At 64.4% G+C, this 56,893-nt stretch carries 49 protein-coding genes and 1 pseudogene; 37 read left to right on the forward strand and 13 right to left on the reverse strand.

Translation table 11 applies throughout. From position 1 onward, the window contains the following. Positions 1–248 precede the first annotated feature (248 nt). Together GGQ99_RS22060 and GGQ99_RS22065 are read right to left on the reverse strand one after the other, a co-directional pair. The gene (locus tag GGQ99_RS22060) at positions 249–881 is read right to left on the reverse strand and encodes a LysE family translocator (RefSeq protein ID WP_183264188.1); all 633 of its coding nucleotides are present in this window, start codon (positions 879–881) and stop codon (positions 249–251) included. A 154-nt stretch (positions 882–1,035) separates the two neighbouring features. Further along, on the reverse strand, positions 1,036–1,512 hold the full coding sequence (locus tag GGQ99_RS22065) for a DUF992 domain-containing protein (protein ID WP_108607024.1): 477 nt from the start codon (positions 1,510–1,512) through the stop codon (positions 1,036–1,038). 261 nt (positions 1,513–1,773) lie between these two features. Here GGQ99_RS22065 and GGQ99_RS22070 point away from each other — a divergent pair, with 261 nt between their 5' ends. Next, on the forward strand, positions 1,774–2,268 hold the full coding sequence (locus GGQ99_RS22070) for a DUF2165 family protein (RefSeq protein ID WP_183264189.1): 495 nt from the start codon (positions 1,774–1,776) through the stop codon (positions 2,266–2,268). A 128-nt stretch (positions 2,269–2,396) separates the two neighbouring features. On the opposite strand, the gene GGQ99_RS22075 is transcribed toward GGQ99_RS22070, so the two are convergent. The 3 genes from GGQ99_RS22075 to rpsU form a co-directional block, all read right to left on the reverse strand. Next, complete coding sequence (locus tag GGQ99_RS22075) at positions 2,397–2,990, reverse strand: NAD(P)H-dependent oxidoreductase (protein ID WP_183264190.1); 594 nt, start codon at positions 2,988–2,990, stop codon at positions 2,397–2,399. A 30-nt stretch (positions 2,991–3,020) separates the two neighbouring features. Continuing rightward, a complete protein-coding gene (locus GGQ99_RS22080) occupies positions 3,021–3,869 on the reverse strand; it encodes a tetratricopeptide repeat protein (RefSeq protein WP_108607027.1) in 849 nt (282 codons plus the stop codon). Between the two features lie 133 nt (positions 3,870–4,002). Continuing rightward, positions 4,003–4,266, reverse strand: a complete 264-nt coding sequence (rpsU, locus tag GGQ99_RS22085; RefSeq protein WP_108607028.1) for a 30S ribosomal protein S21 — start codon at positions 4,264–4,266, stop codon at positions 4,003–4,005. A 238-nt stretch (positions 4,267–4,504) separates the two neighbouring features. Between rpsU and GGQ99_RS22090 the strand changes: the two genes are divergently transcribed. Continuing rightward, positions 4,505–5,692 (forward strand): glycoside hydrolase family 5 protein, encoded by a 1,188-nt coding sequence (locus tag GGQ99_RS22090; RefSeq protein ID WP_183264191.1) that lies wholly within the window; start codon positions 4,505–4,507, stop codon positions 5,690–5,692. Between the two features lie 190 nt (positions 5,693–5,882). Beyond that, positions 5,883–7,082: an MFS transporter gene (locus GGQ99_RS22095; protein ID WP_246389708.1), complete on the forward strand. Its 1,200-nt coding sequence runs from the start codon at positions 5,883–5,885 to the stop codon at positions 7,080–7,082. A gap of 12 nt (positions 7,083–7,094) precedes the next feature. Here GGQ99_RS22095 and GGQ99_RS22100 read toward each other — a convergent pair whose 3' ends face one another. After that, the gene (locus GGQ99_RS22100) at positions 7,095–7,853 is read right to left on the reverse strand and encodes an SDR family oxidoreductase (RefSeq protein ID WP_183264193.1); all 759 of its coding nucleotides are present in this window, start codon (positions 7,851–7,853) and stop codon (positions 7,095–7,097) included. Between the two features lie 200 nt (positions 7,854–8,053). Here GGQ99_RS22100 and GGQ99_RS22105 point away from each other — a divergent pair, with 200 nt between their 5' ends. The 6 genes from GGQ99_RS22105 (at position 8,054) to GGQ99_RS22130 (ending at position 14,119) form a co-directional block, all read left to right on the forward strand. Continuing rightward, a complete protein-coding gene (locus GGQ99_RS22105) occupies positions 8,054–9,307 on the forward strand; it encodes a sarcosine oxidase subunit beta (RefSeq protein WP_108607032.1) in 1,254 nt (417 codons plus the stop codon). A gap of 14 nt (positions 9,308–9,321) precedes the next feature. Beyond that, positions 9,322–9,678 carry a cupin domain-containing protein gene (locus GGQ99_RS22110; protein WP_183264194.1) on the forward strand — a complete coding sequence of 119 codons (357 nt, stop codon included), beginning with the start codon at positions 9,322–9,324 and terminating at the stop codon, positions 9,676–9,678. Positions 9,679–9,758: 80 nt separating this feature from the next. Continuing rightward, the gene (locus GGQ99_RS22115) at positions 9,759–10,193 is read left to right on the forward strand and encodes a hypothetical protein (protein WP_183264195.1); all 435 of its coding nucleotides are present in this window, start codon (positions 9,759–9,761) and stop codon (positions 10,191–10,193) included. A gap of 11 nt (positions 10,194–10,204) precedes the next feature. Continuing rightward, entirely contained in the window at positions 10,205–10,585 is a 381-nt protein-coding gene (locus tag GGQ99_RS22120) for a sarcosine oxidase subunit delta (RefSeq protein ID WP_183264196.1), read from the forward strand. Then, on the forward strand, positions 10,585–13,578 hold the full coding sequence (locus GGQ99_RS22125) for a sarcosine oxidase subunit alpha (protein ID WP_183264197.1): 2,994 nt from the start codon (positions 10,585–10,587) through the stop codon (positions 13,576–13,578). Before GGQ99_RS22120 ends, GGQ99_RS22125 begins: the two co-directional genes overlap by 1 nt. Then, positions 13,571–14,119 (forward strand): sarcosine oxidase subunit gamma, encoded by a 549-nt coding sequence (locus GGQ99_RS22130; RefSeq protein ID WP_183264198.1) that lies wholly within the window; start codon positions 13,571–13,573, stop codon positions 14,117–14,119. The genes GGQ99_RS22125 and GGQ99_RS22130 overlap by 8 nt, the downstream gene beginning before the upstream one ends. Positions 14,120–14,660: 541 nt before the next feature. On the opposite strand, the gene GGQ99_RS22135 is transcribed toward GGQ99_RS22130, so the two are convergent. The 6 genes from GGQ99_RS22135 to GGQ99_RS22160 form a co-directional block, all read right to left on the reverse strand. Next, entirely contained in the window at positions 14,661–14,912 is a 252-nt protein-coding gene (locus GGQ99_RS22135; RefSeq protein WP_183264199.1) for a DUF680 domain-containing protein, read from the reverse strand. 143 nt (positions 14,913–15,055) lie between these two features. Continuing rightward, positions 15,056–15,700, reverse strand: coding sequence for a TetR/AcrR family transcriptional regulator (locus tag GGQ99_RS22140; protein ID WP_108607038.1), 645 nt, complete (start codon positions 15,698–15,700; stop codon positions 15,056–15,058). A 132-nt stretch (positions 15,701–15,832) separates the two neighbouring features. Then, entirely contained in the window at positions 15,833–16,318 is a 486-nt protein-coding gene (locus GGQ99_RS22145) for a MaoC family dehydratase (RefSeq protein WP_275543118.1), read from the reverse strand. A 131-nt stretch (positions 16,319–16,449) separates the two neighbouring features. Then, entirely contained in the window at positions 16,450–19,578 is a 3,129-nt protein-coding gene (locus GGQ99_RS22150) for an efflux RND transporter permease subunit (RefSeq protein WP_183264200.1), read from the reverse strand. 14 nt (positions 19,579–19,592) lie between these two features. Then, entirely contained in the window at positions 19,593–20,747 is a 1,155-nt protein-coding gene (locus tag GGQ99_RS22155) for an efflux RND transporter periplasmic adaptor subunit (RefSeq protein ID WP_183264201.1), read from the reverse strand. 222 nt (positions 20,748–20,969) lie between these two features. Further along, complete coding sequence (locus tag GGQ99_RS22160) at positions 20,970–21,797, reverse strand: MurR/RpiR family transcriptional regulator (RefSeq protein ID WP_108607041.1); 828 nt, start codon at positions 21,795–21,797, stop codon at positions 20,970–20,972. A gap of 169 nt (positions 21,798–21,966) precedes the next feature. Between GGQ99_RS22160 and GGQ99_RS22165 the strand changes: the two genes are divergently transcribed. The 16 genes from GGQ99_RS22165 to GGQ99_RS22240 all read left to right on the forward strand — a co-directional run bounded on the left by GGQ99_RS22165 (position 21,967) and on the right by GGQ99_RS22240 (position 41,181). Then, complete coding sequence (locus GGQ99_RS22165; protein ID WP_183264202.1) at positions 21,967–22,788, forward strand: N-formylglutamate amidohydrolase; 822 nt, start codon at positions 21,967–21,969, stop codon at positions 22,786–22,788. 19 nt (positions 22,789–22,807) lie between these two features. Then, positions 22,808–24,367 (forward strand): amino acid permease, encoded by a 1,560-nt coding sequence (locus GGQ99_RS22170; protein WP_108607043.1) that lies wholly within the window; start codon positions 22,808–22,810, stop codon positions 24,365–24,367. 104 nt (positions 24,368–24,471) lie between these two features. Next, complete coding sequence (locus tag GGQ99_RS22175) at positions 24,472–25,842, forward strand: glutamine synthetase family protein (RefSeq protein ID WP_183264203.1); 1,371 nt, start codon at positions 24,472–24,474, stop codon at positions 25,840–25,842. 70 nt (positions 25,843–25,912) lie between these two features. Continuing rightward, positions 25,913–27,301, forward strand: coding sequence for an aldehyde dehydrogenase family protein (locus GGQ99_RS22180; protein ID WP_183264204.1), 1,389 nt, complete (start codon positions 25,913–25,915; stop codon positions 27,299–27,301). A 38-nt stretch (positions 27,302–27,339) separates the two neighbouring features. Beyond that, the gene (locus GGQ99_RS22185) at positions 27,340–28,512 is read left to right on the forward strand and encodes an iron-containing alcohol dehydrogenase (protein ID WP_183264205.1); all 1,173 of its coding nucleotides are present in this window, start codon (positions 27,340–27,342) and stop codon (positions 28,510–28,512) included. Between the two features lie 238 nt (positions 28,513–28,750). Continuing rightward, positions 28,751–29,857 (forward strand): ABC transporter substrate-binding protein, encoded by a 1,107-nt coding sequence (locus tag GGQ99_RS22190; protein WP_108607047.1) that lies wholly within the window; start codon positions 28,751–28,753, stop codon positions 29,855–29,857. Positions 29,858–30,044: 187 nt separating this feature from the next. After that, on the forward strand, positions 30,045–30,839 hold the full coding sequence (locus tag GGQ99_RS22195) for an ABC transporter permease (RefSeq protein ID WP_404801274.1): 795 nt from the start codon (positions 30,045–30,047) through the stop codon (positions 30,837–30,839). Next, entirely contained in the window at positions 30,836–31,627 is a 792-nt protein-coding gene (locus GGQ99_RS22200; protein WP_108607049.1) for an ABC transporter permease, read from the forward strand. Before GGQ99_RS22195 ends, GGQ99_RS22200 begins: the two co-directional genes overlap by 4 nt. Before the next feature lie 19 nt (positions 31,628–31,646). Further along, positions 31,647–32,711 (forward strand): ABC transporter ATP-binding protein, encoded by a 1,065-nt coding sequence (locus GGQ99_RS22205; RefSeq protein WP_183264206.1) that lies wholly within the window; start codon positions 31,647–31,649, stop codon positions 32,709–32,711. Positions 32,712–33,686: 975 nt separating this feature from the next. After that, positions 33,687–34,598, forward strand: coding sequence for a LysR family transcriptional regulator (locus tag GGQ99_RS22210; RefSeq protein WP_108607052.1), 912 nt, complete (start codon positions 33,687–33,689; stop codon positions 34,596–34,598). A gap of 228 nt (positions 34,599–34,826) precedes the next feature. Next, positions 34,827–35,981: an ABC transporter substrate-binding protein gene (locus tag GGQ99_RS22215; RefSeq protein ID WP_108607053.1), complete on the forward strand. Its 1,155-nt coding sequence runs from the start codon at positions 34,827–34,829 to the stop codon at positions 35,979–35,981. Positions 35,982–36,193: 212 nt separating this feature from the next. Then, positions 36,194–37,192, forward strand: coding sequence for an ABC transporter ATP-binding protein (locus GGQ99_RS22220; RefSeq protein ID WP_183264207.1), 999 nt, complete (start codon positions 36,194–36,196; stop codon positions 37,190–37,192). Beyond that, the gene (locus tag GGQ99_RS22225; RefSeq protein WP_183264208.1) at positions 37,189–38,160 is read left to right on the forward strand and encodes an ABC transporter permease; all 972 of its coding nucleotides are present in this window, start codon (positions 37,189–37,191) and stop codon (positions 38,158–38,160) included. The genes GGQ99_RS22220 and GGQ99_RS22225 overlap by 4 nt, the downstream gene beginning before the upstream one ends. Next, positions 38,150–38,965, forward strand: coding sequence for an ABC transporter permease (locus GGQ99_RS22230; RefSeq protein ID WP_183264209.1), 816 nt, complete (start codon positions 38,150–38,152; stop codon positions 38,963–38,965). The genes GGQ99_RS22225 and GGQ99_RS22230 overlap by 11 nt, the downstream gene beginning before the upstream one ends. A gap of 123 nt (positions 38,966–39,088) precedes the next feature. Beyond that, positions 39,089–40,516 carry a gamma-aminobutyraldehyde dehydrogenase gene (locus GGQ99_RS22235; RefSeq protein ID WP_183264210.1) on the forward strand — a complete coding sequence of 476 codons (1,428 nt, stop codon included), beginning with the start codon at positions 39,089–39,091 and terminating at the stop codon, positions 40,514–40,516. A gap of 176 nt (positions 40,517–40,692) precedes the next feature. After that, complete coding sequence (locus tag GGQ99_RS22240; protein ID WP_183264211.1) at positions 40,693–41,181, forward strand: ester cyclase; 489 nt, start codon at positions 40,693–40,695, stop codon at positions 41,179–41,181. Between the two features lie 4 nt (positions 41,182–41,185). Here GGQ99_RS22240 and GGQ99_RS22245 read toward each other — a convergent pair whose 3' ends face one another. After that, on the reverse strand, positions 41,186–42,352 hold the full coding sequence (locus GGQ99_RS22245; protein ID WP_183264212.1) for a dihydrodipicolinate synthase family protein: 1,167 nt from the start codon (positions 42,350–42,352) through the stop codon (positions 41,186–41,188). 318 nt (positions 42,353–42,670) lie between these two features. On the opposite strand from GGQ99_RS22245, the gene GGQ99_RS22250 reads away from it, so the two are divergent. From GGQ99_RS22250 to GGQ99_RS22305, 12 genes and pseudogenes are all read left to right on the forward strand, one after another. After that, positions 42,671–43,708, forward strand: a complete 1,038-nt coding sequence (locus GGQ99_RS22250) for a LacI family DNA-binding transcriptional regulator (RefSeq protein ID WP_183264213.1) — start codon at positions 42,671–42,673, stop codon at positions 43,706–43,708. Then, positions 43,705–44,706 carry a Gfo/Idh/MocA family protein gene (locus GGQ99_RS22255; protein WP_183264214.1) on the forward strand — a complete coding sequence of 334 codons (1,002 nt, stop codon included), beginning with the start codon at positions 43,705–43,707 and terminating at the stop codon, positions 44,704–44,706. The genes GGQ99_RS22250 and GGQ99_RS22255 overlap by 4 nt, the downstream gene beginning before the upstream one ends. 2 nt (positions 44,707–44,708) lie before the next feature. After that, positions 44,709–46,319, forward strand: a complete 1,611-nt coding sequence (locus tag GGQ99_RS22260; RefSeq protein ID WP_183264215.1) for an acyl CoA:acetate/3-ketoacid CoA transferase — start codon at positions 44,709–44,711, stop codon at positions 46,317–46,319. Further along, a complete protein-coding gene (locus GGQ99_RS22265; RefSeq protein WP_183264216.1) occupies positions 46,312–47,091 on the forward strand; it encodes an enoyl-CoA hydratase/isomerase family protein in 780 nt (259 codons plus the stop codon). Before GGQ99_RS22260 ends, GGQ99_RS22265 begins: the two co-directional genes overlap by 8 nt. Then, positions 47,091–48,611, forward strand: a complete 1,521-nt coding sequence (locus tag GGQ99_RS22270) for an aldehyde dehydrogenase family protein (RefSeq protein WP_183264217.1) — start codon at positions 47,091–47,093, stop codon at positions 48,609–48,611. The genes GGQ99_RS22265 and GGQ99_RS22270 overlap by 1 nt, the downstream gene beginning before the upstream one ends. Before the next feature lie 83 nt (positions 48,612–48,694). Further along, positions 48,695–49,948, forward strand: coding sequence for an ABC transporter substrate-binding protein (locus GGQ99_RS22275; protein WP_108607063.1), 1,254 nt, complete (start codon positions 48,695–48,697; stop codon positions 49,946–49,948). 67 nt (positions 49,949–50,015) lie between these two features. Then, positions 50,016–50,933: a carbohydrate ABC transporter permease gene (locus GGQ99_RS22280; protein ID WP_108607064.1), complete on the forward strand. Its 918-nt coding sequence runs from the start codon at positions 50,016–50,018 to the stop codon at positions 50,931–50,933. Next, positions 50,930–51,811: a carbohydrate ABC transporter permease gene (locus GGQ99_RS22285; RefSeq protein WP_108607065.1), complete on the forward strand. Its 882-nt coding sequence runs from the start codon at positions 50,930–50,932 to the stop codon at positions 51,809–51,811. Before GGQ99_RS22280 ends, GGQ99_RS22285 begins: the two co-directional genes overlap by 4 nt. Positions 51,812–51,815: 4 nt before the next feature. Continuing rightward, the gene (locus GGQ99_RS22290; RefSeq protein WP_108607066.1) at positions 51,816–52,934 is read left to right on the forward strand and encodes an ABC transporter ATP-binding protein; all 1,119 of its coding nucleotides are present in this window, start codon (positions 51,816–51,818) and stop codon (positions 52,932–52,934) included. Position 52,935: 1 nt separating this feature from the next. After that, positions 52,936–54,441: pseudogene (locus tag GGQ99_RS22295) on the forward strand (GMC oxidoreductase). Continuing rightward, the gene (locus GGQ99_RS22300; RefSeq protein WP_183264218.1) at positions 54,438–55,214 is read left to right on the forward strand and encodes a 3-ketoacyl-ACP reductase; all 777 of its coding nucleotides are present in this window, start codon (positions 54,438–54,440) and stop codon (positions 55,212–55,214) included. Before GGQ99_RS22295 ends, GGQ99_RS22300 begins: the two are co-directional and overlap by 4 nt. An 11-nt stretch (positions 55,215–55,225) precedes the next feature. Next, positions 55,226–56,881: a GMC family oxidoreductase gene (locus GGQ99_RS22305; protein ID WP_183264219.1), complete on the forward strand. Its 1,656-nt coding sequence runs from the start codon at positions 55,226–55,228 to the stop codon at positions 56,879–56,881. Positions 56,882–56,893: the final 12 nt, after the last annotated feature.

A 56,893-nucleotide genomic window follows, 5' to 3' on the forward strand; every position in this document is an offset into this window, starting at 1 on the left:
CTGTTCTACAAGGACGGCACCATGATGCTGCTCGGCGACGCCAAGAAGATGACCGAAGAAATCGTCAAGGCCATGGACCACTGAGCCAGCTCAGCCCTCCAAGGCAGACCAAAAAGAAAAGCCCGGCCAAAAGCCGGGCTTTTTGTATTGCTAGCTTAAGGCAGTCCACTGCAGTGCCGCCGTTGAGACGCGACGCTGACGACCCGTCCCCTTTGTGGGAGGGATAGACAAGGGGGAGGGGAAAGCTCTTATCGCTGCGCTTCCGTCGCCATCTTCACCGCCAGTCCCGCCAGCACCGTTCCCATCAGCCAGCGCTGGATCGCCAGCCAGCCGGGGCTGGCGGCGAGGAAGGTCGAGATCCAGCCTGCCGAAATGGCGATGATGGCGTTGACGGTGATGCTGATGGCGATCTGGATCGAACCGAGCACGAGCAGCTGGGTCAGCACGCTGCCGTCGGCGGGATCGATGAACTGGGGAAGCAGCGACAGATAGAGCACCGCGACCTTGGGATTGAGCAGATTGGTGAAGAAGCCCATGGCGAACAGCTTGCGCGGCCTGTCCTTGGGCAATTGCCGGACATGGAAAGGCGAGCGTCCGCCGGGGCGGATGGCCTGCCAGGCGAGCCACAGCAGGTAGGCAGCACCAGCGAAGCGGATGACGTCATAGGCATAAGGCACGGCAAGGACGAGGGCGGTGATGCCGAAGGCGGCGCAGAGCATGTAGACGACGAAGCCGAGCGCCACGCCACCGAGCGAGATCAGCCCGGCCGTGGGACCCTGGCTGAGCGAGCGTGACACCAGGTAGATCATGTTCGGCCCCGGCGTCAGCACCATGCCGAGCGCGATCGCGGCGAAGGCGATGAGGTTTGCAGTCTCGGGCATGGGGTTCCCTTCGCATTTGCCGGACGGCGCCCATCGGACGCAGGTCGGACATCGTGTCGAGGGAATTTCTAGCGGCTGCGGCTGGGCCGCGACAGGGGCAGGTCGGAGCAAGCCATTGCGACAGCTCCGACCCTAGCGGCCACCTACGTGCCGGCTATTTCAGCGGTGCCGTCAACTGCAATGCGCCGATGGCGAGCGCGGCGTTCAGGCCGGTCTGGTTGGTCACGCTGAGCGGCTGCAGGGCGATGGAGCGCGCAGAGCCGCCGACCAGGACGTTGGCGCCAAGGCCGACCGCAATGGTGGCCTCCGCCGTCGCGCCGAGATAGTTGCCGGCGAGACCGCCCGGATCATAGACGTCGCGACTCGGCGCCAGCACCAGCCACTCCAGCGCACCGCCAGTCGTGGTGCCGATGTCGACACCGTATTTGTTGATCCGGCCGGAATAGATCTCCTGCGTGCGGCTGCCGAATGCCGGCGTGAACGTGCACTGCATGTCCTTGCTCGAGCCGACGACGAAGCCGGTGCCGCCGTTGACGGTGCAGCTCAGCATGCCGAGCTTGGCGCCGAACTGTGCGTGCGCGGGCACCGCAAACGGCACAAGGGCGAGGGCAAGAAGGACGAGTTTCTTCATCGGACGTTCCTTTCAGACATGAAGCAACATCAACCGCATGGCCGCCGAAAGGTTCCGTTTGCCGTTGTTGGCGGGAACCAGATCTGCCCTTGTCTTGGCAGCGCGGCGCGCATGTATCCAGGCGCAAGCCTGGCGTTTTTCCATCACGCTTGACGGATTTCATCTTATGATCATAAAATGTGATCACATCGCGTGATAGCACTGCGATGGATAATAGCTCTCGCTGAAAGAGGGCAGAACAAAAAAACCTGGGGGTTAACAATGTTTGCTCGAATTTCGAAGACAACGATGTGCTTCTCGTTGGCTGCGTTCGCCTTCCTCGTCGTGTTCAACAACGTCACCGACTATGGTTCCAACTACAATTTCGTCCGTCATGTTCTGAGCATGGACACGACGTTTCCTGGCAACGCGCTGATGTACCGCGCCATTACCTTGGAAACACTTTGGCATCTTGGCTACTGGCTGATCATTGCTGGCGAAGCCTTGACCTGCGTGTTGTTTACGCTTGGCGCGTTGGCGCTGTTGCGGGCCCGGAACGGCACCGCCACAAGCTTCAACAAGTCGAAAAACTGGGTGCATGCGGCTGCCTGTGTCGGCTTCCTGGTCTGGTTCTTCGGCTTCATGGTCGTTGGCGGCGAATGGTTCTCGATGTGGCAGTCATCAGACTGGAACGGCCAGGAAGGAGCCTTCCAGTTCTATATGACGATCCTCGCCGTGGTGATCTACATCGTGCTGCCGGATGGCGAACTGGAGTGATGGCACCAGTGTGCTGACTAGCCGCCGCGCGTCATCTGATACGCGGTCGGCCGCGACCAGGTCTGGGGGGCTGGGCCTGGTCGCACATTTGGCCGAAGGCAGCGAAGGAACCGAGCCGCCAGTACAGCCTATTTGAACTTGCGCAGTTGCTTCCGGATGCTCTCTGCAAAACGCCCGACCCGTTCGGGCTGCGGCTTTTCTGCGGCATGGAACGACAGCATGGCGAAGCTGGCCTTCGGCGCGCAGGCCTTGAACACGCCCCATTTGAGGATGCGGCGGACAGGCCGGCGCATGACCAGGCGGTCGACCCACCAGGGGCTGCCGAGCGTGGTGACGGCGACGACGTGGCGGAGCTTGTAGAGCAGCGGCCTGATCGGGCCGAAATCGGCACCGTGGTCGAAGGCGATGCCGGGCGAAAACACCCGGTCGACCCAGCCCTTCAGCATCGCCGGCAGGCCGAACCACCATGTCGGGAAGACCAGCACCAGCACCTCCGCCTCGCGCAGGGCGGCGGCATGGCTCATCAGCGCACCGGCGTCGAAGCGCTCGCCATAATAGGAGCCTCGCTCGGCCTCGCTCAGCCGCGGGTCGAAGCCGCTGGCATAGAGGTCGAGCAGCGTCACCTTGTGGCCGGCGTCGGCAAGTTGCTTGATGGCGATGTCGGCGAAGTGCCGGTTCAGGCTTTCTGGCAGCGGGTGCGACAGGACAACGAGGCAGTTCAAGGCGAAGGCCTGTCTTTGTGCTGCTCGGTATCAGGCGCCGCGCGTGCGCGCCAGCCCGTCGACTGCCGGCTTGTAGTTCGGGTCGAGCCGAACCGCCTCGGCATATGCCTTGGCAGCCTTGGCCTTGTCGCCGCGGCGCTCGTAGATCAGCGCCTGGTTGGCCCAGCTCTCGGCGATCTTGCCGTCGAGCTTGATCGCCATGTTGATGTCGGTGAAGGCGTTCTCGTCGTCGCCGGTGGCGAGATAGGACAGGCCGCGGCCATTGTAGGGCTCGGCCGAGTCGGGGGCGAGCGAGATCGCCTTCGAGAAATCCTCGATAGCGAAGGCGTGCTGGCCCTGCTGCTGATAGATCAGGCCGCGATTGTGGTAGGCGCGGGGGTCGGTGGTGTCGAGCTCGATCGCCTTCTGGAAATCGTTGAAGGCGTCCTGCGTGCGGCCGGCCTTGCGATAGAGATTGCCGCGGCCGATATAGGCTGCGTCATAGGAGGCGTTGAGCTGGATGGCCTTGTTGTAGTCGGCCAGCGCCGCCGGCTGGTTGCCCATGAAGCGATGGATCAGCGCCCGGTTGGAATAGGCCTGGTAGAAGCTCGGGTTGAGCTGCAGCGCCCGGTCGAAATCCTGCAGCGCCTCACGGTACTTGCCGCCGCGGCCATAGGCCGAGCCGCGCACATTGTAGGCTTCGGGGTCGTTCGGGTTGCTGGAGACGACGGCGCTGAGCGAGGAGATGTTCTCGCTCGAACCCTGCATGGTGTCGATGCGGGTCAGCTCGCCGGCAGGTCCCGCCGACTGGCAGCCGGCAACGGCCATCGCGACGAGCATGAGAGCGGTCATGGCGCCGCCGCGCAGGAGGGAGGTGCGGTTGCTCATGACTGCATTCATCGCGGTATCCCTCGCTTGCGCCCCGGGCAGGTGGCGCGGCGTCCGGCGGGCGGCCGAACAACAAAAAGGTGGCGGCGATGTTTAGTCGCCCCACCTCGTCGTTATCCTTCGAAAAGGACCAAAGATTGGCAGATCAACGTGCCGGACGTGCACCAGCGGCGCCAGCAGCAGCGGCCGGACGCGGGGTGCTGGGCAGCAGGCCTTCACGCTGGGCGCGCTTGCGGGCCAGCTTGCGGGCGCGGCGAACAGCTTCAGCCTTTTCGCGGGCGCGCTTTTCGGAAGGCTTCTCGTAGTGACCGCGCATCTTCATTTCACGGAAGATGCCTTCGCGCTGCATTTTCTTCTTCAGCGCGCGAAGCGCCTGGTCAACATTGTTATCGCGGACGAGTACCTGCACGTGTGATCCTGTCTTTCGGGTTCGATATCCTAAGGCTAGTGGCAATAGCCACGATGCCTCCGCGATGGTTCCACCGCGAATTGTGGGCGGCTGATAGCAGAATCAGGCCTGCTTGTCCACCGCAAAGGCCGCATTTCCTGCGCTGCTTGGGAAAACGGCGCCGGGACGTGCCCACTTCCGCCGCAATCCTTGTCGACCAAGCCTCTCCCATCTTCCGGTCCTACATGCAAGGCATTCCATGCGCTCCCTGATTCTCGCCCTGGCACTCGCCGCCGCCGTCCCGCAGGCACATGCTGCCGATCTCATCGGCTTCTGGGACAAGCCACAACATGGCGGCAACAGCTTCAACCGGCTGCCGCCTGACCAGGCCTATTTCGATGCGCTGCGCGGCTATGGCGCGACCTGGGTGCGGCTGTCCTACGACAAATGGAAGCCGGAGAAGCGCGACTTCCTGATCGGCACCGCCGACAAATACGAAGGACTCGTCGCCTCCGACGTGAAGACGCTGAAGGAAGTGCTCGACCGCGCCGACAAGGCCGGGCTCAAGGTGGTGATCGCGCCGCTGTCGTTGCCGGGCATGCGCTGGTCCCAGAACAACGACAAGAAGTTTGACGGCCGGCTGTGGGCGGACAAGGCGTGGTGGACCGAGGCCGCCACCTTCTGGCGCGATCTTGCCGCCGAGCTGAAGGACCATCCGGCGGTCGCGGCCTACAACATCGTCAACGAGCCGGCGCCGGAAAAGGAGGGCGGGCTCGCAGAACACGCATCAATCGCAGAAATGCGCTCCTGGTACACCGGGAATGCCGGCAGTTCCCGCGATCTGCTGGCCTTCTACGAGACGGTGATCAAGGCGATCCGCGAGGTCGATCCGGTGACCCCCGTCATGACCGACGCCGGCTGGTATGCGGCGGCCGACGCTTTTTCCTATTGGCCGGCCAAGCTCACCGACCAGCGCGTGCTCTATTCCTTCCACATGTACGAGCCTTATGCCGCCACCAGCGCGCCCAACATGAAGCGCGACAAGCCCTACGCCTATCCGGGCAACGTACCCTTTGGCGACGGCGAGCCGCAGAAGTGGGATGCCGAGCGGGTCAAGGCCTATCTCGCCCAGCCCGTCGAATGGGCCGACAGCCGAGGCGTCGCCCGCAACCGGATCGTCGCCGGCGAGTTCGGCTGCATGCGGCGGCTGCCGTTCTGCACGCAGTATCTCGAGGACGTGCTTGCCCCGCTCGACGCCGACAAGCTGCACTGGGCCTTCTACAGCTTCCGCGAGGATGCCTGGGACGGCATGGACTACGAACTCGGCTCGGCCAAGGTGAACTGGAAATACTGGGAAGCGATGGAGAACAACGAGCCCGATCCGGTCAAGCGCAAGGCGACGCCGCAGTTCGAGCCGATCTCCCGGCGCCTGGCTGCGGGCAAATAGCTGCTTACAGGCGCCCGATACGGGATGACGCCGAGGGACGCTTTGCCACGCTCAATTGCGTTGGCGCAGTCCTGCAACTGGACCGCACAGTACCGCATCGTGCACCATGAAAGCCGCGCCCCGGCGGTCTATGTCAGCCTTGCCGCACCAGAAGACCGCCCGGGAGTTACCGCCGTTGACCGACACAGCCATGCCCAGCCGCCCCTCGGGGGCCGATGCAACCGTGTTTGCGATCCTGCTTGCGGTGAGCTTCAGCCATTTCGTCAACGACGTCATGCAGTCGCTGCTGTCGGCGCTCTATCCGATGCTGAAGACCGACTACCAGCTCGACTTCTGGCAGATTGGGCTATTGACCCTGACTTTCCAGATTACCGCGTCGATGCTGCAGCCGCTCATCGGCATGTATGCCGACAAGAAGCCGCTGCCCTATTCGCTGCCGGTCGGCATGGGTTCGACGCTGGTCGGCCTGCTGATGCTGGCCTTCGCCCACAGCTACACCATGCTTCTGGTAGGGGCGGCCTTCATCGGTTTCGGCTCGGCGATCTTCCATCCTGAATCGTCGCGCGTCGCGCGCATGGCCTCGGGCGGGCGCTATGGGCTGGCGCAATCCTTGTTCCAGGTCGGCGGCAATTTCGGTTCGGCGATCGGGCCGCTGCTCGCCGCGCTCATCGTCGTGCCGCAGGGCCAGACCGGCATCGCCTGGTTCGCGCTCGGCGCCATCGTCGGCATTGTCGTGCTGATCCGCGTCAGCGCCTGGTACAGCCGCCATCTCGTCGCCACGGCGCGCCACGCGACATCGACGCTGTTTCCGCCGCTGCCGCGCCGTACGGTGATGGTCGCCCTGATCGTGCTGGCCCTGCTGGTCACGACCAAGAACATCTATACGGCCAGCCTTTCGAGCTTCTACACCTTCTATGTCATCGAGCGCTTCGGCGTTTCGGTGCAGGAATCACAGTACCTGCTGTTCCTGTTCCTCGGCTCGGCGGCCCTCGGCACCTTCCTCGGCGGCCCGATAGGCGACCGTTTCGGCGCCAAGACGGTGATCTGGTTCTCGATCCTCGGGGTTTTGCCGTTCACGCTCCTGCTGCCTTATGCCGACCTGTTCTGGACCAAGGTGCTGACGGTGCTGATCGGCCTGATCCTGGCATCCGCCTTCTCGGCCATCGTCGTCTTCGCCCAGGAGCTGGTGCCGGGCCGCGTCGGCATGATCGCCGGCGTCTTCTTCGGTTTCGCCTTCGGCGTCGGCGGCATCTCGGCGGCGGTGCTCGGCGTGGTTGCCGACGCTCGCGGCATCGAGTTCGTCTACAAGATCTGCTCCTACCTGCCGTTGCTCGGGCTGCTCACCGTCTTCCTGCCCAACATGAAGGCCGCGCGCGCCGGCGCGGCCTGACACGGGGGCTTCTCAGACGCGGGTGATGGAGACGCCGCCGTCGGCGAGCAATGCAGCCCCCGTCGTGAAGCTCGACGCTTCCGAAGCGAGATAGAGCGCGGAGCGCGCGATCTCCTCGGGTTGTGCGACGCGCTTCAGCGCGTGCAGGCCTTCGACGAATGCGCGTTCGTCAGCAGTCTTGAAGGTGGCAGCCGGCGTGTCGGTGCCGCCGGGCAGAAGCGCGTTGACGCGGATGCCTTGCGGCCCGTATTCGGCCGCCAGCACCTGGGTCAGACCGATCAGTCCGGCCTTGCTTGCGGCATAGGCGGTCATGCCGGGCATGCCGACGGTGTGGCCGACGAAGGTCGAGGTAAAGATCAGCGAGCCTGCGCCGCGCTTCAGCATCGCCGGAATCTGGTGCTTCGCGCCGAGATAGGCGCTGGTCAGGTTGGTTTCCAGCACCTCCGTCCAGTCTTCCAGCGCAAGGCCGGTGACCGGTCCCATCGCGCCGACCAGCCCGACATTGTTGAATGCTATGTCGAGCCCGCCGAACGCATCTACCGCGAGGTCTACCAACGCGCGTGCATAGGCTTCGTCCCTGACGTTGCCGGCCAGTGTCCGCACTGCGCCGCCGGCCTCGGCGATCTCGCCTGCGACCGCCCCCAGCTCTGCCTGCCGGCGCGCCGCGAGCACGACTTTTGCTCCCTGGTCGGCGAACAGCTTGGCCGTCGCCCTGCCAATTCCCGAGCTGGCCCCGGTGACGATCGCGACTTTTCCGTTCAAATCAAACATCGTTGCTGCTCCTGTACGAATTGCGGACGGCGTCTGCCGGCCTCGTTTGTACAGGTCGCAATTCGCAGGTCCTGCAGCCACCCGATACATGCGGCGCAAAACGGCAGGCCCCGTCGCAAACAGTGCAAGGCTGGTCGTGAGATTTCGCTAGTGCTACACCTCGCGCTCTTAAGCTTGCGGCATCTGCGAGGCCCTGAAAAATGCGGAAATATTCGGTTTTTGCCATAGCCCGGGAGGCGATGCGCGGCCACAAGGGCTGGGAGGAGCAGTGGTCCTCGCCCGAGCCGAAGAGCGAATACGACGTCATCATCGTCGGCGCCGGCGGCCATGGCCTTGCCACCGCCTATTATCTCGCCAAGGAACACGGCATCACCAATGTCGCGGTGCTGGAGAAGGGCTGGCTCGGCGGCGGCAACACCGGCCGCAACACCACCATCATCCGCTCCAACTATCTCTATGACGAATCGGCCGGCATCTACGACCATGCCCTGAAGCTTTGGGACGGGCTGTCTCAGGACCTCAACTACAACGTCATGTATTCGGCGCGCGGCGTCATGATGCTGGCGCACAATGTCCATGACGTGCAGGTGCTGAAGCGCCACGTGCACGCCAATCGCCTGAACGGCATCGACAATGAGTGGCTGACGCCCGAAGAGGCGAGGGAGTTCTGCCCGCCGCTCAACATCTCGGCTTCGGCGCGCTATCCCGTTGTCGGCGCCTCGCTACAGCGCCGCGGCGGCACCGCTCGTCACGACGCCGTCGCCTGGGGCTATGCCCGCGGTGCCTCCGACCGCGGCGTCCACATCATCCAGAATTGTGAAGTCACCGGCGTGCGCCGTACGCCAGACGGCCGCGTCTCCGGCGTCGAGACGTCGAAGGGCTTCATCGGCGCCAAGAAGGTCGGCGTCGTTGCCGCCGGCCACACCTCGGTGATCATGAACATGGCCGGCGTGCGCATGCCGCTCGAAAGCTATCCGCTGCAGGCGCTGGTGTCGGAACCGGTCAAGCCGATCTTCCCCTGCGTGGTCATGTCCAACACCGTGCATGCCTACATTTCGCAGTCCGACAAGGGCGAACTGGTCATCGGTGCCGGTACCGACCAGTACATCTCCTATTCGCAGACCGGCGGCCTGCACATCATCAACCACACGCTCGACGCCATCTGCGAGATGTTCCCGATGTTCACGCGCATGAAGATGCTGCGCTCATGGGGCGGTATCGTCGACGTCACGCCGGATCGCTCGCCGATCCTGGCCAAGACGCCGGTGCCGGGGCTCTACGTCAATTGCGGCTGGGGCACGGGTGGCTTCAAGGCGACGCCGGGTTCTGGCAACGTCTTTGCCCACACCATTGCGCGTGACGAGCCGCACCCGATCAACGCGCCCTTCACCATCGAGCGCTTCCGCACCGGCCGCCTCATCGACGAAGCGGCAGCGGCGGCGGTGGCGCACTGAGGGGCGAGGTCGATATGTCCGAGACGCCGGTCAACCTCGCCGAGAAGCTTGCGCTGTTCTCCGAGCGCTGGACGCCCAAGATCGTTGCCGGCTTCAACGGCAACGACATCATGGTCGTCAAGGTCCAGGGCGAGTTCAACTGGCATTCGCACCCTGATACCGACGACTTCTTCATGGTGCTGAGCGGCCGGTTGCGCATCCAGATGAGGGAAGGCGATGTCGTTCTCGGACCTGGCGAGCTCTATGTCGTGCCCAAGGGCGTCGAGCATTGCCCGCTGGCCGAGGAAGAGACCCACCTGCTGCTGATCGAGCCCGCCGGCGTGCCCAACACCGGCGATGTGACGACTGCCGTGACCAAGAACCGGATCTGAGCCCGCATGGTGCCGACGCATTGCCATTCCAGCGATCTGCATGCCGTAGGCGCAGCGGTCGCCTGCGCCATGGTGCGCCGATGACGATGCTCGCTACCACATTGGCCGCTGTCGCAGCGCCCTTCGTTCTCGCCGACGAAAAGGGCATGTTCCACATGCCCGACGCCAGCGAGGTCCGGCTGCAGGCGATCAGCCGCACCGGCAACGAGGACGAATGGCCGTTCTCGGTCGCTTCGGGCATTCTCGCCTGCGTCTGGAGCGGCGGGCGCAAGGTCGTCTCCTTCATCGAACAGCCCGAAGACCCCGACGACGAGCACGATGCCCCGCCCGGGCGCCACGTCATCGTCTCGGCCAATCCGTTCGAACTCACCTTCCTCAACATATCGAGCCGCGACCTGTTCCTGCCGGCGGACACGGTGGAGGCGCTGATCAAGCGTGTCGCCCCGTTCGAGGCATTGGGGCAAAGGCTCTGCGACCAGCCCCAAGGCTCCAATATCGGCCCCGGCGAACTCTAGGGATCATCCAGATGCTTCTCATTCACTGCCCCTATTGCGAGGAAGAGCGCCCCGAGCTCGAATTCCGCGCCGCCGGCGAGGCGCATATCGCGCGCTCCACCAACATCGCCGCCGAAAGCGACGAGGATTTCGAGAAGTTCTTCTTCATCCGCTCCAACCCCAAGGGCGTGATCTTCGAGCGCTGGCGCCACATCCATGGCTGTGCGCGCTTCTTCAACGCCGCGCGCGACACCATCACCGACCGGTTCCTGCTCACCTACAAGGCCGGCGAGCCGAAACCGGATGTCTCGACCCTGTCGAGCGAAGGCGGACCCGCTGCCTGGGCCAACCGGCCGCCGGATCAGCTCAACGAGAAGCCCAAGGCAAAACGCTCCACCAAGGGAGAGGCATGATGGCCGGTTCCTACCGCATTTCCGGCCAGGGCCGCCTGACGCCTGCCAAGACCGCGCGCTTCACCTTCGACGGCAAGGCGATGACCGGCCTCGCCGGCGACACCGTCGCCTCGGCGCTGCTCGCCAACGGCGTGCATCTAGTCGGCCGCTCGTTCAAGTATCATCGCCCGCGCGGCATCCTGTCGGCCGGCGCCGAGGAGCCCAACGCGCTGGTGACGGTGACCCGCGACGCCGCGCGCAAGACGCCCAACGTGCGCGCCACCGTGCAGGAGCTCTATGACGGGCTCAACGTCGCCTCGCAGAACCGCTGGCCGTCGCTCTCCTTCGACGTCGGTGCCGTCAACGATCTGGCGTCGCCGTTCTTCTCGGCCGGCTTCTACTACAAGACCTTCATGTGGCCGAAGGCGGCGTGGAAGAACTTCTACGAGCCCAACATCCGCGCGGCGGCCGGCCTCGGTGTCGCGCCCGATCAGCCAGATCCCGACCATTATTCGGCCCGTTACGCCCATTGCGAAGTGTTGGTACTCGGCGGCGGCGCAGCCGGTCTTGCCGCGGCGCTGGCCGCGGCCGAAACCGGCGTTCGCGTCATCATCTGCGACGAGCAGGCCGAGTTCGGCGGCGCGCTGCGCTTCGAAAAGGGCGCCGTCATCGACGGCCAGGACGGCTGGAACTGGGCCCAGGCGACGGCGGCCAGGCTTGCCGCGATGGACAATGTCCAGGTGCTGCCGCGCACGACGGCCTTCGGCTATTATGCGCAGAACTTCGTCGGCTTGGTCGAACGCGTCACCGACCATATCGCGCGCCCCGGCCGCGACGAGCCGCGCGAGCGGCTGTGGCAGGTCCGCGCTAGGCGCGTGGTGATCGCCACCGGCGCCATCGAGCGTCACATGGTGTTCGCCAACAACGACCGGCCCGGCGTCATGCTGGCGTCGGCTGCGCGCACCTTCCTCAACCATTACGGTGTCGTCGTCGGCAAGACTGTCGGCGTCTACACCGCCAATGACAGCGCCTATGCAGCAGCCATCGACCTCAAGAAGGCCGGTGTCGGCGTGGCGGCAATCGTCGACCTGCGTGACAACCCGGCAGGCCCACTGGTCGACGAGGCGCGCGCGCTGGGCATCGAGGTCAATCATGGTCGCGCCGTCACCAGCGCCAATGGCAGCCAGCGCATCAAGTCGATGACTGTGCAGGCCAAGGCCGGCGGCGCTGAGCGCACCATCGCTGTCGATGCGCTGCTGATGTCTGCCGGCTGGACGCCGTCGGTGCACATGTTCTCGCAGTCGCGCGGCAAGGTCGCCTTCGACGACGCCACCAAGCGCTTCCTGCCCGGCACCTATGCCCAGGATTGCGTCTCGGTCGGTGCCTGCAACGGTTCCGACTCGCTTGAGGACACCGTCGCGCAGTCGCTCGAGGCTGGTGCCAATGCTGCCCGCGACGCCGGCGCCAGGCCGTCCAGGGGCGTGGCGCTGAAGGTCGAGGCCTCAGAAGGTTGGGGCGGCGGCATGCTGGGTTCCGGCCCGGGCGCCGGTGCCGACACCAAGGTCAAGGCGTTCGTCGATTTCCAGAACGACGTCACCGCCAAGGACATCCGCCAGGCGGTGAAGGAAGGCATGCGCTCGATCGAGCACGTCAAGCGCTTCACCACCAACGGCATGGCCACCGACCAGGGCAAGACCTCCAACATGCATGGCCTGGCCATCGCCGCCGAGGCGCTGGACAAGGACATCCCGCAGGTCGGCCTCACCACCTTCCGTGCGCCCTATACGCCGGTCACCTTCGGCGCCATCGTCAACCACGCCCGCCATGGCCTGTTCGACCCGACGCGCAAGACCGCGACCCACGCTTGGGCGGAAGCGCACGGCGCCGTGTTCGAGGATGTCGGCCAGTGGAAGCGCGCCTGGTATTTCCCGCGCGCCGGCGAGGACATGCATGCCGCGGTCGACCGCGAATGCGTGACGGTGCGAAAAGCCGCCGGCCTGTTCGACGCCTCAACGCTCGGCAAGATCGAGGTCGTCGGCCCGGATGCGGCGAAATTCATGGAGCTGCTCTACACCAACCCGTGGGAGAAGCTCGAGGTCGGCCGCTGCCGCTATGGCATCATGCTGCGCGAGGACGGTTTCATCTATGACGACGGCGTGGTCGGCCGCCTGGCGCAGGACCGCTTCCACGTCACCACGACGACGGGCGGTGCCGCCCGCGTCATGCACCACATGGAGGACTACCTCCAGACCGAGTTCCCCAATCTCGATGTCTGGCTGACCTCTGTTTCCGAACAGTGGGCGGTCATCGCCGTGCAAGGACCCAACTCGCGCGACATCATCGCGCCGCTGGTCGAGGGCATCGACATGTCCGATGCGGCGATGCCGCACATGTCGGTGCGCGAGGGCAAGATCTGCGGCGTGCCGACGCGGCTGTTCCGCATGTCGTTCACCGGTGACCGCGGCTTCGAGGTCAACGTGCCGGCCGATTATGGCCGCGCCGTCTGGGAAGCGCTGTGGGCCGAGGGCCAGAAGCACGGTGCCTGCGCCTACGGCACCGAGGCAATGCACGTGCTGCGCGCCGAAAAGGGCTACATCATCGTCGGCCAGGATACCGACGGCACCGTCACGCCCAATGACGCCGGGCTCGACTGGGCCGTCGGCAAGAAGAAGACCGATTTCGTCGGCATTCGCGGCCTGATGCGCCCCGATCTGGTCGCCAAGGGGCGCCGCCAACTCGTCGGCCTCAAGACCAGGGATCCGCGCACCGTGCTCGAAGAAGGCGCGCAGATCGTCGAAAATCCCAAGCAGGCGATCCCGATGAAGATGATCGGTCACGTCACGTCGAGCTACTGGTCGGCGAATTGCGACCGCTCGATCGCCATGGGTGTCGTTGCCGGCGGCCGCGATCGCATCGGCGAAACGCTCTATGTGCCGATGCCCGACGGCGTCATCGAGGTGGAAGTCACCGGAACCGTGTTCTTCGACGAGAAGGGAGACCGCCTCAATGGCTAAGCTCGCAACCGCCACCCGCAACCCCGCCCTTGCCGGCCACAGCGTCGGCGGTCACGGCGTTTCGCTCAAGGTGCTGGAGCCGGCCAGCCGCATGTCGCTGCGCGCCCGCCCGGCCGCGGTTGCCGCGCTCTCCAAGGCGCTCGGCATGACGCTTCCGGACAAGGCCAAGACCTCCTCCAACAAGAGCGGCCGCACCGCGCTCTGGCTCGGCCCGGACGAGTGGCTGGTCATCGACGAGGCCGGGGGCGATCCCGTCGCCGACTGCGCGTCGGTCAAGGGCCTGCACTCGGCGGTCGACGTCTCGCATCGCAACGTCGCCATCGCGGTGACCGGCCCCAATGCGGCTGCCACCATCAATGCCGGCTGCCCGCAGGACCTGTCGCTTGCGGTTTTTCCGGTAGGTGCCGCCTCGCGCACGGTGCTCGGCAAGGTCGAGATGGTCCTGCTCAGGACTGGCGAGGAAGCCTTCCGCGTCGAGTGCTGGCGCTCGTTTTCCGACTACGTCTACGGCTTCCTGTCGGAGGCCGCCCGCGACGGCTAGTAACGGAAGATGCCGTGCCCCAGACTCGACGAGGGTCTGGAAGACAGTTTTCCGGGCCAGCGATCCGGTGTCGGTGACCTCGACGACCATTTCCTCGATGGCGATGCGAAGGGCAAGGAAGCACTAGGTCGTCCGCAACTGGCGCAATACTGGACAGCTTTTGTGATGGCTCGTCCGCGGCATGGATCCTAGGGTCTGCGCAGTTCGCTGCGCTCCTGCTCCGCCCTAGGATGACGAATGTGCGAGGGCGGCGGCAACAGCTAGTCGAAGACCTTGGAGATCTGCAGTTCATTTGCAAACGTTCGTGACTGGCGGAATCGAAGATCGAATTCGTCATCCTAGAGCGGAGCAGGAGCGTAGCGACGTTGCGCAGACCCTAGGATCCATGCCGTGACGTTCGAGCTGTGGCACCGTTCCAAGCATAGCGGGCGACCCTCCAGCAACGAACGGAATGACTCCTGTACCTGCCCGACAAAGCACACGCACCGAAACAAAAAGCCGCCCTTTTGGGCGGCTTTTTCATTGAAATTGCTCGAGAAAATCAGTTGAAGCTGGGCACGATCCAAGGGTTGATGTCGATGCCGACCCTGGGCTTGTCGCTGGTCCGGATGCTGTTGGTCGTCAGCGGTCCTCGGTCGTCCTTGACCGAACCGGTTGCGCTGCAGTCGAGCTTGCCCGAGGCCATCTCGCTGCATGCAGCGGGGGTGTGCGGCTTCGTCGTGTGCGTGTCTTTTGCCATTGCAAGGCCACTCGTCGCGAGCACCGCCGCGAGCGCCAGTATAGTCCGTTGCATTGTCCATCTCCGTAGAGTTTTACCGTACTTGTACGGAACGCCTTACAGATACGACCGCACTTCGCGTGCTGAAAGAGGTATTCCGTACGCGTACGGAATTTTTTGTTGAGGCACTGAAAGCACTGAATGCTGCCCGGCTGGAGCTAGCAATTGCCGGGTTCGTCGGTGAGTGGGTCGGTCTCGCCTGCTGCCAGTCCGGCAAGGGCGAGGTCGCCGATCCGCATCACATAGGCCTTCGGGTCGCCGAACGGATAGAAGGGAAACGTGATCAGCAGCGAGATCGCACCATGGGCCACGGTCCACAGGGAGGTGGCGATGGCGCGCGCGTCGCCCTTCATCTTGCCGGCCGCGATGCAGGCTTCGACCCGTTCCATGATCACCTGGAAGGCCGGGTTTCCACGTTCCATCTCGGCAAAGGTTTTGTCGATCGGCGGTTTCTGCTTCTCGGTCATGAACACGGTCCGGTATTCGTTCGGATTGCCAAGGCCGAACTCGGCATACTCAGCAAGCGCTGCGCGGACCGCTTCGAGTGGATCGCGAGGCCGGTTTTGCCGCATCCTGCGCGCCAGGTCGATGAAGGCATCCTCGGCAAGCGCCATCAGGATCTCTTGCTTGTCGGCAAAGTAGGAATAGACCGACATCGGCGCATAGCCGACCCTGGTGGCGAGTTTGCGGATGGTCAGGCCCTCATAGCCTTCTTCCCGCACCAGCGCGTGAGCGGCTGCCACCAGGTCGGCCCTGAGTTCGGCCTTCTGGAGCTCACGTCGGTTTGCGGCAAAACTGGTCAAGGATACGCCCTGCTGACTTCACGTACTCGAAGCGTGGGACTCTATACGCCGCTCCCGAGGGCAGCAAGTTAACCGCCCATAGCTCATCAGGACTAGGGCCACGATGCGGCTGCAGGGCCAGTGATGCCGGTGTCAGGCGGTTTCGCGCTTCGGCTCGACGAAAGTCAGCGTCAGCCAGCGCGCGGTCAGCGCCGGCTTCTTCTGGTCCTCGATCTCGATGGTCACGTCGTGCGTCGCCTGGATCCAGCCCGACGGACGGATCTTGAGGTCGGCCAGCACGAAGCGGGTGCGGATGCGGGATCCGGTTTTCACGGGTGCCGCGAACTTCAGCGATTCGAAGCCCTGGTTGATGCCCATGTCGCCGCCTTCGACGGGCGGAACGGTCTCGAAGGTCATCGCCGATAGCAGCGACAGCGTCAGGAAGCCGTGCGCGATGGTGCCGCCAAAGGGCGTTTCGCGGGCTGCCCGCTCGGGGTCGCAATGGATGAATTGATGGTCGTCGGTGGCGTCGGCGAACTTGTCGATCATCTCCTGGGTAACGGTGCGCCAGGGCGACACGCCAATCTCCTTGCCCACGGTGGCCTGAAGTTGCTCGAGATTGATCGGTTTCAGGCTCATCGCATCCCGTCCTGCATAAGAAAAAGTCATGCACCGCGCACCAGCGACCAGACTGATACAGAATCAGACAGGCGCTGTCATCGCTTGCGGCGGCAAATCCGTCGCAGATTGGCCAACCAAGTAACCGAAAACTATTCCGCAGGTTCCACGCCGGTATAGGCGGCTTCCTCGAGCTCGCGCTTGAGGCGGCTTTCCTCAGCGACCTTCGGTGTGATGAAGCGGCCGAGCAGCAGGTAGGCCACCGGGGTCAGGAACAGCGTCGAGACGGTCGCCAGGCCAAGGCCGCCGACGATCACCCAGCCGAGCGCGATACGGGCCTCGGCTCCGGCGCCCTGCGCCAGCACCAGCGGCAGGCCGCCGAGCACGGTACAGATCATCGTCATCAACACCGGCCGCAGGCGGATGCTCGCCGCATCCTCGATCGCCTGGCGGACGCCCATGCCGCGGTCGCGCAACTGGTTGGCGAACTCGACGACGAGGATGCCGTTCTTGGCCATGACGCCGACAAGCAGCACCAGGCCGATCTGGCTGTAGGCGTTGAGCGACGTGCCGGTCAGGATCAGCGCGAAGACGGCGCAGGCCAGCCCCAGCGGCACGGTCGCCATGATGATGATCGCCGAGACGAAGCTCTCGAACTGTGCCGCCAGAACCAGCAGGATGATGACGATGGCAAAGCCGAAGATCGTCAGCATGCTGCCGCTGGTCTCGTTCAGCGTGGCGGCCTCGGCGAGCGGCAGCAGGCGGCTGCCGGCAGGCAGCACGGGAGCCGCGATTTCCTCGACACGCGTCAGCGCGTCGCCGAGCGCGAAATCGTCGGCCAGGCTCGCGGTGATGGCGATCGAGCGCTGCTGCTGTTCGCGCGACAGCGACGGCGCCACGGCGCGTTCGCTGAGCGAGGCGATGGTCGAGACCGGTACGAAGCGTCCGTCGCTTGCCCGGATGAAGATGTTTTCGAGATCGGTTGAATCGTTGATCGGGTTTGTGGTCGAGACCAGCTTCACGTCGTAGCTGCGGTCCTCGATGAAGACGCTGGCGATCTTGCGGCCGTCGAGCATCGCCTGCAGCGCCGGCGACAGCCCGTTGATGTCGATGCCCAGGTCGGAGGCACGGTCGCGGTCGACGGTGACAAAGAGCTGCGGCTGGTTGGCGTCGGTGGAGAGGCGCGGCTGGCGGAAGCGCGGGTCCTTCTCCATCTCGGCCAGCACCTTGGCGGCGGCGACGCCGAGATCGGCATAGCTGTTGCCGACAAGAGCAAATTGCAGGCCGTTGCCGGCGCCGCGGATGCCCAGGCTGTTGGGCTGGCCGACGGTGGTGCGCACGCCCGGCACATCGCGGGTCCGCGCCAGGATGTCGGCGGCGATCTGCTGCTGGGTGCGTTCGCGCTCGCTCCACGGCGCCAGTGACAGCACCATGAAGCCGCTGTTGTTGTTATTGCCCATGCCGGCGCTGACGAAGGTGCTCTCGATCTCACCCGACTTGCGCAGCGGCTCGATCAGCGCCTCGATGCGGCGTAGCTGCGAGGCGGTGTAGTCGAGGCTGACGCCCTGCGGGGCGGAGACACGCAGCATCACCATCGAGCGGTCTTCAGTGGGCGTCAGTTCCTGGCGCACATTGCCGAAGGCTAGGTAGGCGGCACCTGCAAACAGCACCGAAGCCAGGATGACCAGCCACGGTGCGTTGAGGCAGGCGCGCAGGCAGCGCGCGTAGACGGCGGCGAGCTTGGTGCCGAGCTTGCCGAGCGCGCCGCCATGGCTGTGCTCGATGCTCTTTTCGGTCAGCATGCGCGAGGCCAGCATCGGGCACAGCGACAGGGCCACCACCGACGACAGCAGCACCGCGATCGCCAGCACGAAGCCGAATTCGCGAAACAGGCCGCCGGTCTGGCCGGGCAGGAACGAGATCGGGATGAACACGGCGGCAAGCGTGGCCGTCGTCGCCACAACGGCGAAGAACACTTCCTGCGTGCCGAGCACGGCTGCGGCGCGCGGGCCCATGCCCTCGTTGCGGCGGCGGACGATGTTTTCGAGCACCACGATGGCGTCGTCTACGACAAGGCCGGTCGCCAGCACCAATGCCAGCAGCGTCAGGATGTTGACCGAGAAGCCGGCGAGATAGATGCCGGCGATGGTGCCGATCATCGCCACCGGCATGGCGAAGCCGGGGATCAGCGTCGCGCGCCAGTCCTGCAGGAAGACGTAGATGACCAGGAGCACGATGGTCACCGCAAGGATCAGCGCGATCTCGACTTCTTCGATGGCGCCCTTGACGAAGGTGGCGTCGTCGGAGGTGACGCGGATGGTCATGCCTTCGGGCAGGGTGGCCTGGATCTTTTCCGCTGCGGCCCGCACGCCCTGGGAGATGTCGAGCGTGCTCGACTGCGCCTGGCGCACGATGCCGATGCCGATGCCGGTCTTGCCGTCGGAGCGCAGCGAGGTCGAGCCGGGATCGCCGCCGAGCGTCACCGTCGCGACGTCGCCGAGCTTGGTCTTGCCGTTGATGATGATGCTTTCGAAGGCTTCGGGCGTGGTCACCGCAGCGCTTGCGCGCACGATGATGTCCTGGTTGCCGACGGTCAGCGAACCCGCTGGTGCGTCGAAGGAAACGCTCGCCAGCGCGTTGGAGATGTCGGCCAGCGTCAGGCCGAGGCTTGCCACCCTGGCCTGGTCGATGTCGACGCGGAACACCTTGGCGCGGTCGCCATAGGTCTGCACGTCGGCAACGCCGTCGACGGCGGCCAGCGCGTCGACGATCTGGTCCTCGACCAGGATCGTCATGTCCTCGACCGGCATGGTGTCGGAGGTCACCGCCAGCCGCATCACCGCGTCGGCATTTGCGTCGGCCTTGACGATGCGCGGTGCGTCGGCGTCGTCGGGCAGCGTATTGGTCACCCGCCCGACAGCGTCGCGCATGTCGGAGGCGGCGACGTTGAGGTCGACGCCGTCGTTGAATTCAACGGTGACGCGGCTGTTGCCGTAGGACGAGCTCGACGAGATCGACTTGACGCCGGTGACGCGCGCCACCGCGCCTTCGACCACCGCCGTCACCTCGCGGTCGACGATTTCGGCTGCGGCATCGGAGTAGGAGGTCGAGACGGTGATGACCGGGCGGTCGACGTCGGGCAGTTCGCGCACTTCGACGCCGTAGAAGGCGGCAAGGCCAGCCACCACGATCAGCGTGTTGATGACGAAGGCCAAAACCGGCCGGCGCACGAACAGCGCGGTGATGCCTTTCTCGGCGTTCTCATTGTGGACGGTGCTCATCGGCCGCGCTCCGCTCAGGAGCCGCTGCGCGTGGCAGCTTCGCTGCCGGCGATGAGAAGTTCGGCGCCCTCGCGGACGGTGTGGATGCCTTCGGTGACGACCTGGTCGCCCGGCACCAGCGCTGCCTCGACCAGCACGCTGTCGGTGTTGCGCTGGATGATGCGAACCGGCACACGCTTGGCCTTGCCGCCGGCCAGCGCCCAGACGAAGGCGCCGTCGCCGCCCCACTGGATCGCCAGCGGATCGACGGAGGGGAAGGTGTCGCCGGGAAACTGCATGACGACCTGGAACGACATGCCGGCCCGCAGCAGGTCGCCGTCATTGTCGAGACGGGCCTGGATGCGCAGCGTCCGGCTCTGCTCTTCGAGCCTGTTGTCCACGGCGCTGACCACGCCGTTGAAGACCTGGCCCGGGCGCGCGACCGAATTGGCGGTCAGCGGCGCGCCGACCGCGATCAGCCCGGTGAAGCGCTCAGGCACCCAGAAGTCGACGATGATGCGCGAGCGGTCGTCGATGGTGGCGATCGTCGTCTGGCTGGTGACGTAGTTGCCGGCCTCGACCGGCAGGATTCCGACAATGCCGGCGATGGGAGCCGTGATGGTGCGGCGGTCGAGTGCAAGGGCCGCGTCGCGTACGGCGAGGCGGGCGTTCTCGACGGCGAGTTCAGCCTCCTTGAGCTGGACGTTCGTCGCAGTGTTGGTGGCGCGCAATGCCTTGATGCGCTCCAGCGAGGCCTCGGCGTCGCCCTGTGCGATGCGGGCGCGCTCGAGCGCGATTTCTTCGGAATCGGCATCGAGCCTGGCCACGACCCCGCCGGCCTCGATCTTCTCGCCGGCCTCGACCGCGATCTCGGTCAGGCGGCCGGAGGCGTAAGGATTGATCACCACGGAGTTCAGCGCGCGGCCGGTGCCGATCGCCGACAGCCGGTCGTTGATGGTGCCTGTGGTTACCGGCTGTGTGACGACGGGAGTCTGCGCCTGCCCGCCACGGCCGCCGCCCTGGCGGCCATTGCCGCCGCTCGCCTGCTCGGCCTTTTCCGTCGCGGCCCGCGCCCAGTCGATGCCCCAGCTGGCCAGCACGTCGCGCGAACCCGGGACGAACAGCACCCAGCCGGCGGCTGCGGCGAGCACAATGACGGTTGCCAAGACAATCTGCTTCCAGGCGGCCATGCGTACTCCGGTCTGCTGCGTTTCGTTCCGCTTTGGGAACACGTGGCGTTTCGATCGTTGCGCTCGGCGCAGCCTTCGCTGCGCGGCGCATACAAAATCGCTCTTCGGCGTCAGGCCTGTTCAGCCGCGTATCATAGCCTAGTTCGATAGCGGAGACTTATGGCAATTCTCCAACTGCCGCACATTAAATCTGCGTAATCTTTGCAGGATTGGCGCTCGGCCTCAGCGCAGATCCTCGATCGCGCGGATGCGCTTGGCACCCTCGGTTTCGAGCTTTCGCGTCAGCGCGCCGATCAGCGTTTCGGCGGCGACGAACAGGGCCGCAGATGAGTCCCAGGCCGAAGGCACGGCGGTACGGCCGGCGACGACATGGCGGGCAAAGCGCGCGATCGGCGACAGCCACTGGTCGGTGAACAGGATGATGGTCGTGCCCCTGTTGTGCGCCTTCTCGGCCAGGCGGATCAGGCTGTCCTGATAGCGGCGGATGTCGAAGATCAGCAGCGTGTCGCGCTTGCCCATGTCGATCAGCCGGTCGCGCCACAGGCTTTCCTGTCCGACGAGATGGCTGACATTCGGCCGGATCAGGTTGAGGTGGGCGGCCATGTAGCGCGCCAAGGGATCGGTGAAGCGACCGCCGACCAGGTAGACATGCGCCTTCGGATTGGCGAGCTGGGCGACGATATCGGTCAGTTGCCGATCCGAAATATGCCGGAAGGTCTCGCGGATGTTTTCGAGCACGGCTTCGAGGATCGGTGCGGTCGAGGCGGGCAGGGGCGACTGCGTCGCCGTCGTGCGCGAGGCCGGAGACTGCAACTGCGCTGCCAATTCGTCCTGCAGGGCCGACTGGAACTCGGGATAGTTCTGGAAGCCGAGCCGGGCGACGAACCGCAGGATCGTCGGCGACGAGACGCCCGCCTGCTGGGAAAATTCCGCCACCGTCTTGAGCCCGATCAGCGGGTAGGAGGCGATCAGGGTCTGCGCCGCGCGGCGCTCGCCGGCGGGCATGGTGTCGATCCTTTCAGTGATCAGTTCGGCAACGCTCGAAACCATTCGTCTCCCCGTCTCGGTCCTGCACCGCTCGCCCTGTTCTGGCACAGCGCTCAGTCCGGTGCATGCCTTCAAATGGCATTTGACAAACTCTCATGATGTGTATGAAATCATCCATACGGGCGCAATGAACAAAAATACGTAACATACGATACGCCCTGGGGATGAAAGAATGGGAACAGCGAAGGTAGCCGCGCGCGCCATTTCGAATGCTGTCCGGGTGACAAACCGGGACGGGCGCAGCCCCTACGTCATCCTTTGCGACCACGCCTCCAACCATTTGCCCGCGAGCGTCGGCCCGCTCGGCCTCGATGCATCGGAAATGCTGCGCCACATCGCCTGGGATCCGGGCGCGCTGCCGGTGTCGCGGCGCATGGCCGAGGGCCTCGACGCGACGCTGGTCGAGTCCTGCGTCTCTCGCCTCGCCATCGACTGCAACCGTCCGATCGGCGCCCCCGACCTGATCCCCGAGATCAGCGAGACCACCGTCATCCCCGGCAACGCAGGGCTTTCGGCCACTCAGCGCGAGGCGCGAATCGCGCTATCATGGCAGCCGTTCCACGAAGCGATCGACGAGATTGTTTCGGAGCGGCGCCGCGAAGGGCGGGAGACGAGACTGGTGTCTGTCCATTCCTTCACTCCGGTCTACAAGGGCGTTTCGCGCCCCTGGCACATTGGCATCATCCATGACGAGGACGCCCGGCTCGCCGCGCCGCTGGTCGCGGCGCTGCAGCAACTCGCCGGCGTCACCGTCGGCGTCAACGAGCCGTACTCGCCGGCCGACCGCGTCTACTTCACGCTGGAACACCACGGCAGGTCGCGCGGCCTGGCGTGCGCGATGATCGAAATCCGCAACGACGAAATTTCGGCGCAGGCCGGGCAGCGGAAATGGGCGGATCTGCTCACGGGCATCTTTGCCGAACTCGAACCCGAAGCGGGCGAAGCTGTCCCATTCGGGTCGGGCAGCGGTCGCGCAGCGCAGACAAAGGCATAACAACAAGGGGACATTCAAAATGACATCGCCTGGTTATTCCGATCACGACAAGAGCGAGGACGTCAAAGTCCTGCACAGCATGGGCTATGCCCAGGAACTCGAACGGAGAATGAGCCAGTTCTCCAATTTCGCCGTTTCCTTCTCCATCATCTGCATCCTGTCCGGCGGCATCAACTCGCTGGCGCAGGCCACCTCCGGTGCCGGCGGCGCGGCGATCGGCATCGGCTGGCCGCTGGGCTGCTTCGTGTCGCTGGTCTTCGCCGTCGCCATGGCCCAGATCAGCTCGGCCTATCCGACGGCCGGCGGCCTCTATCACTGGGGTTCGATCCTCGGCAACCGCTTCACCGGCTGGCTGACCGCCTGGTTCAACCTGCTCGGCCTCGTCACCGTGCTCGGCGCCATCAATGTCGGCACCTACTACTTCTTCATGGGCGCCTTCGGCACGACCTATCTCGGGCTCGAAGACACCACCACCACGCGCATCATCTTCCTGGCCATCATCACCGGCCTGCAGGCGCTGGTGAACCACATGGGCATCGGCCTCACGGCCAGGCTGACCGACTTCTCCGGCTACCTGATCTTCGCAACCGCGATTGCGCTGGCACTGGTCTGCCTGGCAGCCGCCGACAGCTACGAGATCTCCAGGCTGTTTACCTTCGCCAACTATTCGGGCGAAGCGGGTGGCAATGTCTGGCCTGCCAACTCGTCGATGTGGGTGTTCATGCTCGGCCTGCTGCTGCCGATCTACACCATCACCGGCTACGACGCCTCGGCGCACACTTCTGAGGAAACGCTGAAGGCCGCACATTCGGTGCCGCGCGCCATGGTCGGCTCAGTGCTGTGGTCGGCATTGTTCGGCTACATCATGCTGTGCTCGTTCGTGCTGATGCTGCCGAGCATGGACGAAGCCGCCAAGCAGGGCTGGAACGTGTTCTTCTGGGGCATGGAACAGCAGGTCAATCCGGTGGTGAAGGACATCCTGTACCTTGCCATCTTCGTCGCCCAGTGGCTTTGCGGCCTGGCGACGGTGACGTCGGTGTCGCGCATGATCTTCGCCTTCTCGCGTGACGGCGGCCTGCCGGGCTCGAAGGCACTGGCCAAGGTCAGCCCGACCTACCGCACGCCTGTCGCGGCAATCTGGACCGGCTCGATCCTGGCCGTGCTGTTCGTCTGGGGTTCGTCGCTGGTCTCCATCGGCGAGACGCCGGTCTACACCATCGTCGTCGCCTGCACGGTCATCTTCCTGTTCTTCTCCTTCACCATTCCGATCGCGCTTGGCCTGATGGCCTGGGGCACTTCGAAGTGGGACAAGATGGGTCCGTGGGATCTCGGCGAAGGTACCTTCAAGCTGTTTGCGGTGCTGTCGATCATCGCCATGGTGCTGATCTTCGTGCTCGGCATCCAGCCGCCGAACGACTGGGCGCTCTACATCACCGTCGGCTTCCTGGTCGTTACCGGCATCGTCTGGTTCGTGTTCGAGCGCGGCCGCTTCCAGGGCCCGCCGATCGGCGACGAGGTGGCCAAGCGTGCCGCCGAGATCGCTGCGGCCGAGCGCGCCGTGGGCGAAACCGGACACTGACAGTCCTCGACATGGCCGTGGCCGGCCAAGCGCCGGCCACGTCTCGTTTCACCATCTCGATCATCCCGAAAACCTGAAGCGGCATCGCCCGGAGCGGAACAAAAATGGCTGGAAATCTTACTTTCGATCAGTTGAAGAAGGCTGTTGCCTCGGGCGAGATCGACACGGTCCTCGCCTGTGCCGTCGACATGCAGGGCCGTCTGGTCGGCAAGCGCTTCCTGGCCAAGTACTTCGTCGAATCCGCCTACGACGAGACGCATGGCTGCAACTACCTGCTGGCCAACGACATCGATATGGAGCCGGTGCCCGGCTACAAGGCGGCAAGCTGGTCGAAAGGCTATGGCGACTTCGTCATGAAGCCCGACCTCAACACGATCCGAAACGTGCCTTGGCTCGAAAAGACGGCGCTGCTGCTCTGCGACCTGCAGGATCACCATACACATGAGGACCTGCCGCATTCGCCGCGCGGGATCCTGCGCAAGCAGGTCAAGCGGCTGCAGGAGCGCGGCTATCTCGCCTATTTCGCATCCGAGCTCGAATTCTACCTGTTCTCCGAAACCTACGATTCGGCCCGCGCCAAGCACTGGCAGAACCTCGACACAGCATCGCCCTATATCGGGGACTACCTGATCGGCATCACCACCAAGGAAGAGGGCGTCATGCGCCGGCTTCGCAACGAGATGGAAGCCGCGGGCATTCCGATCGAGAATTCCAAGGGCGAGTGGGGCCCGGGCCAGGAAGAGATCAACGTCCGCTACGCCGAAGTGCTGGAAATGGCCGACCGGCACGTCATCCTGAAGAACGGCGCCAAGGAGATCGCTGCTAGCGAAGGCAAGTCGATCAGCTTCATGTCCAAATACAATTACGGCCTCGCCGGCAACTCCAGTCACATCCACAATTCGCTGTGGAGCGCCGACGGCAAGACGCCGCTGTTCTTCGACAAGGGTGCGGAGTGGACGCTGTCCAAGCTCGGCCAGCAATGGGCCGCAGGCCAGCTCAAATACGCCAAGGAGTTCACCTGGTTCCTGGCGCCCTACATCAACTCCTACAAGCGCTTCCAGGCCGGCACGTTCGCGCCGACCAAGATCATGTGGAGCGAGGACAACCGCACCGCCGGCTTCCGCCTGTGCGGCGAGGGCACCAAGGGCATCCGCATGGAGTGCCGCATCGGCGGCGCCGACCTGAACCCGTATCTCGCCTTTGCCGCTCTGATTGCCGCCGGCCTCGCCGGCATCGACGAGAAGCTCGAGCTGCAGAAGCCGTTTGTCGGCGATGCCTATCAGGCGGCCAGCCTGCCCGAAATTCCGAAGACCCTGCGCGATGCCACCGAGACCCTGGCATCGTCGAAGATGCTGATCGAGGCGCTGGGGGAGGACGTCGTCGAGCACTACGTCCACACCGCGCGCTGGGAGCAGTTCGAATACGACCGCCGCATCACCGACTGGGAATTGCACCGTGGTTTCGAGCGGTACTAAAGTCATCACCACCCACTGACACCCTCCGGCCGATGGCCAGAGGGACTTGAATACTGGAAGGACCAAAAAAATGACCGAAACGGTCAAGCTCAAATCCCCCATCGACGGTTCGATCTATGTCGAGCGCCCGTTTGCCGAGGACAAGGCGGTCGGCGCCGCCGTCGAGCGCGCCCGCGCCGCCCAGGTCGCCTGGGCCCAGACCTCGATCGCCGAACGCGGCAAGTACATGCTCGCCATGCTCGAAAACCTCGTGGCGATGAGCGACGAGATCGTGCCCGAGATCGCCTGGCAGATGGGCCGGCCGACCCGCTATGGCGGCGAGTTCGGCGGCGTCAAGGAACGCACCAACTACATGGTCGAGATTGCCGAACAGGCGCTTCGGCCGGTGCCTGCCTCCAATCCCAAGGACGGCTTCCGCCGTTATGTCCGCAAGGATCCGCTCGGCGTCGTCATGGTGGTTGCGCCGTGGAACTATCCGTACCTGACGGCCGTCAATACCATCGTGCCTGCGCTGATGGCCGGCTCCACCGTCATCCTCAAGCACGCCGCCCAGACGCTGCTCGTCGGCGAGCGCTTCCAGCAGGCCTTCGACAAGGCCGGCTTGCCGAAGGGCGTGTTCCAGAACGTCGTGCTCAACCACGCCCAGACCGAGAAGCTGCTCGCCTCGGGCAAGATCGACCACGTCAACTTCACCGGCTCGGTGGCCGGCGGCCGCGCCATCGAGAAGGCCGCGGCAGGCACCTTCATGACGCTCGGCCTCGAACTCGGCGGCAAGGACCCGGCCTATGTGCTGCCCGACGCCAAGCTCGACCATGCCGTCGCCAACCTCGTCGAGGGCGCCTTCTTCAATTCGGGCCAGTGCTGCTGCGGCATCGAGCGCGTCTACGTCCACGAGAAGGTCTACGACCAGTTCGTCGAGGGCTTCATCGCCGAGACCAGGAGCTATGTGCTCGGCAATCCGCTGGAGCAGGCGACGACCATGGGGCCGATGGCGCAGGCGCGATTTGCCGACTTCATCCGCGAGCAGAAGGCGGAAGCCCTGCGCAAGGGTGCCGTCGCCCACATGAACACCAAAGATGCCCAGGACAAGGCCGGCTCGCCCTACCTGCCGGCCGAGGTGCTGACCAATGTCGACCATCAGATGTCGGTGATGCGCGAGGAAAGCTTCGGCCCTATCGTCGGCATCATGAAGGTGCGCAACGACGAAGAGGCGATCGCGCTGATGAACGATAGCCCCTATGGCCTGACCGCCTCGATCTGGACCGCCGACACCGAGCACGCCATCGCCATCGGCGACCGCGTCGAGACCGGCACCGTGTTCATGAACCGCTGCGACTATCTCGATCCGGCACTCGTCTGGACCGGCGTCAAGGACACCGGCAAGGGCGCCGCCCTGTCGCAGATCGGCTACGACAACCTGACCCGGCCGAAGTCGTATCACCTGCGCGAAACCATCTGATTTCCCAAAAGCTCATCTGATTTTCTGAAAGCGAAGACATGTCCAAACTCGTTTCCAAGTGGAACTACCCGACCACCGTGCGCTTCGGCGCCGGCCGCATCTCCGAATTGCCCGACGTGCTTGCCGCCACCGGCATCAAGAAGCCGCTGTTCGTCACCGATCCGGGCCTCGCCAAACTTCCGGTCGTAGCCAGCACGCTGAAGATACTCGATGACGCCAAGGTGCCTTACGGCGTCTTCTCCGACGTCAAGCCGAACCCGGTCGAATCGAACCTCACCGCCGGCATCGCGGTGTTCAAGAAGGGCAAGCATGACGGCGTCATCGCCTTCGGCGGCGGCTCGGCGCTCGACTTGGGCAAGCTGATCGCCTTCCAGGCGGGGCAGACGCTTCCGGTTTGGGATTTCGAGGATGTCGGCGACTGGTGGACCCGCGCCAATTCCGACGCCATCGCGCCGATCATCGCGGTGCCGACCACCGCCGGCACCGGCTCCGAAGTCGGCCGCGCCGGCGTCATCACCAATGAAGAGACCCACACCAAGAAGGTCATCTTCCATCCCAAGCTCCTGCCGGCCATCGTCATTGCCGATCCCGAGCTTTCGGTCGGCATGCCGTCCTTCATCACCGCCGGCACCGGCATGGACGCGCTTGCCCACTGCCTCGAGGCCTACTGCGCTCCGGGCTACCATCCGATGGCCGACGGCATCGCCGTCGAAGGCATCCGGCTGGTGTTCGAGAACCTGCCCAAGGCCTTCGCCAACGGCAAGGACCTGACCGCCCGCGCCCACATGATGAGCGCTGCCGCCATGGGTGCCGCCGCCTTCCAGAAGGGCCTTGGCGCGATCCACTCGCTGTCGCACCCGATCGGCGCGCTCTACGACACCCATCACGGCATGACCAATGCCGTGTTCATGCCATATGTGCTCGCCTTCAACCGCGACGCCATCGAGGAGCGCATCGCGCGCCTGTCCGCCTATTGCGGCATCAAGGGCGGGTTCGACGGTTTCGCCAAGGCGGTCATCAAGCTGCGCAAGGAACTCAAGGTGCCGCACGCGCTGCCGGGCCTGATCAAGGGCCTCGACATGGACAAGAAACGCAAGGGCCTGATCGCCGACATGGCCGTGGTCGATCCGACCGCTGGCGGCAACCCGGTCAAGCTCACCAAGAAGGCCGCGCTCGGCTTGCTTGAAAACGCCATCGAAGGGACGGTTTGAGACTAGTGCAGGGAGGTATTCCTGATTTCTATAGTCGGCAAAATAGAGGGAGGGGCTTGGGAAGGCATGCGGAATTTAATTAGCCGGTAAACAACGGCGACGATTGCGACAACCGATTAAAAGTAGTTAACTTTTTTCCACTGCGGGCGGTGGCTTCATGGAACTTTCATGTGACTGTCACATGAAGCCATTACCGCATCGCAGGCGTCTCATGGCGTCAGTTCAACGGAGAGAACACATGTTCAAGTTTGCAGGGAAAGTGCTTTCCCTAAGCGCGGCGTCGCTGATGGTGACGACGGCAATCGTGTCGGCCCAGGATATGGCCGCGCTCGAAGCCGCCGCGAAGGCGGAGGGCCAGCTGACCACGATTGCGCTGCCACACGACTGGTGCGGCTACGGCGCCGTCATCGATGGTTTCAAGAAGAAGTATCCCGAGATCACCGTCAACGAGCTGAACCCCGACGCGGGCTCCAGCGACGAGATCGAGGCGATCAAGGCGAACAAGGACAACAAGGGCCCGCAGGCGCCTGACGTCATCGACGTCGGCCTCTCCTACGGCCCGCAGGCCAAGGCCGACGGCCTGATCCAGCCCTACAAGGTCGCGACCTGGGACTCGATCCCCGACACCGCCAAGGACGCTGACGGCTTCTGGTACGGCGACTATTACGGCGTGCTGTCGTTTGAAGTGAACAAGGACCTCGTCAAGAACGCACCGGCCGACTGGGCCGACCTGCTCAAGGACGAATACAAGAACTCGGTCGCGCTTGCCGGCGATCCGCGTGCGTCCAACCAGGCGATCCAGGGCGTCTACGCCGCCGGCCTGGGCTCGGGTGCCACCGACGCCGCTTCGGCCGCCGAGAAGGGCCTCGCCTTCTTCAAGGAACTGAACGCCAAGGGCAACTTCGTGCCGGTCATCGGCAAGTCGGCGACGCTGGCCCAGGGCCAGACCCCGATCCTGATCACCTGGGACTACAACGCCCTTGCTGGTCGCGACACCCTCAACGGCAACCCGCCGGTTGAGGTCGTCGTTCCGAAGTCGGGCGTCGTCGCCGGCGTCTACGTCCAGGCGATCAGCGCCTATGCACCGCATCCGAACGCTGCCAAGCTATGGATGGAGTATCTCTATTCCGACGAAGGTCAGCTCGGCTGGCTGAAGGGCTATTGCCACCCGATCCGCTTCAACGATCTCGCCAAGAACGGCAAGATCCCGCAGGAGATGCTCGACAAGCTGCCGCCGGCCGCCGCCTATGAACAGGCCGTGTTCCCGACGCTCGACGATCAGGCCAAGGGCAAGGAAGCGATCACCAAGCAGTGGGATGCCGTGGTCGGCGCCAACGTTCAGTAATTGAGCAATTGCCATCGCGGGCGGCTTTGCGGCCGCCCGCATTTTCTCTCGATACGGCGGCCCGATGACCCAAGCCAGCATATCCACCACGGCTGATGCCGCGCGCTCCGCGCCGCCGGAGGCGAAGAGCGGCTTCCGCCTGCCGACCCATTGGCTCGGTGTCGCGCCGTTCTTCATCTTCGCCCTGATGTTCCTGATCCTGCCGACGCTCTATCTCGTCGTCGGCGCCTTCCAGAACGATCAGGGCCAATACACGCTCGACAACATTCGCCAGCTTTTCACCGACCAGTCGATCCGCGACTCCTACTGGGTGTCGATCAAGATCAGCTTCTGGTCGGCCACCATCGGCGCCTTCGTCGGCCTCGCCATGGCGATTGCCATCGTGCGCGGCGGCCTGCCCAGGTGGGTGCGCTCGTCGACCATGACGTTTTCCGGCGTCGCCTCCAATTTCGCCGGCGTGCCGCTGGCCTTCGCCTTCCTCGCGACGCTCGGCCGCCTCGGCCTCGTCACCGTCATCCTGCGCGACGTGTTCGGCATCAACATCTACGCGATGGGCTTCAACGTGCTCACGTCGTGGGGCCTGATCATCGTCTATCTGTTCTTCCAGATCCCGCTGATGATCGTCATCATCACGCCGGCGATCGACGGCCTCAAGCGCGAGTGGGGCGAGGCGGCAGCCACGCTCGGCGCCACCACCTGGCAATACTGGCGCATGGTCGTCATTCCGGTGCTGTGGCCGAGCTTCCTCGGCACCGTCATCCTTTTGTTCGCCAACGCCTTCGGGGCGATTGCCACGGCCTATGCCTTCACCGGTTCGTCGCTCAACATCGTGCCGATCAAGCTCTATGCGCAGATCCGCGGCGACGTGCTGCACAACCCGCACCTCGGCTATGCGCTGGCTTTCGGCATGATTGTCGTCACCGGCCTCGCCAACATCTTCTACATCTGGTTTCGCACCCGCAGCGAGAGGTGGCTCAAATGAAGACCGGTCGCTTCTGGGCCTGGCTCGTCTTTGCCATCGGCACCGCCTATTTCTTCATTCCGCTGATCGCCACTTTCGAGTTCTCGCTGCGCATGCGGCGCGGCGTCTATTCCTTCGACGCCTATCGCGTCGTGCTCGGCGACAGCCGCTTCCAGGAGACCTTCGCCTATTCGGTGACGGTGGCCGTGTTCACCATCCTGCTCGGCGTCCTGCTCGTGGTGCCGACAGCCTACTGGATCCGGCTGCGCATGCCGCATCTCAGGCCGGTCGTCGAGTTCATCACGCTGCTGCCGCTGGTCATCCCGGCGATCGTCATCGTCTTCGGCTATATCAGGATGTACGGCTCCAACTCGCCGCTGCCGTTCCTCGGCACGGCGCGCGGCACCGATGCGCTGCTGGTCATCGGCTACGCCACGCTGGCGCTGCCCTACATGTACCGCGCCGTCGACACCGGCCTGCGCACCATCGACGTGCGCACGCTGACCGAGGCGGCCCAGATCCTCGGCGCCGGGTGGACGACGATCATCGCCCGCGTCATCCTGCCCAACGTGCTGATCGCGGTTCTGTCGGGCGCCTTCCTGACCTTCGCCATCGTCATCGGCGAGTTCACGCTGGCGAGCCTGCTCAACCGCCCGGCCTTCGGTCCGTACCTGCAGAACATCGGCGCCAACCGCGCCTATGAGCCGGCGGCGCTTGCTGTCATCGCCTTCGCCATCACCTGGGGCTGCATGTCGGTGATCCAGATCCTCGCCCGTTTCGCGCCGAAGTCGGCAAATCGCCCGAACTGAACAAGAAGAGCAAAAGCCAATGGCCGATCCCTTCCTCTCCATCCAGAACGTCAAGAAGTCGTTCGGCAACGTCGCCGTCGTCAAGGACTTCAATCTCGACGTCGGCGCCGGCGAGTTCGTTTCCTTCCTCGGGCCGTCGGGCTGCGGCAAGACCACCATGCTGCGCATCGTCGCCGGCTTCGAGGAGCCCTCGGCTGGCAAGGTCTTCGTTGGGGGCAAGGACGTCACCGGCCTCAAGCCGAACCAGCGCCACATCGGCATGGTGTTCCAGGCCTATGCGCTGTTTCCCAATTTGACGGTTGCCCAGAATATCGGCTTCGGCCTCAAGGTGGCCGGCATGCCGAGGGCCGAGGCGGATGCCCGCATTGCCGAGATGCTCAACATCATCAAGCTGCCCGATTTCGGCGACCGCTATCCCTACCAGCTCTCCGGCGGCCAGCAGCAGCGCATTGCACTTGCGCGCGCGCTGGCGCCCAAGCCCAAGCTGCTCCTGCTCGACGAGCCGCTGTCGGCGCTCGACGCCAAGGTGCGTCTGTCGCTGCGCGAGGAAATCCGCGCCATCCAGAAAAAGCTCGGCATTACCACCATCTTCGTCACCCATGACCAGGAAGAGGCGCTGTCGATGTCCGACCGCATTGTGGTGATGAACGAAGGCCGCGCCGATCAGACCGGCACGCCGTTCGAGATCTACAACCGGCCTTCGACCAAGTTCGTCGCCAATTTCGTCGGCACGCTCAACGTGCTCGAAGGCACGATCAGCGACGCCGCGTCCGGCACGGTCACGATCAACGCCGAGGAGATCGGCCTCAAGGGCAAGCTCAACGGCTCCAAGGCCGGCGACACGCTGTCGCTGGCGCTGCGGCCCGAGGCGATCTCGCTCGGCCGCAAGGCGGGCAACGATTCGAACCTCACCGGCCAGATCGCCGACGTGCATTTCCTCGGCTCGGTCATCCGCGTCCGCGTCGGCGTCGGCCAGAGCGTCGTGTCGCTCGACACCTTCAACAGCCCCAACAGCCCGCCACCGGTCGTCGGCGAAAAGACCGAGATCAGCTTCTCCTCCGGCGACGTGCTGGTGCTGCATTAATCTGTCTCAGACGGATCATCGATTGTGTGAGGCGGGATTTTCCCGCCTGCTGCTTTTGGTGGCTGATGCTGTTTCGCAGTCCCGCGAGGAGACGTTTTCCACGGTCACCGCGATTTTTCGCCGTCGCGCCCGACAGGGAGGGAGAATAGCCGCGTCGCCTGCAGGGCATATCCTGCAACACCGCAAGGACAAGTCTTGCGATCTTGGCGATTGGCTGCGGTGCCGATGACGGCGTAATCTCCCTCCTTGTGGAGGAGATGGCCGGCAGGCCAGAGGGGAACGAAGGATCGCGGCGGCTTTTTTCTGCACGGTCAGCTAGACGGGACGGTCACGGCATGGATCCCCGGGCTCCGCAGTTCGCTTCGCTCCTGCTCCGCCCGAGGATGACGAAGGCATGGTGGCTTTCGGCTAGTCTCCAAGGTTGGCCCTTGGCAGGGAGTCCTCGCAATTGAGAGCTACGCAAGAACAAGAGCCGGAGCTCTCTGCAGTCACCGACGTTGACGATTAGCCGCGAGCCCCAATGCCTTCGTCATCCTCGGGCGGAGCAGGAGCGAAGCGACGTGCGGAGACCCGGGGATCCATGCCGTGAAGTGGCAATTGCTGCTGCGGTGCAGAACCGGCTTGCTTGTCAGGAGCTCTGTCACCATCCCGCGTGGATCAAACTATCGGCAGGCAGGGCCTCGCGCCCCGCTGCCCGAACCTTTTCATCACGATGGCCAGACCGGAAACGGGGCGTGGCAAGGCGAGAACCTGACCTTCTCTCCTTGTGGGAGAAGGTGGATTGGCGTGCAGCACCAAGACGGATGAGGGGTGTTGGAAGCAATGAGAAGCTGGAGAAGAGATAATAGCGCACAATCTGAACGCCTCACTCCGTCCAACACCCCTAATCCGCCCCTTCGGGGCACCTTCTCCCACAAGGGGAGAAGGGAACGCCGGCCTCTTCCCAAATTCCCCGCCGCCCTGTCTACTCCCGCCATGGCCTTCACGCTTCGTCAGCTTCAGTTCTTCGTCGCCGTCGCCGAGCAGGGCACGATCTCACGCGCGGCGCAGAACCTGTCGATCTCGCAGTCGTCGGTCACCGAGGCGATCAAGGAGCTGGAGGGCGATCTCGGCGTCGAGCTGTTCGAGCGCCATCCGCGCGGGCTCAACATTACCCACAAGGGCCACCAGTTCCTGCGCCACGCCACCAAGATCCTGGCCGATGTGTCGGACGCGCGGCGCACCTTCTTCGGCGGGCAAGCGACAGCCACCGGCCAGCTCAAGCTCGGCGTGACCTCGCTGGTCGCCGGCTACGTGCTCTCCGACCTGCTGGCGCGCTACCGTCGTGCCCATCCGGCGGTCGAGATCTCGGCGATCGAGGACAATGGCGACTATCTCGAGCACCTTCTGGTCGGCGGCAAGCTCGACCTCGCCGTCATGGTCACCTCCAATCTGCGCGACCGCATGGCGCTGCAATCGGAGATTCTCGAGGTCTCGGCCTACCGGCTGTGGCTGCCGCTCGGCCATCCGCTGGCCTCCGCCGAGATCATCAGCGTCGGCGACATCGCATCGGAGCCACTGATCATGCTGTCGGTCGACGAGATCGAGGAGAACACCGGCAAGCTGCTTTCGGCCATCGGCGCCAAGCCGCATGTCGCCTTCCGCACGCGTTCGGTCGAGGCGGTGCGTTCGCTGGTGGCGACCGGGGCAGGGGTGGCACTGCTGCCCGACCTCGTCTACCGGCCGTGGTCGCTCGAAGGCGACCGCATCGAGTCGCGCGACGTCTCCGGCTCGCTGCCGGTGGTACAGGTCGGCATGGTGTGGCGGCGCGGCTCGTCGCTGCCGGCGGCAGCGCGCGATTTCATCGGCATCGCCCAGGCGCAGCGGACCGTCCGCCAGAAGCTTTGACGTGCCGGCGCGAAAATCGGGCTCGATCTTCGCAAAGCACGATGCGTAGCTACAAAGTGCCAGAGCGTCCTTTGCGCGTCCGAACGGACGCGCGGCGCTCTGGGTATCGGAAAAACCGATATCACCCTTCTTTCGAATGAATTTGCGAAACCTGCGCTTTCGCCGCACCTTTCGTTTCAGGGCAACACCGCCGATGAGAGAGCGGTTCCTGCACATGGGAGGATCGTGATGAAGGCATTTCTGAAATCCTGCACGGCAATCGCCTTGGCTTGCAGCTTTTCCGGCCAGGCGGTGGCGCAGGTCAAGGAGATCGGCAAGGCCGAGGGCCAGGTCAACATCATCGCCTGGCCGGGCTACATCGAGCGCGGCGAGACCGACAAGAATTACGACTGGGTCAGTGATTTCGAGAAGGCGTCGGGCTGCAAGGTCAACGTCAAGACCGCCGCCACTTCCGACGAAATGGTCGCGCTGATGAACGAGGGCGGCTTCGACCTCGTCACCGCTTCGGGCGACGCCTCGCTCCGCCTCGTCGCCGGCAAGCGTGTCCAGCCGATCAACACCGACCTCGTCAAGAGCTGGTCGACCGTCGACGAGCGCCTCAAGGATGCGCCGTGGTTCACCGTCGACGGCCAGCATTACGGCGTGCCCTACCAGTGGGGCCCGAACGTCTTGATGTACAACACCGACGTGTTCAAGGAAGCGCCGAAGAGCTGGAGCGTCGTGTTCGAGCCGATGGACCTACCCGACGGCAAGCCCAACAAGGGCCGCGTCCAGGCCTATGACGGCCCGATCCATATTGCGGACGCCGCCAACTACCTGATGGCGCACAAACCCGATCTCGGCATCAAGGATCCCTACGAGCTCAACGAGGACCAGTACAAGGCAGCGCTTGATCTGCTGCGCGTGCAACGCACGCTGGCCGGCCGCTACTGGCACGATGCCATGATCCAGATCGACGACTTCAAGAACGAAGGCGTCGTCGCTTCCGGTTCGTGGCCGTTCCAGGTCAACCTGCTCAAGTCGGAGAAGCAGCCGATCGCCTCGACCATCCCGGAAGAGGGTGCCACGGGCTGGGCCGATACGACGATGATGCATGTCGAAGCCGCCAACCCCAACTGCGCCTATATGTGGCTCGAGCATTCGCTGAACCCCAAGCTGCAGGGCGATCTTGCCTCCTGGTTCGGCTCGAACCCGGCAGTACCAGCCGCCTGCAAGGGCAACGCGCTGCTCACCGACGAGGGTTGCAAGACCAACGGCTTCGAGGACTTCGCCAGGATCAAGTTCTGGAAGACGCCGGTGTCGAAATGCGCCAGCCAGAACGACCAGTGCGTACCCTATTATCGCTGGGTCTCGGACTATATCGGCGTGATCGGCGGCCGCTGAGGCCAGCAACGAACGATGTCCCCTCGCCAGGCCGCGTTGCGGCCAACCCTCTCCCCGTGGGGAGAGGGGGCGGAGGGCACCAACCGACCTGAAATGACCGCCTGACGGCGGCGGCAGACAAGCATCGGCGGCCGTGGGTCGGCCGGATGCGCAGCCATGGCCAGGGCATATCGCCCGGGCTTGCATGGCCCAGACATCGAAAGCCTGAGACGATGACCCCAGCAGTCGCCTTTCAAAAGACCTCCCGCCATTTCGGCGCGGTGCGCGCGGTCGATGCTGTCGACCTCGAGATCAAGCCTGGCGAGTTCTTCGCCATGCTGGGACCGTCTGGCTCGGGCAAGACCACTTGCTTGCGTTTGATCGCCGGCTTCGAGCAGCCGACATCGGGCAGTATCTCGATCTTCGGCGAGCGCGCCGAGGGCGTGCCGCCTTACCGGCGTAACGTCAACACGGTGTTCCAGGACTACGCGCTGTTTCCGCATCTCAACGTGCTCGACAACGTCGCCTACGGGTTGATGGTCAGGGGCATGGGAAAGGACGAACGCCACCGCGCCGCCGAGGACGCACTCAAGCTGGTGCAACTGCCGGGCTATGGCAGCCGTAAGCCGGGCCAGCTGTCCGGCGGCCAGCGGCAGCGCGTGGCGCTGGCGCGTGCGCTGGTCAACAAGCCCAAGGTGCTGCTGCTCGACGAGCCGCTCGGCGCGCTCGACCTCAAGCTGCGCGAGAGCATGCAAGAAGAGCTCAAGCAATTGCAAAAGGCGCTCGGCATCACCTTCGTCTTCGTCACGCACGACCAGGGCGAGGCGCTGTCTATGGCCGACCGGGTCGCGGTCTTCAACGACGGCCGCATCATGCAGGTCGGCGCGCCGGAGGACATCTACCAGCGCCCGGCGTCGCGCTTCGTCGCTGATTTCGTCGGCTCGTCCAACGTGCTGCCGCCCGATTTCGTACAGCGTTATGCCGGCCAGCGCCGCTGGGGCAGCCTCAGGCCGGAACAGATCCGCGTCGGTCGCGACAAGAGCGGCGATGGCGTCGCCGCCCGCGTCCTGTCGCGGCACTATCTGGGTGCGGCCACCAAGCTGGCGCTCGATGCCGATGGCCTCCGGCTGCACGCCACGGTGCCGGCCGGCGCTTCGCTGCCCGACGATGGCGAGCATGTCATGCTCAGCTTCAACCGCGACCAGCTCCACCTGATGGAGGAGCAGGCATGAGCGTCCAGGCTGTCACCGGGGCGACCGACGTGGCTGCCGCGATCCTGCCCAAGCGTGGCGGTTTCGCCGGGTCGTTGTCGGACCTGCTGTGGCGCCGGCCGGGCCTGCTGCTGTTCCTGATGCTGGCGCCGCCGCTGCTCTGGCTCGGCGTCGTCTATATCGGCTCGCTGATCGCGCTCTTGGCGCAGAGCTTCTTTTCGATCGACGAGTTCTCCGGGCTGATCAGCCGAGAGCTGACGCTCAAGACTTATGGCGACCTGTTCCAGGCGGCCAATCTCGACATCATCGTGCGCACGGTAACCATGGCGGCACTGGTCACGCTGGCTTCTGCCGTCGTCGCGTTCCCCATCGCCTATTACGCGGCGCGCTATGCCCGCGGCAAATGGAAGGCGCTGTTCTATCTTGGCGTCATGCTGCCCTTGTGGTCGAGCTACCTGGTCAAGATCTACGCGTGGAAGCTTATCCTCGCCAAGGAAGGCATCCTGACCTGGCTGTTCGCCAAGCTGCACCTGTCCTGGCTGCTCGACAGCTGGCTGTCACTGCCTGTGGTCGGCGGCAACTCGCTGTCGGTCTCGTTCACCGGCACCTTCATCGTCTTCGTCTATGTCTGGCTGCCGTTCATGATCCTGCCGATTCAGGCCGCCCTCGAACGCGTGCCCGGCAACCTTGTCGAGGCCTCGTCCGATCTCGGGGCGTCGCCGGGCCAGACCTTCCGCAACGTGCTGTTCCCGCTGGCGCTACCGGGCATCGTCGCCGGCTCGATCTTCACCTTCTCGCTGACGCTCGGTGACTACATCATCCCGCAGATCATCGGCACGTCCAGGCTGTTCATCGGCCAGGCGGTCTATGCCCAGCAGGGAACCGCCGGAAACATCCCGCTCGCCGCCGCCTTCACCGTGGTGCCCATCGTCATCATGGGTTTCTACCTCTGGGGCGCTAAACGCATGGGAGCCTTCGATGCGCTCTGACCGTTCGCAATCGGCTCCGCGCGGCCTCAAGATCGCGGCTGCCGCAGGGCTTGCCTTCCTGCACCTGCCGATCCTGCTGATCTTCGTCTATGCCTTCACGACGGAGGAGAAGAGCTACCAGTGGCCGCCGCCCGGGCTGACGACGCAGTGGTTCGCGGCCACCTGGGCACGGCCCGATGTCTGGCAGGCGCTCGGCCTGTCGGTGCAGGTCGCGGCGATCTCGACGGCGATTGCGCTGGTGCTCGGCACGTTGTGTGCCGCCGCCGTCAGCCAGACAAGGTTCTTCGGCCGTGAGGCGATCTCGCTTTTGGTCATCCTGCCGATCGCGCTGCCCGGCATCATCACCGGCATCGCCTTGCGCTCGGCCTTCAGCCTGGCGGAGATCCCGTTCTCGTTCTGGACGATCGTGCTCGGCCACGCGACCTTCTGCGTCGTGGTCGTCTACAACAATGCGGTGGCGCGGTTCCGCCGCACCTCGGGCTCGCTGATCGAGGCCTCGATGGACCTCGGCGCCGACGGGTTCCAGACGTTCAGGCACGTGATCCTGCCCAATATCGGCACCGCACTTCTGGCAGGTGGCATGCTGGCGTTCGCGCTGTCGTTCGACGAGGTCATCGTCACCACCTTCACCGCCGGACAACAGCAGACGCTGCCGATCTGGATGCTCGAGGAACTGGTGCGGCCGCGCCAGCGCCCGGTCACCAATGTCGTTGCCATGATCGTGGTTCTGGCGACCCTGCTGCCGATCCTCGCCGCCTATTACCTGACCCGCGAAGGCGACCAGATCGCCGGGGCGGGAAAATGACAACAGCGAATAGGGAGTAGCGAGTAGCGAGTAGCGGATAGGATCTGTTCGATCGTTTGTTTCTACTCGCTATTCGCTACTCCCTATTCGCCCTCCAAAGACACTGATCCAGGGAGAACTTACATGGACACCCAAATGCTGATCGGCTCGAAGTTCGAGCGCGGAACCGAGACGGAAGAAGCGATCCTCAACCCGCGTACCGGCGAGACGATCCTCAGCCTGCCGGAGGCCTCGCCGGCGCAGATCGAGGCGGCAGTCGCGGCGGCACAGAAGGCGTTCGTGACGTGGTCCAAGACCACCCCGGCGCAACGCTCGGGTTATCTGCTCAAGATCGCCGACCGGATCGAGGCCGAGGCGGAAGGCTTTGCCAAGCTTGAAGCGCTCAATTGCGGCAAGCCGATCAATGCCGTGCTCAATGACGAGATTCCGGCCATTGTCGACTGCTACCGCTTCTTTGCCGGTGCGGTGCGCTCGATGCCGGGGCTGGTGGCCGGCGAATACCTGCCCGGCCATACCTCGATGATCCGCCGCGACCCTGTGGGTATCGTCGCCTCGATCGCGCCGTGGAACTATCCGCTGATGATGATGGCGTGGAAGCTGGCACCGGCAATCGCCGGCGGCAACACGGTCGTCTTCAAGCCTTCCGAGCAAACGCCGCTGACGGCGCTGAAGCTGGCGAAAATCCTTGCCGACGTGCTGCCCGAGGGCGTGGTCAATGTCGTGCTTGGCCGCGGCGAAAGCGTCGGCAACACACTGATCAACCATGCTGCCGTCAGCATGATCTCGATCACTGGCGACGTCGCCACCGGCAAGAAGGTGCTGCAGGCGGCGGCCAAGTCGGTCAAGCGCACGCATCTGGAACTCGGCGGCAAGGCGCCGGTGATCGTCTTCGACGATGCCGATATCGACGCCGTGGTCAGCGGCCTGCGTGCCTTCGGCTACTACAATGCCGGCCAGGACTGCACGGCGGCCTGCCGTATCTATGCCGGCAAGAAGGTCTACGATAAGCTCGTCGCCGACCTGTCGTCTGCTGTGTCGACCATCCGCTTCGGCCAGGCCGACGACACCGAAAACGAGATCGGTCCGCTCATCTCCAGGCGCCAGCGCGACCGCGTCGCTTCCTTCGTCGAGCGCGCCTCGGAGCTCAAGCACATCGATATCACCACCGGCGGCAAACCGGGCGAGGGCGGCGGATTCTACTATCAGCCAACCGTCGTCGCCGGCGCGCTGCAGGAAGACGAGATCGTGCGCCGCGAGGTGTTCGGGCCGGTGGTGTCGGTGACGCGCTTCTCCGACGTCGACGAGGCAATCAACTGGGCCAATGACAGCGACTACGGCCTGGCGTCGTCGGTTTGGACCAAGGACATCTCGCGCGGCATGTCGACGGCGGCACGGCTGCAATATGGCTGCACCTGGATCAACACGCACTTCATGCTGACCAACGAGATGCCGCATGGCGGCCTCAAGCAATCCGGCTACGGCAAGGACATGTCGGTCTATGCGCTGGAGGACTACACCGCCGTGCGCCACGTGATGATCGCGCATGGGTAACTTTTTGACCTCTCCCCTTGTGGGAGAGGTCGGATTGCCCCGAGCCGCTTGCGGCGAGGTTGGCAATCCGGGTGAGGGGTCGCTGCGGCCAACACCCCTCATCCGACCTCGCTTCGCTCGGCCGCCTTCTCCCGCAAGGGGAGAAGGTGAGGCCGTTCAACTTGGGAGGAAAAGACATGCACCGCCGTCAGTTTCTCGCATCCGCAGCAGTAGCAGCGCTCCTCGCAGCGGTCCCTTCAGTCGCGCTGGCGCAGGATACGCCGCAGGCCGTGGTCGAAGCCTATCTCGCCGCCTGGAACGCGCATGACTCCGCCAAGGCAGCCGAGCATCTCGCCGACAATGTCACCTACTATGACGCCTCGGTCGGCAAGCCGGTCGAAGGCAAGGATGCCGCAAAAACCGGCGTCATCGACAATTTTCTGACCGCCGTTCCGGACGCCGTCTGGCAGATGAAGGGTGCGCCGGTGGTGCAGGATGACCGCGTGTCGTTCGAATGGGAGTTCTCCGGCACCAATACCGGCGACTGGTCCGATGGCACCAAGGCGACCGGCAAGAAATTCGCCATCACCGGTGCCTCGATGTTCTCGGTCAAGGACGGGAAGATCGCCAGCCAGAGCGACTATTACGACGCGCTCGGCTTTTACAAGCAGCTTGGGCTGATGTAGCCGGTCAGGCGATGCCGTACTGGGTCATGAAGGCTGTCATCCGCTCAACGGCGAGGTCTGGCTTGTCGAGCACATTGGCCTGGTCGGCCAGGCGGAAGATGTCAGCGTAGTGCACCGCACCTCGCGCGGACTGCATGCCGGCAGGCATGGTGAAATGGCTCTGGTGGCCATTGAGCCAGGCGAGGAAGACGACGCCGGCCTTGTAGTATTGCGTCGGCGCCTCGAAGATTTTCCGCGACAGCGGCACCGTCGGCTCGATGGTGCCACGGAAAGTGGCGAGGTCGCCTTTGGCCAGTGCCGCCAGAGCCTTGGACGCCTGCGGCGCGACTGCGTCGAAAATGCCGAGCAGGGCATGGCTGTGGTGCGTGCCGTCGCCCTCGATCAAGGCGGCATAGTTGAAATCGTCGCCGGTGAAGCAGATCACGCCTTCGGGCAGGCGGCGGCGCAGTTCGACCTCACAGGACTGGTCGAGCAACGAGATCTTGATGCCTTCGACCTTGTCTTTGTGGTCGCGGATGATGGCGAGCACCGTGTCGAGTGCGTCCTCGAAACGCGTGCTGCCCCAATAGCCCGCGAGTTCGGCGTCGAACATGTCGCCCAGCCAGTGCAGCACCACCTTGTCCCTGGCCTGGCCAAGGATACGGCCATAAACCTTGTTGTAGTCGTCGGGCGAGGTGGCGACATGGGCAAGCGCGCGGCTGGCCATCATGATCGAGCGGCCACCATGCTTTTCGATGAAGTCGAGCTGTTCCTCATAGGCAGCGATCACGTCGTCGAGCGATCGCGCATCGCGCTTGTCGAGCTGGTCGGTGCCGGCGCCGCAGGCGAGGTCGGCGCCCGGAACCGTGCGAGCTTCGGTGAGCGAGCGCCGGATCAGCTCCTGCGCACCGGCCCAGTCGAGCCCCATGCCGCGCTGCGAGGTGTCCATCGCCTCGGCGATCCTGAAGCCGAGCGACCAGAGGTGATGGCGGAAGGCCATCGTCGCATCCCAGTCGATGGCCGGGCTGGTCCAAGGGGTGGCGTCGGCCCACGGGTCGGAGACGACATGGGCCGCCGCATAGGCGATGCGGTTGAAAACAGGTGCCGCTTGAGGCCGTTCTGTCGGCGTGCCGACAAGCGCGTAGGTCTCGATCGAGCGGTCCGCCCGCGGAAGTTTCACTGCCTTGGCCATGGGTTCCTCCCCTGATCGGCTGAATCTCGTAATTTAGATCGTTCCAAATTTCAAGTTGGAATTTTGGGACCCCGAGCGGTTGTGCGGATCGACTTGCCGGTGATGCGGGGCGTCGAAGCGGTTGAACGCTATTCAAGTGTAGTAAATCGTTTGAAATGTCGAATTGTGTACAATTTTGGCGTTTCGGTGGCCGTGCGCCTGTCGTTCGCTCTTTGTGAAAACGGCAGCGTTCGGGTTCTTCAATGCTTGACAGTTTGGAACGTTCCAATTATTGGACTCGGAAATGGGAGCCAAGAACGTTCCCTCGGGAGGATCGGTTTGAAGCAGGCGAAGGTGACAGTTGTCGATGTTGCGCGCGCCGCCGGCGTGTCGAAGTCGACCGTCTCGCTCGTCCTCCAGGGCAGCTCCCTGGTGAACGAGGTGACGCGCGCCAGGGTCGGCGCCGTCATTCGCGAACTCGGCTACGTCTACAACCGGGGTGCTGCCAATCTCAGGCAGTCGAAATCGAAGATCGTCGGCATCGTCGTCAACGACCTGACCAACAGCTTCTTTGCCGAGCTGGCCGTCGGCATGGATATGGTGGTGCAGTCGGCCGGCTATATCCAGTTCATGGCCAACACGTCGGAAAATGCCGACCGCCAGGGCGAGGTGATCGCCTCGATGCGCGAGCACGGCATGGCCGGGCTGATCCTGTCGCCGGCACGCGGCACCACTGCCGCCGACCTCAGGCCTTTGGTCGATAGCGGCATTCCGGTGGTGCTTGTGGCGCGCAACGTGCCGGGGCTCAAGGTGTCGTCGGTGGTCTCCGACGGACATGCCGGTGCCATGGCTGCGGTGCGTCATCTCATAGAACTCGGGCATCGCCGCATCGCCTTTCTCGGGGGCTTCAACGACACGGCTGTCTTCGACGAGCGCATGCGTGGGTTCCGCGATGCGCTGCTGGAGGCCGGTCTCGATGCCTCGGACGAATTGGTGATCAGCTCGGCGCCGTCGCGCGCGGGCGGCGTGGTGGCGGTCGAGCGGCTGCTGTCGATGGCCGACCGGCCGACGGCGGCATTGTGCTTCAACGATGCGGTGGCGTTCGGCGCCTGCGACGGCCTGCGCAGCGCCCGCATCGAGCCGGGAGTCGACTTCGGCGTCATCGGCTTCGACGACGTGATCGAGGCAAAGACGGCGGTGCCGGCGCTGACCACCGTTTCGGTCGATCCGCAAGGCATGGGCCGGCGGGCAGCACAGCTCCTGCTCAAGCAGATCAACGCCGGCGATTTCGACGCCGAGGCGCTGGTGGCGACGGTACGGCTGGTGGTGCGCGAAAGCTGCGGTGCGCCGCAACGGGTTAGGGAGCTTACGGCATGACATGCTGGGGTCTGATCGGGGCGAGCACCATCGCCAAGGAATGGGTCATCGGCGCCATCCGCGCGACCGGCGGCGAGGTCGTCTCGGTGATGAGCACCAACGCCGAACGCGGCCGCGCCTATGCGGAGGCGAATGGAATCGCGAAGTCGGTGACGTCGCTCGACGGCATCGTCGGCGATCCCGGCATCGACGCGGTCTATATCTCGACCACCAACGAACTGCACCTGGAACAGGCAATTGCTGCGGCAAAGGCCGGCAAGCACGTGCTGTGCGAGAAGCCGCTGGCGCTGACGCTCGACGACGCGTTGGCGATGGTGAAGGCCGCGCGCGAGGCTGGCGTGGTGATGGGCACCAACCACCACCTGCGCAACGCGGCGAGCCATCGTGCGATGCGCGATGCGATTGCTGCGGGCCGTATCGGCAAGCCGCTCGCCGCACGCGTTTTCCACGCTGTCTACCTGCCGCCGCACCTGCAGGGCTGGCGCCTCGACAAGCCGCAAGCTGGCGGCGGCGTCATCCTCGATATCACGGTGCACGACACTGATACGCTGCGCTTCGTGCTGAACGACGATCCGGTCGAGGCAATCGCCTTCAGCCAGGCGGGTGGCATGGGGCAGGCGGGGCTGGAAGACGCCGTCATGGGTGTGCTTCGTTTCAAGTCGGGTCTGGTCGCCCAGTTCCATGACGCCTTCACCACCAAGTTCGCCGAGACCGGTTTCGAGGTACACGGCACCGAGGGATCGCTGATCGCGCGCAACGTGATGACGCAGAAGCCTGTCGGTTCGGTCGTGCTGCGCAATGCCGAGGGCGAACACGAGCTCAAGCTGGACCAGCACAATCTCTACGAAGCGGGACTCCGGGCGTTCCATGACGCTGTCGCCGGCAAGGGCACGCCCTCGGCGACGGGCGAGGACGGCGTGTGGTCGCTGGCGACCGGACTTGCCGTGGTCAAGTCGGCTGCGACCGGCAAGGCGGTCGCCATCGAGGCGGGGCTCTGACCATGGGCAAGCACATCACCCCAGCTCAGGCCGTAGCACTCATCCCCGACGGTGCAGTCGTCTCGGTATCGTCGTCGAGCGGGCTCGGCTGTCCCGACCTGATGCTGAAGGCGATCGGCGAGCGCTTCGAGGCGACGGGCCATCCGCGGGATCTCACGACGCTGCACCCGATCGCCGCCGGCGACATGAGCGGCATCAAGGGCGTCGACCATATCGCCAAAAAAGGTCTGCTGAAGAAGATCATCGGCGGCTCCTATCCGTCTGGTCCGTCGAGCGCCGAACCGCCGCTGATCTGGCAAATGATCGGCAACGAGGAGGTGGCGGCCTACAACGTTCCCTCGGGCATCATGTTCGACATGCATCGGGAGGCCGCGGCCAAGCGGCCGGGCGTGATGACCAAGGTCGGGCTCGACACCTTCGTCGATCCGGAGCGCCAGGGCTGCGCCATGAATGCGCGCGCCGCGGCCGAACCGCTGGTCAAGAAGATCAGCTTCGAGGGCGAGGACTGGCTGTTCTTCCCGGCGATCAAGCCACAAGTGGCGATCATCCGCGCGACGACGTCAGACGAGCGCGGCAACCTGACCTACGAGCACGAGGGTGCTTATCTCGGTGGTCTCGACCAGGCGCTCGCCGCCCGCAACAATGGCGGCATCGTCATTGCCCAGGTCAAGCGCATCACCAAGGACGGCTCGCTGCGTCCGCATGACGTGCGCGTGCCCGGCATGCTTGTCGACTACATCGTCGTCGATCCAGAGCAGAAGCAGACGACGCAGACGGCCTACGATCCGGCGATTTCGGGCGAGATCATGCGCCCGCTCGACAGTTTTCGCGTGCCCGAATTCAACATCCAGAAGGTCATCGCCCGCCGAGTGGCTCAGGAGCTGGAGGCCGGCAGCGCCGTCAATCTCGGCTTCGGCATCTCGGCCAACGTGCCGCGCATCCTGCTCGAAGAGGGGCTGCATGGCGAGGTCACCTGGGTGATCGAGCAGGGGGCTGTCGGCGGCGTGCCGCTGCTCGACTTCGCCTTTGGCTGCGCCTCGAATGCCGACGCCTTCATGCCGTCGCCCTACCAGTTCACCTATTTCCAGGGCGCAGGGTTCGATGCCTCGCTCTTGTCCTTCCTCGAGATCGACCGCAGCGGCTCGGTCAACGTCTCCAAGCTCAGTTTCCGGCCGCATGTGACGGCCGGTGCCGGCGGCTTCGTGGACATCACGGCGCGGGCGAAAAAGATCGTCTTTTCCGGCATGTTCAATGCCGGTGCCAAGCTCGATATCGCTGGCGGCAAACTGGTGGTGGAGAAGGAAGGTAAGCTCAAGAAGCTGGTCAACGAGGTCGAACACGTCACCTTCTCCGGTCGTCGCGCCGTCGAGCAGGGCCAGGACATTACTTACGTCACCGAGCGCTGCGTAATGAAGCTGACGCCCGAGGGCGTCGTGCTGACCGAGATCGCGCCGGGCGTCGATCTGCAGGCGCATATCCTTGATCAGTCCGAGTTCCCGCTGATCGTTTCGGACAAGCTCAAGCAGATGGACGCAGTACTTTTTGCCGAAACGCCGATCGGGCTCAAGCTCCCGCGCAAGGCCGAACGCAGGCTGGAGGGCGCCCATGGCTGACCAGCGCATCAAGGTGGCGTTCGACGGTCCTGTCGCAGTCATCACTGCGGCCCGGCCGGACAAACTCAACGCCTTCGACATTGAGATGCTGAAGGCACTGGCGGCGGCCTGTGATGAGGTCGAGGCGAATGCCGAGACCCGCGTCGCGATCCTGACCGGCGAGGGCAAGGCGTTCTCGGCCGGCGGTGACATCAAGGCCTGGGGCGGCATGACGCCCAACGAGTTCGGTCATGCCTGGGTGCGCTTCGGCCACCGTGTGTTCGAGCGGCTGGCGACGCTGCGCGTGCCATTGATCGCTGCCATCAACGGCCATGCGCTGGGCGGTGGGCTGGAACTGGCGATTGCCGCCGACATCCGCATTGCCGAACGTCACGTGAAGATCGGCTTGCCGGAGACCGGGCTCGGCATGGTGCCGGGATGGTCGGGCACGCAGCGGCTGGTGCGGCGCGCCGGCGCGCAGGTGGTGCGGCGCATGGCGCTGGGCGGCGAGGTTTTTTCCGCCGACGAGGCGGCAGTGCTCGGGCTGGTCGACCATGTGGTCGAGACCGGCGAGGCGGTCGCTGCCGCGCGCGACTATGCGGCCCGGATCGCCGCGCGTGGCCCGGCGGCAGTCGAGGTCGCAAAACTGATGATCGCGGCTGCGAACGGCGAAGACAATGGCACCGCCGTCGAGGCGCTGGGCTCGATTCTCGTGGCCAAGACCGGCGACCTCAAGGAGGGGCTCGCGGCCTTCAGCGAGAAGCGTGCCGCCAAATTTGCAGGAGAATGGTGATGACGGTCCTGATGCGCCCCAAGCCGCTCGACGGCTTCAAGGTCCGCGAGTTCAAGATGCTGATCGACGGCAAGTGGACCGCCGGCGCCGAAGGCAAGATTCTTGAGCGTTCCAGCCCCGGCCACGGCACCGTTGTTAGCCGCTACGAGGCTGCGACATCAGTCGACGCCGAGCGCGCTATCGCGTCCGCGCGGAAAGCTTTCGACGACGGCCACTGGCCGCGCATGACCGGTGTCGAGCGCTCGCGCATCCTGCTGAGGGCCGCCGACATCATTGACGAGCGTGCCGACGAACTGGCCTTCCTCGACTGCATTGAGTCCGGCAAGCCGATCTCGCAGGCCAAGGGCGAACTCGGCGGTGCCGCTGACATCTGGCGCTACGCCGCTGCCCTTGCCCGTGACCTGCATGGCGAAACCTACAACACACTGGGCGACGGCACGCTGGGCGTGGTTCTGCGCGAGGCGATCGGCGTGGTGTCGATCATCACGCCATGGAATTTCCCGTTCCTGATCGTCAGCCAGAAGCTGCCGTTTGCGCTGGCCGCAGGCTGCACGGCAGTGGTCAAGCCGTCGGAGCTGACGTCTGGCTCGACGCTGGTGCTTGGCGAGATCCTTGAGGCCGCTGGCGTGCCGGCAGGCGTGGTCAACATCATCGTCGGCACCGGCCCCGAGGCGGGCGCGCCGCTGACCAGCCATCCCGACATCGACATGGTGTCGTTCACCGGGTCGACCGGCATTGGCCGGCTGACCATGGCGAATGCGGCACAGACGCTGAAGAAGGTGTCGCTGGAGCTCGGCGGTAAGAACCCGCAGATCGTGTTCCCCGACGCCAATCTCGACGACTTCATCGATGCGGCGGTGTTCGGCGCCTATTTCAACGCCGGCGAGTGCTGCAATGCCGGCTCGCGCCTGATCGTCCATCGCGACATCGTCGACGAGGTGACCAGCCGCGTGGCCGCGCTTTCGGCGAAGGTCAAGGTCGGCGATCCGCTGGACCCTTCGACACAGGTTGGTGCTATCATCACGCCGCAACATCTTGCGAAGATCGTCACTTACGTGAAAAGTGCGAGCGACAATGGCGCTGATGTCGCCATCGGCGGTTCTGCCGCCGATCTCGGCCTTGGCCAGTTCATGGAACCGACGATTCTGTCGTCGGTCGCCCCCGACATGGCGGTGGCGCGCGAGGAGGTGTTCGGACCGGTGCTTTCGGTGCTTGCCTTCGAGACCACTGACGATGCGATCCGCATCGCCAATTCCATCGACTATGGCCTGTCAGCCGGCGTGTGGAGCCGCGACTTTGACACCTGCCTGACCGTAGGTCGGAGGGTTCGAGCGGGCACCGTCTGGATGAACACCTTCATGGATGGCGCTTCGGAACTGCCCTTCGGCGGCTATCGCCAGTCGGGCATCGGCCGCGAGCTCGGCCGCCATGCGGTGGAGGACTACACCGAGACCAAGACGCTCAACATGCATATCGGACCGCGCACCGGCCACTGGATGCCGAAGGAGGCGCGGACCTGAGGAGGAATTCCCCGAGGCGGGGCCAAGGGGAACTTATGTCACGCAATGATGCGTGAGGAACTTGCAACCCGGGAGGAACTGGAATGCGTAAGTTTTTGATGAGTACGGCAGCTGTGGCGGCCCTGTTTGCCGCGCCGATGCCGATGGCACATGCCGAGGAAAGCGTCGAAGTGCTGCACTGGTGGACGTCAGGCGGCGAGGCCGCGGCACTCGACGTGCTGAAGAAGAACCTCGAGGCCCAGGGCGTGACCTGGAAGGACATGCCGGTTGCCGGCGGCGGCGGCGAAGCGGCGATGACCGCCCTGCGTGCTCGCGTCACCGCGGGCGATCCGCCCACCGCCGTGCAGGCGCTTGGCTTCGACATCACCGACTGGGCCAACCAGGGCGTGGTCGGCGATCTCGGCGAAGTGGCGGACAAGGAAGGCTGGGACAAGGTCGTTCCGGCAGCGCTGCAGAACTTCGCCAAGCATGACGGCAAGTGGATCGCAGCACCGGTCAACGTGCATTCGACCAACTGGGTCTGGATCTCCAAGAAGGCGCTCGACGCTGCCGGCGGCAAGGCGCCCGAGACCTGGGACGAGCTGGTCGCGGTGCTCGACAAGATGCAGGCCAACGGCATCACCCCGCTCGGCCATGGCGGCCAGGCCTGGCAGGATGCCACCATCTTCGACGCCGTGGTGCTGTCGCTCGGCACAGATTTCTACAAGTCGTCGATGATCGACCTCGACCCGGCGGCACTTGGCGGCGACAAGATGGTCGAAGCCTTCGACCGCATGACCAAGCTCAAGGGCTATGTCGACAAGGACTTCTCCGGCCGCGACTGGAATCTTGCCTCGGCGATGGTCATCGAGGGCAAGGCCGGCATGCAGATGATGGGCGACTGGGCCAAGGGCGAGTTCCTGAAGGCTAACCAGAAGCCGGGCACCGACTTCGTCTGCATCCGCTTCCCCGGCACGCAGGGCGCCGTCACCTTCAACTCGGACATGTTCATGATGTTCAAGGTCGGCGACGACAAGAAGAAGGCGCAGCTTCAGATGGCCGCCGACATCGAGGACCCGGCTTTCCAGTCGTCGTTCAACGTGGTCAAGGGTTCGGTGCCGGCACGCACCGACGTGCCTGACACCGCTTTCGACGATTGCGGCAAGAAAGGCATCAAGGATCTGGCGGAAGCCAGCTCCGCCGGCAAGCTGTTCGGCTCCATGGCCCATGGCTACGCCGCACCTGCAGCGGTCAAGAACGCGCTCTATGACGTCGTCACTCGCCACTTCAACGGCGAGCTCGACTCCAAGGCTGCCGCCAAGGCGCTGGCCGAAGCGGTTGCCGCTGCAAAAGGCTGATCGCCTGCTTTCGTGCCCCGGCTTCGGCCGGGGCACATCCTGACCTGACAACCCAGAGGCTGGACCCATGGCCGATCTCACCACGACCGCACCCCGCGCGGTAACGAACCCGCGCGCGACGTTGCAGGACCTGCTGCCGAAGATCGTGCTGGCGCCGAGCTTCGCGTTGATCCTGATCTTCGTCTACGGTTTCATTGTCTTCACGGGCTTCCTGTCGTTTTCCGGCTCGAAGCTTTTGCCCGATTTTTCGACCTGGGTCGGCCTGAACAACTATGTCAGGCTGTTCAACCATCCCAACTGGATCACGGCGCTGAAGAACCTCGCCATCTTCTCGGTGCTGTACATCGTCGTCTGCAGCTTCATCGGGCTGGCGCTGGCGATCTTCCTTGACCAGAAGATCCGGGGCGAAGGCTTTCTGCGGCCGATCTATCTCTACCCGATGGCGCTTTCCTTCATCGTCACCGGCGTCGCCTGGAAGTGGTTCCTCGATCCCGGCATCGGCCTTGAGCACGTGATGCAGTCATGGGGCTGGGAGAGCTTCTCGTTCCGCTGGATCAAGGAAGGCCAGATGGCGATCTACACCATCGTCATCGCTGCGGTCTGGCAGTCGTCCGGCTTCGTCATGGCGATGTTCCTCGCCGGCCTGCGCGGCGTCGACAACGAGATCATCAAGGCGGCCCAGATCGATGGCGCCTCGACGCTGACAATCTATCGCCGGATCATCATTCCGCTGATGCGGCCGGTGTTCCTGTCGGCCTTTGTCGTGCTCGCCCACCTTGCCATCAAGTCTTACGACCTTGTGGTGGCGATGACCGACGGCGGGCCAGGCACCGCGACGTGGACGCCTGCGCTGTTCATGCAGAAGTTCACCTTCGGCCGCAACGAAATGGGCATGGGCGCGGCGTCCGCGATCATCATGATGATGATGATCTTCGCCATCATCGTGCCCTATCTGTACTCCGAACTCGGGGGGAAGAAGAAATGAGCGCCGCTTCCCAGGACGTCGCCACGCGCAACAGCATCTTCGTTCGCGCCATCATCTATGTCGTGCTGATTCTTTTTGCGATCTACTACCTCTTGCCGCTCTACGTCATGGTGGTGAACTCGCTGAAGCCGCTGGACGAAATCCGCCAGGGCAACATGCTGGCGCTGCCCAAGCAATGGACCATCGCGCCATGGCTGTCGGCCTGGTCGACCGCGCAGATCGGCGTTCAGCCGGTTGGACTGAAGCCCTACTTTATCAATTCTGTGCTGATGGTCGTGCCGGCGGTTGCGCTCTCGACTATCCTCGGCGCGCTCAACGGCTATGTGCTGACCAAGTGGCGCTTCAAGGGCGACAACATCGTCTTCGGCCTGATGCTGCTGGCCTGCTTCATCCCGTTCCAGATCGTGCTGATCCCCTCGGCGCGCATCCTCGGACTGACCGGGCTTGCCGGCACTATCACCGGGCTGGTGCTGATCCATGCCATCTATGGCCTCGGCTTCACCACGCTGTTCTTCCGAAACTACTATGAGGCATTCCCGACCGAGCTGGTGCGGGCGGCACAGATCGACGGCGCCAGCTTCTTCCAGATATTCCGGCGCATCCTGTTGCCGTCGTCGGGTCCGATCATCGTCGTCACCGTCATCTGGCAGTTCACCAACATCTGGAACGACTTCCTGTTCGGCTCATCGTTCTCGGGCTTCAATTCCATCCCGCTGACAGTGGCGCTGAACAATCTGGTGAACTCGTCGACCGGCGTGAAGGAATACAACGTGCATTTCGCCGGCGCGATCCTCGCCGCCCTGCCCACCCTCATCGTCTACATCGTCTCCGGACGCTATTTCGTGCGCGGCCTGATGGCCGGCGCGGTCAAGGGGTAAGCCCATGTCGTTTCTCAAGATCAGCAATCTCTACAAGAACTACGGCCAGGTAGAGATCCTCAAGGACATCAACATCGAGATCGACAAGGGCGGTTTCCTGGTGCTGGTCGGGCCGTCGGGCTGCGGCAAGTCCACGCTGCTCAACACCATCGCCGGGCTCGAGCCGATCACCTCGGGCGAGATCGCGATCAACGGCAAGTCGGTGGCCGGTCTGCATCCGTCCAAGCGCGACATTGCCATGGTGTTCCAGTCCTACGCGCTCTACCCGAACATGACGGTGGCGGGGAACATCGCGTTCGGCATGGAAATCCGCGGCGTGCCCAAGGACGAGCGCGACAAGGCGATCAAGCAGGTGTCCGACATCCTGCAGATCGGCCACCTGCTCGACCGCAAGCCGAGCCAGCTTTCCGGCGGCCAGCGCCAGCGTGTGGCCATGGGCCGGGCGCTGGTGCGCGATCCGCAGGTGTTCCTGTTCGACGAACCGCTGTCGAACCTCGACGCCAAGCTGCGCGTCGACATGCGCACCGAGATCAAGCGCCTGCACCAGCGCATGAAGACGACCATCGTCTATGTCACCCACGACCAGATCGAGGCGATGACGCTTGCTTCCAAGATCGCGGTGCTGAAGGACGGTATCCTGCAGCAGTTCGGCACGCCGGCCGAAATCTACAACAGCCCGGCCAACATGTTCGTCGCCGACTTCATGGGCTCGCCGGCGATGAATCTGCTCAATTGCCGTCTCGAAGGTGGGGCGGGCAGCAGCCTTAGCGTCATCCTCGATCGCCCTGGCGACCAGCCGCTGGCGCTGCCGATCAAGCTGGCCAATGGCGCGCTCGGCGCTTACGCGGGCAAGGAGATCATCTTCGGCGTGCGCCCGGAAGCGCTGACCGATCCCGACGGCGCCGACCGCAACGCCAAGTCGATCGCCGAGGGCGAATGCCTGATCGAGGTGGTCGAGCCGGCAGGCTCCGACACCTTTGCCGTCACCAAGCTCGGCGGCAAGGAAGTGGTGGCGCGCCTGCGTGCCGATGCGGCGATCCATGCCGGCCAGAAGACCAAGCTCGCCTTCAATCTCGACAAGGCGGTGTTCTTCGACCCCAAGAGCCAGCTGCGCATCGCCTGACATGTCCGGACAGCCTGACATCGTCATCATCGGTTCGGGGGTCGGCGGGGCGACGGTTGCCGCCGGGCTCGCCGCGACCGGGGCCGAAATCCTCATCCTTGAAGCCGGCGGCCATATCGAGGATCGGCCGGAGAACCGCGACCAGCGCGCCATCTTCCAGCGTGGCCACTTCCGGCCCGACGAGACCTGGTACGAGGCTGACGGCACCGGCTTCAACCCCGGCAACTACTACAATGTCGGCGGCAACTCGAAGTTCTACGGCGCCGTGCTGACGCGCTATCGCCGCGAGGACTTTGCCGAGATGCAGCATCTCGACGGTGTCTCGCCGGCATGGCCGATTGCCTATGAGGAACTGGAGCCGTGGTACGGCCTGGCGGAAGAACTCTACCAGGTGCGTGGCGCACTGGGCGAAGACCCGACCGAGCCGGTACATTCGAAGCCCTATGGGCTGAAGCCGGTCGCTGACGAGCCGGCGATCTCGAAGGTGCGGATGCGCCTCAAGGCGAAGGGCGTGCACCCTTTTTCGCTGCCGCTGGGCGTCGACATCGAGCGCTGGCTGGCCAAGGGTAAGACGCCGTGGGACGCGCATCCCAACAGTTTTGACGGCAAGATGGACGCCGAAACGACGGCACTTGCAGCGGCGCTGAAGCATGACAACGTCAAGCTGCAGACCGGTTCGCGGGTGACGCGGCTGGTGAGCGGCCCGGACGGCCGGATCGTCGCGGTTCACTATGTCAGCAACGGTGAGGCCGCCGTACTGAAGCCCAAGCTGGTGATCCTGTCTGCGGGTGCGGTGCAGTCGGCGGTGCTGCTGCTGCGCTCGGCCAACGACAGCAATCCGACCGGGCTCGCCAACCGCTCCGACCAGGTCGGCCGCAACTTCATGAACCACAATTCGACGGCGGTGATCGCCATGAGTCCGTGGTTCCGCAACGACTCGGTCTACCAGAAGACTTTCGGCTTCAACGACTTCTATCTCTCCGACGGCGAGGGCGGGCCGCCGCTGGGCAATGTGCAACTGTTGGGGCGCATCTCGGGAACGATCCTGAAGGGGGCGATGCCTTCGGTGCCGGAGTGGCTGCTCAACCGGGTGACCGCGCATTCGATCGATTTCTACGCGATGAGCGAGGACCTGCCGTCGCCCGAAAGCCGCATCATGGTCGATGGCGACCGCATCGTGCTGAAATGGGTGCGCAGCAACTGGGAGGCGCATGAGCGGCTGGTGGCCAAGCTCAAGCAGGTGCTGCGTAGCGCGGGCTTCCCACTCGTCGTGTCACGCGCTTTCGACAAGCGCACGCCGTCGCACTAGTGCGGCACGGTACGCATCGGCAACGACCCCGCGCAGGCGCCGCTCGACGTCTTCTGCCGTGCCTTCGATCATCCGAACCTGTTTGTCGTCGACGCCGGCTTCCTGCCGACCTCGGCGGCGGTCAATCCGGCGCTGACGATCGCGGCCCAGGCGCTGCGCGTCGCCGACCATATTGCCAGGAAGGATCTCGCGGCATGAGTATCCAGGCGAAACCCGTGGCGCTGGTGACCGGCGCGCGCCGCGGCATCGGGCTTGCGGCTGCCAAGGCATTGGCCGAAGCGGGCTTCGATCTTGCCATCACCGACCGAGAAATGGATCAGGCTGCGGTGGAGGCCGTATCCGGCCTTGAAAAGCACGGCGCCAAGGTGCTGTTCGTCGCCTCCGACCTCGCCGAGATCGACGGTCATGCATCGACGGTCGAAAAGATCGCCGATCATTTCGGGCGGCTCGACTGCCTGGTCAACAATGCCGGCATCGCGTCCAAGGTGCGCGGCGATTTCCTCGAGCTTTCGCCCGAGAATTACGATGCCATCATGGCGGTCAATTTGCGCGGCACGGTGTTCTTCACGCAAGCTGTGCTGCGCGCGATGCTGGCCATGTCGCCGCCGAGCCAGCGGCGATCGATCATCAACATCACCTCGATCTCGGCCGAGATGACCTCGCCGGAGCGGCTCGACTACTGCATGTCGAAAGCCGGGCTCTCCGCCTTTACGCAAGGGCTGACGCTCCGGCTGGCGAGCTCCGGCATCGACGTGTTCGAGATCCGGCCCGGCATCATACGCTCCGACATGACGGCCAAGGTCCAGGAAAAATACGACCGGCTGATCGGCGACGGGCTTGTGCCGATCAAACGCTGGGGCGAGCCGGACGATATCGGCCGCATCGCGGCAGCCCTTGCCAGCGGCAGCTTCGGCTTCGCCACGGGCACCATCATCAAGGCCGACGGCGCATTGTCCGTCGCGCGTCTCTGAGAGTTTTCGGGATGAGCTACGACTACATCATCACTGGTGCCGGCCCAGCCGGCTGCGTGCTCGCCAATCGGCTGAGCGAGGACCCTGAAGTGCGCGTGCTGCTGCTGGAAGCCGGCGGCGGCGACTGGAACCCGCTGTTCCACATGCCGGCAGGCTTTGCCAAGATGACCAAGGGCGTGGCGAGCTGGGGTTGGGAGACAGTGCCGCAGAAGCACATGAAGAACCGCGTGCTGCGCTATACCCAGGCCAAGGTGATCGGCGGCGGCTCCAGCATCAACGCCCAGCTCTACACGCGCGGCAACGCCGTCGATTATGACCTCTGGGCGAGCGAGGACGGCTGCACCGGCTGGGACTATCGTTCGGTGCTGCCCTATTTCAAGCGCTGCGAGGACAACCAGCGCTTTGCCGACGACTACCATTCCTATGGCGGGCCGCTGGGCGTGTCGATGCCGTCGGCGGCGCTGCCGATCTGCGACGCCTATATCCGCGCCGGGCAGGAATTGGGCATTCCCTACAACCACGACTTCAACGGCCGCCAGCAAGCCGGCGTCGGCTTCTACCAGCTGACCCAGCGCAACAAGCGCCGCTCTTCGGCCTCCATGGCCTATCTCGCGCCGATCAAGGATCGGCGCAACCTGACCGTTCGGATGAGTGCCCAGGTCAGCCGCATCGTGGTGGAGAAGGGCAGGGCGGTTGGCGTCGAGATCGCCAACGGCAGCAGCACCGAAATCATCCGCGCCGAGCGCGAGGTCCTGGTGTCCTCGGGCGCCATCGGCTCGCCCAAACTGCTTCTGCAGTCGGGCATCGGCCCGGCCGATCATTTGAAGAGCGTCGGCGTGCCGGTCATGCACGACCTCAAGGGCGTCGGCGAGAACATGCAGGATCACCTCGACCTGTTCGTGATCTCCGAATGCACCGGCGATCACACCTACGACAACGTCGCCAAGCTGCACCGCACGCTGTGGGCCGGGCTGCAATATGTGCTGTTCCGTACCGGGCCGGTGACATCGAGCCTCTTCGAGACGGGCGGGTTCTGGTATGCCGATCCCGATGCGCGCTCGCCCGATATCCAGTTCCACCTTGGGCTCGGCTCGGGCATCGAGGCGGGCGTGGCGCGCCTCAAGAATGCAGGGGTGACGCTGAATTCAGCCTATCTGCATCCGCGCTCGCGCGGAACGGTACGCCTTGCCTCGAACGATCCGGCGGCCGCTCCCCTGATCGACCCGAACTACTGGGCCGATCCGCACGACCGCAAGATGTCGATCGAAGGCCTCAGGGTCGCGCGCGAGATCATGCAGCAGGCAGCGCTCAAGCCGTTCGTGCTGGCCGAGCGGCTGCCGGGGCCGGACATCGTGACCGAGGAACAGCTGTTTGACTACGGTTGCGCCAATGCCAAGACCGATCATCACCCTGTCGGCACCTGCAAGATGGGCACCGATGACATGGCCGTGGTCGACCTCGAGCTCAAGGTGCGCGGCATCGAGGGCCTGCGCGTCTGTGACAGCTCGGTGATGCCGCGCGTGCCGTCCTGCAACACCAATGGGCCGACGATCATGGTGGGTGAGAAGGGTGCGGACATCATCCGCAACCGCGAGCCCTTGCCGGCCGCGATCTTCACCCACGAGCGCAACGATGCGCGGCCGCGGGCGCGGGCCGAGGTGAGATAGCCGGCTCCACGG

The sequence above is a fragment of the Aminobacter niigataensis genome (genome assembly GCF_014200015.1).
Lineage (GTDB): Bacteria > Pseudomonadota > Alphaproteobacteria > Rhizobiales > Rhizobiaceae > Aminobacter > Aminobacter niigataensis.

Excerpts from the sequence above, each read along its gene's own strand:
- GGQ99_RS22060 (WP_183264188.1), bottom strand. The coding sequence starts at position 881 with ATGCCCGAGACTGCAAACCTCATCGCCTTCGCCGCGATCGCGCTCGGC.
- GGQ99_RS22065 (WP_108607024.1), bottom strand. The coding sequence starts at position 1,512 with ATGAAGAAACTCGTCCTTCTTGCCCTCGCCCTTGTGCCGTTTGCGGTG.
- GGQ99_RS22070 (WP_183264189.1), top strand. The coding sequence starts at position 1,774 with ATGTTTGCTCGAATTTCGAAGACAACGATGTGCTTCTCGTTGGCTGCG.
- GGQ99_RS22080 (WP_108607027.1), bottom strand. The coding sequence starts at position 3,869 with ATGAATGCAGTCATGAGCAACCGCACCTCCCTCCTGCGCGGCGGCGCC.
- GGQ99_RS22090 (WP_183264191.1), top strand. The coding sequence starts at position 4,505 with ATGCGCTCCCTGATTCTCGCCCTGGCACTCGCCGCCGCCGTCCCGCAG.
- GGQ99_RS22095 (WP_246389708.1), top strand. The coding sequence starts at position 5,883 with ATGCCCAGCCGCCCCTCGGGGGCCGATGCAACCGTGTTTGCGATCCTG.
- GGQ99_RS22100 (WP_183264193.1), bottom strand. The coding sequence starts at position 7,853 with ATGTTTGATTTGAACGGAAAAGTCGCGATCGTCACCGGGGCCAGCTCG.
- GGQ99_RS22105 (WP_108607032.1), top strand. The coding sequence starts at position 8,054 with ATGCGGAAATATTCGGTTTTTGCCATAGCCCGGGAGGCGATGCGCGGC.
- GGQ99_RS22110 (WP_183264194.1), top strand. The coding sequence starts at position 9,322 with ATGTCCGAGACGCCGGTCAACCTCGCCGAGAAGCTTGCGCTGTTCTCC.
- GGQ99_RS22115 (WP_183264195.1), top strand. The coding sequence starts at position 9,759 with ATGACGATGCTCGCTACCACATTGGCCGCTGTCGCAGCGCCCTTCGTT.
- GGQ99_RS22120 (WP_183264196.1), top strand. The coding sequence starts at position 10,205 with ATGCTTCTCATTCACTGCCCCTATTGCGAGGAAGAGCGCCCCGAGCTC.
- GGQ99_RS22125 (WP_183264197.1), top strand. The coding sequence starts at position 10,585 with ATGGCCGGTTCCTACCGCATTTCCGGCCAGGGCCGCCTGACGCCTGCC.
- GGQ99_RS22130 (WP_183264198.1), top strand. The coding sequence starts at position 13,571 with ATGGCTAAGCTCGCAACCGCCACCCGCAACCCCGCCCTTGCCGGCCAC.
- GGQ99_RS22135 (WP_183264199.1), bottom strand. The coding sequence starts at position 14,912 with ATGCAACGGACTATACTGGCGCTCGCGGCGGTGCTCGCGACGAGTGGC.
- GGQ99_RS22145 (WP_275543118.1), bottom strand. The coding sequence starts at position 16,318 with ATGAGCCTGAAACCGATCAATCTCGAGCAACTTCAGGCCACCGTGGGC.
- GGQ99_RS22150 (WP_183264200.1), bottom strand. The coding sequence starts at position 19,578 with ATGAGCACCGTCCACAATGAGAACGCCGAGAAAGGCATCACCGCGCTG.
- GGQ99_RS22155 (WP_183264201.1), bottom strand. The coding sequence starts at position 20,747 with ATGGCCGCCTGGAAGCAGATTGTCTTGGCAACCGTCATTGTGCTCGCC.
- GGQ99_RS22160 (WP_108607041.1), bottom strand. The coding sequence starts at position 21,797 with ATGGTTTCGAGCGTTGCCGAACTGATCACTGAAAGGATCGACACCATG.
- GGQ99_RS22165 (WP_183264202.1), top strand. The coding sequence starts at position 21,967 with ATGGGAACAGCGAAGGTAGCCGCGCGCGCCATTTCGAATGCTGTCCGG.
- GGQ99_RS22170 (WP_108607043.1), top strand. The coding sequence starts at position 22,808 with ATGACATCGCCTGGTTATTCCGATCACGACAAGAGCGAGGACGTCAAA.
- GGQ99_RS22175 (WP_183264203.1), top strand. The coding sequence starts at position 24,472 with ATGGCTGGAAATCTTACTTTCGATCAGTTGAAGAAGGCTGTTGCCTCG.
- GGQ99_RS22180 (WP_183264204.1), top strand. The coding sequence starts at position 25,913 with ATGACCGAAACGGTCAAGCTCAAATCCCCCATCGACGGTTCGATCTAT.
- GGQ99_RS22185 (WP_183264205.1), top strand. The coding sequence starts at position 27,340 with ATGTCCAAACTCGTTTCCAAGTGGAACTACCCGACCACCGTGCGCTTC.
- GGQ99_RS22190 (WP_108607047.1), top strand. The coding sequence starts at position 28,751 with ATGTTCAAGTTTGCAGGGAAAGTGCTTTCCCTAAGCGCGGCGTCGCTG.
- GGQ99_RS22195 (WP_404801274.1), top strand. The coding sequence starts at position 30,045 with ATGTTCCTGATCCTGCCGACGCTCTATCTCGTCGTCGGCGCCTTCCAG.
- GGQ99_RS22200 (WP_108607049.1), top strand. The coding sequence starts at position 30,836 with ATGAAGACCGGTCGCTTCTGGGCCTGGCTCGTCTTTGCCATCGGCACC.
- GGQ99_RS22205 (WP_183264206.1), top strand. The coding sequence starts at position 31,647 with ATGGCCGATCCCTTCCTCTCCATCCAGAACGTCAAGAAGTCGTTCGGC.
- GGQ99_RS22210 (WP_108607052.1), top strand. The coding sequence starts at position 33,687 with ATGGCCTTCACGCTTCGTCAGCTTCAGTTCTTCGTCGCCGTCGCCGAG.
- GGQ99_RS22215 (WP_108607053.1), top strand. The coding sequence starts at position 34,827 with ATGAAGGCATTTCTGAAATCCTGCACGGCAATCGCCTTGGCTTGCAGC.
- GGQ99_RS22220 (WP_183264207.1), top strand. The coding sequence starts at position 36,194 with ATGACCCCAGCAGTCGCCTTTCAAAAGACCTCCCGCCATTTCGGCGCG.
- GGQ99_RS22225 (WP_183264208.1), top strand. The coding sequence starts at position 37,189 with ATGAGCGTCCAGGCTGTCACCGGGGCGACCGACGTGGCTGCCGCGATC.
- GGQ99_RS22230 (WP_183264209.1), top strand. The coding sequence starts at position 38,150 with ATGCGCTCTGACCGTTCGCAATCGGCTCCGCGCGGCCTCAAGATCGCG.
- GGQ99_RS22235 (WP_183264210.1), top strand. The coding sequence starts at position 39,089 with ATGGACACCCAAATGCTGATCGGCTCGAAGTTCGAGCGCGGAACCGAG.
- GGQ99_RS22240 (WP_183264211.1), top strand. The coding sequence starts at position 40,693 with ATGCACCGCCGTCAGTTTCTCGCATCCGCAGCAGTAGCAGCGCTCCTC.
- GGQ99_RS22245 (WP_183264212.1), bottom strand. The coding sequence starts at position 42,352 with ATGGCCAAGGCAGTGAAACTTCCGCGGGCGGACCGCTCGATCGAGACC.
- GGQ99_RS22255 (WP_183264214.1), top strand. The coding sequence starts at position 43,705 with ATGACATGCTGGGGTCTGATCGGGGCGAGCACCATCGCCAAGGAATGG.
- GGQ99_RS22260 (WP_183264215.1), top strand. The coding sequence starts at position 44,709 with ATGGGCAAGCACATCACCCCAGCTCAGGCCGTAGCACTCATCCCCGAC.
- GGQ99_RS22265 (WP_183264216.1), top strand. The coding sequence starts at position 46,312 with ATGGCTGACCAGCGCATCAAGGTGGCGTTCGACGGTCCTGTCGCAGTC.
- GGQ99_RS22270 (WP_183264217.1), top strand. The coding sequence starts at position 47,091 with ATGACGGTCCTGATGCGCCCCAAGCCGCTCGACGGCTTCAAGGTCCGC.
- GGQ99_RS22275 (WP_108607063.1), top strand. The coding sequence starts at position 48,695 with ATGCGTAAGTTTTTGATGAGTACGGCAGCTGTGGCGGCCCTGTTTGCC.
- GGQ99_RS22280 (WP_108607064.1), top strand. The coding sequence starts at position 50,016 with ATGGCCGATCTCACCACGACCGCACCCCGCGCGGTAACGAACCCGCGC.
- GGQ99_RS22285 (WP_108607065.1), top strand. The coding sequence starts at position 50,930 with ATGAGCGCCGCTTCCCAGGACGTCGCCACGCGCAACAGCATCTTCGTT.
- GGQ99_RS22290 (WP_108607066.1), top strand. The coding sequence starts at position 51,816 with ATGTCGTTTCTCAAGATCAGCAATCTCTACAAGAACTACGGCCAGGTA.
- GGQ99_RS22300 (WP_183264218.1), top strand. The coding sequence starts at position 54,438 with ATGAGTATCCAGGCGAAACCCGTGGCGCTGGTGACCGGCGCGCGCCGC.
- GGQ99_RS22305 (WP_183264219.1), top strand. The coding sequence starts at position 55,226 with ATGAGCTACGACTACATCATCACTGGTGCCGGCCCAGCCGGCTGCGTG.